General features: G+C 53.8%; 46 protein-coding genes. 29 read left to right on the top strand and 17 right to left on the bottom strand.

Features of this window, described 5'->3' with window-relative positions:
- The 12 genes from B3P58_RS08955 to B3P58_RS08900 all read left to right on the top strand — a co-directional run.
- The coding region (locus B3P58_RS08955; RefSeq protein WP_286717071.1) for a peptide chain release factor 3 at positions 1-1,533 on the top strand (1,533 nt) is incomplete at its 5' end.
- A 180-nt stretch (positions 1,534-1,713) separates the two neighbouring features.
- Positions 1,714-2,343, top strand: coding sequence for a response regulator transcription factor (locus B3P58_RS08950; protein ID WP_286717070.1), 630 nt, complete (start codon positions 1,714-1,716; stop codon positions 2,341-2,343).
- Positions 2,344-2,389: 46 nt separating this feature from the next.
- Positions 2,390-4,162 (top strand): hybrid sensor histidine kinase/response regulator, encoded by a 1,773-nt coding sequence (locus tag B3P58_RS08945; RefSeq protein WP_286717068.1) that lies wholly within the window; start codon positions 2,390-2,392, stop codon positions 4,160-4,162.
- Between the two features lie 79 nt (positions 4,163-4,241).
- Positions 4,242-4,553, top strand: a complete 312-nt coding sequence (locus tag B3P58_RS08940; RefSeq protein ID WP_145471060.1) for a hypothetical protein — start codon at positions 4,242-4,244, stop codon at positions 4,551-4,553.
- Between the two features lie 222 nt (positions 4,554-4,775).
- The gene (gene rplM / locus B3P58_RS08935; RefSeq protein ID WP_145471059.1) at positions 4,776-5,207 is read left to right on the top strand and encodes a 50S ribosomal protein L13; all 432 of its coding nucleotides are present in this window, start codon (positions 4,776-4,778) and stop codon (positions 5,205-5,207) included.
- A 4-nt stretch (positions 5,208-5,211) separates the two neighbouring features.
- Positions 5,212-5,604 (top strand): 30S ribosomal protein S9, encoded by a 393-nt coding sequence (gene rpsI, locus B3P58_RS08930; protein ID WP_145471077.1) that lies wholly within the window; start codon positions 5,212-5,214, stop codon positions 5,602-5,604.
- Positions 5,605-5,827: 223 nt separating this feature from the next.
- The gene (gene petA / locus B3P58_RS08925; protein ID WP_286717067.1) at positions 5,828-6,424 is read left to right on the top strand and encodes a ubiquinol-cytochrome c reductase iron-sulfur subunit; all 597 of its coding nucleotides are present in this window, start codon (positions 5,828-5,830) and stop codon (positions 6,422-6,424) included.
- The gene (locus B3P58_RS08920) at positions 6,424-7,656 is read left to right on the top strand and encodes a cytochrome b (RefSeq protein WP_230332550.1); all 1,233 of its coding nucleotides are present in this window, start codon (positions 6,424-6,426) and stop codon (positions 7,654-7,656) included. The genes petA and B3P58_RS08920 overlap by 1 nt, the downstream gene beginning before the upstream one ends.
- A 2-nt stretch (positions 7,657-7,658) precedes the next feature.
- Positions 7,659-8,414, top strand: coding sequence for a cytochrome c1 (locus tag B3P58_RS08915; RefSeq protein ID WP_230332551.1), 756 nt, complete (start codon positions 7,659-7,661; stop codon positions 8,412-8,414).
- Between the two features lie 89 nt (positions 8,415-8,503).
- Positions 8,504-9,130, top strand: coding sequence for a stringent starvation protein SspA (gene sspA, locus B3P58_RS08910; RefSeq protein ID WP_145471056.1), 627 nt, complete (start codon positions 8,504-8,506; stop codon positions 9,128-9,130).
- 11 nt (positions 9,131-9,141) lie between these two features.
- Positions 9,142-9,549, top strand: coding sequence for a ClpXP protease specificity-enhancing factor (locus B3P58_RS08905; RefSeq protein ID WP_222428627.1), 408 nt, complete (start codon positions 9,142-9,144; stop codon positions 9,547-9,549).
- A 226-nt stretch (positions 9,550-9,775) separates the two neighbouring features.
- A complete protein-coding gene (locus tag B3P58_RS08900) occupies positions 9,776-10,840 on the top strand; it encodes a BMP family ABC transporter substrate-binding protein (RefSeq protein WP_349676586.1) in 1,065 nt (354 codons plus the stop codon).
- Between the two features lie 53 nt (positions 10,841-10,893).
- Here B3P58_RS08900 and B3P58_RS08895 read toward each other — a convergent pair whose 3' ends face one another.
- The 5 genes from B3P58_RS08895 to gatC form a co-directional block, all read right to left on the bottom strand.
- A complete protein-coding gene (locus B3P58_RS08895; RefSeq protein ID WP_286717061.1) occupies positions 10,894-11,517 on the bottom strand; it encodes a hypothetical protein in 624 nt (207 codons plus the stop codon).
- Between the two features lie 334 nt (positions 11,518-11,851).
- Positions 11,852-12,463 carry an SRPBCC family protein gene (locus tag B3P58_RS08890; protein ID WP_286717060.1) on the bottom strand — a complete coding sequence of 204 codons (612 nt, stop codon included), beginning with the start codon at positions 12,461-12,463 and terminating at the stop codon, positions 11,852-11,854.
- A gap of 139 nt (positions 12,464-12,602) precedes the next feature.
- Positions 12,603-14,063, bottom strand: coding sequence for an Asp-tRNA(Asn)/Glu-tRNA(Gln) amidotransferase subunit GatB (gene gatB / locus B3P58_RS08885; RefSeq protein WP_145471052.1), 1,461 nt, complete (start codon positions 14,061-14,063; stop codon positions 12,603-12,605).
- A gap of 10 nt (positions 14,064-14,073) precedes the next feature.
- Positions 14,074-15,540, bottom strand: a complete 1,467-nt coding sequence (gene gatA, locus B3P58_RS08880; RefSeq protein ID WP_286717059.1) for an Asp-tRNA(Asn)/Glu-tRNA(Gln) amidotransferase subunit GatA — start codon at positions 15,538-15,540, stop codon at positions 14,074-14,076.
- 41 nt (positions 15,541-15,581) lie between these two features.
- On the bottom strand, positions 15,582-15,869 hold the full coding sequence (gene gatC, locus B3P58_RS08875) for an Asp-tRNA(Asn)/Glu-tRNA(Gln) amidotransferase subunit GatC (RefSeq protein WP_145471050.1): 288 nt from the start codon (positions 15,867-15,869) through the stop codon (positions 15,582-15,584).
- 126 nt (positions 15,870-15,995) lie between these two features.
- On the opposite strand from gatC, the gene B3P58_RS08870 reads away from it, so the two are divergent.
- The 7 genes from B3P58_RS08870 (at position 15,996) to B3P58_RS08840 (ending at position 25,403) form a co-directional block, all read left to right on the top strand.
- Positions 15,996-17,033: a rod shape-determining protein gene (locus B3P58_RS08870; protein WP_145471049.1), complete on the top strand. Its 1,038-nt coding sequence runs from the start codon at positions 15,996-15,998 to the stop codon at positions 17,031-17,033.
- A gap of 183 nt (positions 17,034-17,216) precedes the next feature.
- Positions 17,217-18,062: a rod shape-determining protein MreC gene (gene mreC / locus B3P58_RS08865; protein WP_145471048.1), complete on the top strand. Its 846-nt coding sequence runs from the start codon at positions 17,217-17,219 to the stop codon at positions 18,060-18,062.
- Positions 18,059-18,538, top strand: coding sequence for a rod shape-determining protein MreD (gene mreD, locus B3P58_RS08860; RefSeq protein ID WP_145471047.1), 480 nt, complete (start codon positions 18,059-18,061; stop codon positions 18,536-18,538). Before mreC ends, mreD begins: the two co-directional genes overlap by 4 nt.
- Complete coding sequence (locus tag B3P58_RS08855; protein ID WP_286717056.1) at positions 18,535-19,122, top strand: Maf family protein; 588 nt, start codon at positions 18,535-18,537, stop codon at positions 19,120-19,122. The genes mreD and B3P58_RS08855 overlap by 4 nt, the downstream gene beginning before the upstream one ends.
- 4 nt (positions 19,123-19,126) lie before the next feature.
- The gene (rng, locus tag B3P58_RS08850) at positions 19,127-20,578 is read left to right on the top strand and encodes a ribonuclease G (protein ID WP_145471045.1); all 1,452 of its coding nucleotides are present in this window, start codon (positions 19,127-19,129) and stop codon (positions 20,576-20,578) included.
- An 8-nt stretch (positions 20,579-20,586) separates the two neighbouring features.
- Positions 20,587-24,606, top strand: a complete 4,020-nt coding sequence (locus B3P58_RS08845) for a YhdP family protein (protein ID WP_286717054.1) — start codon at positions 20,587-20,589, stop codon at positions 24,604-24,606.
- Entirely contained in the window at positions 24,606-25,403 is a 798-nt protein-coding gene (locus B3P58_RS08840; RefSeq protein ID WP_286717052.1) for a carbon-nitrogen hydrolase family protein, read from the top strand. The genes B3P58_RS08845 and B3P58_RS08840 overlap by 1 nt, the downstream gene beginning before the upstream one ends.
- A gap of 11 nt (positions 25,404-25,414) precedes the next feature.
- Here B3P58_RS08840 and yjgA read toward each other — a convergent pair whose 3' ends face one another.
- The 12 genes from yjgA to B3P58_RS08780 all read right to left on the bottom strand — a co-directional run bounded on the left by yjgA (position 25,415) and on the right by B3P58_RS08780 (position 34,812).
- Positions 25,415-25,927, bottom strand: coding sequence for a ribosome biogenesis factor YjgA (yjgA, locus tag B3P58_RS08835; protein WP_286717050.1), 513 nt, complete (start codon positions 25,925-25,927; stop codon positions 25,415-25,417).
- A gap of 21 nt (positions 25,928-25,948) precedes the next feature.
- Complete coding sequence (mgtE, locus tag B3P58_RS08830) at positions 25,949-27,304, bottom strand: magnesium transporter (RefSeq protein WP_145471041.1); 1,356 nt, start codon at positions 27,302-27,304, stop codon at positions 25,949-25,951.
- A 109-nt stretch (positions 27,305-27,413) separates the two neighbouring features.
- Positions 27,414-27,683: an HPr family phosphocarrier protein gene (locus tag B3P58_RS08825; RefSeq protein WP_286717049.1), complete on the bottom strand. Its 270-nt coding sequence runs from the start codon at positions 27,681-27,683 to the stop codon at positions 27,414-27,416.
- 5 nt (positions 27,684-27,688) lie between these two features.
- Positions 27,689-28,561 carry an RNase adapter RapZ gene (rapZ, locus tag B3P58_RS08820; RefSeq protein WP_145471039.1) on the bottom strand — a complete coding sequence of 291 codons (873 nt, stop codon included), beginning with the start codon at positions 28,559-28,561 and terminating at the stop codon, positions 27,689-27,691.
- Positions 28,562-28,594: 33 nt separating this feature from the next.
- Positions 28,595-29,059, bottom strand: coding sequence for a PTS IIA-like nitrogen regulatory protein PtsN (gene ptsN, locus B3P58_RS08815; RefSeq protein ID WP_145471038.1), 465 nt, complete (start codon positions 29,057-29,059; stop codon positions 28,595-28,597).
- Positions 29,060-29,062: 3 nt separating this feature from the next.
- Positions 29,063-29,365: a ribosome hibernation-promoting factor, HPF/YfiA family gene (gene hpf, locus B3P58_RS08810; protein WP_145471037.1), complete on the bottom strand. Its 303-nt coding sequence runs from the start codon at positions 29,363-29,365 to the stop codon at positions 29,063-29,065.
- Positions 29,366-29,397: 32 nt separating this feature from the next.
- Positions 29,398-30,897, bottom strand: coding sequence for an RNA polymerase factor sigma-54 (locus B3P58_RS08805; protein WP_286717046.1), 1,500 nt, complete (start codon positions 30,895-30,897; stop codon positions 29,398-29,400).
- 128 nt (positions 30,898-31,025) lie between these two features.
- Positions 31,026-31,751, bottom strand: coding sequence for an LPS export ABC transporter ATP-binding protein (lptB, locus tag B3P58_RS08800; protein ID WP_145471035.1), 726 nt, complete (start codon positions 31,749-31,751; stop codon positions 31,026-31,028).
- Complete coding sequence (gene lptA / locus B3P58_RS08795; protein WP_286717043.1) at positions 31,748-32,329, bottom strand: lipopolysaccharide transport periplasmic protein LptA; 582 nt, start codon at positions 32,327-32,329, stop codon at positions 31,748-31,750. The genes lptB and lptA overlap by 4 nt, the downstream gene beginning before the upstream one ends.
- Positions 32,316-32,879, bottom strand: coding sequence for an LPS export ABC transporter periplasmic protein LptC (gene lptC / locus B3P58_RS08790; protein ID WP_286717039.1), 564 nt, complete (start codon positions 32,877-32,879; stop codon positions 32,316-32,318). The genes lptA and lptC overlap by 14 nt, the downstream gene beginning before the upstream one ends.
- Positions 32,879-33,853: a KpsF/GutQ family sugar-phosphate isomerase gene (locus B3P58_RS08785; protein ID WP_225692048.1), complete on the bottom strand. Its 975-nt coding sequence runs from the start codon at positions 33,851-33,853 to the stop codon at positions 32,879-32,881. The genes lptC and B3P58_RS08785 overlap by 1 nt, the downstream gene beginning before the upstream one ends.
- On the bottom strand, positions 33,850-34,812 hold the full coding sequence (locus tag B3P58_RS08780) for a calcium/sodium antiporter (RefSeq protein WP_230332563.1): 963 nt from the start codon (positions 34,810-34,812) through the stop codon (positions 33,850-33,852). Before B3P58_RS08780 ends, B3P58_RS08785 begins: the two co-directional genes overlap by 4 nt.
- Before the next feature lie 185 nt (positions 34,813-34,997).
- On the opposite strand from B3P58_RS08780, the gene B3P58_RS08775 reads away from it, so the two are divergent.
- The 10 genes from B3P58_RS08775 to hisC all read left to right on the top strand — a co-directional run bounded on the left by B3P58_RS08775 (position 34,998) and on the right by hisC (position 42,849).
- On the top strand, positions 34,998-35,810 hold the full coding sequence (locus tag B3P58_RS08775; RefSeq protein WP_145471030.1) for an ABC transporter ATP-binding protein: 813 nt from the start codon (positions 34,998-35,000) through the stop codon (positions 35,808-35,810).
- Positions 35,810-36,604: a lipid asymmetry maintenance ABC transporter permease subunit MlaE gene (mlaE, locus tag B3P58_RS08770; RefSeq protein WP_145471029.1), complete on the top strand. Its 795-nt coding sequence runs from the start codon at positions 35,810-35,812 to the stop codon at positions 36,602-36,604. Before B3P58_RS08775 ends, mlaE begins: the two co-directional genes overlap by 1 nt.
- Positions 36,605-36,606: 2 nt before the next feature.
- A complete protein-coding gene (gene mlaD / locus B3P58_RS08765; protein WP_145471028.1) occupies positions 36,607-37,068 on the top strand; it encodes an outer membrane lipid asymmetry maintenance protein MlaD in 462 nt (153 codons plus the stop codon).
- Between the two features lie 27 nt (positions 37,069-37,095).
- The gene (locus tag B3P58_RS08760; RefSeq protein ID WP_145471027.1) at positions 37,096-37,755 is read left to right on the top strand and encodes an MlaC/ttg2D family ABC transporter substrate-binding protein; all 660 of its coding nucleotides are present in this window, start codon (positions 37,096-37,098) and stop codon (positions 37,753-37,755) included.
- Positions 37,756-37,787: 32 nt separating this feature from the next.
- Positions 37,788-38,093, top strand: a complete 306-nt coding sequence (locus tag B3P58_RS08755; RefSeq protein WP_145471026.1) for an STAS domain-containing protein — start codon at positions 37,788-37,790, stop codon at positions 38,091-38,093.
- A gap of 140 nt (positions 38,094-38,233) precedes the next feature.
- Positions 38,234-38,467 carry a BolA family protein gene (locus B3P58_RS08750; RefSeq protein ID WP_145471025.1) on the top strand — a complete coding sequence of 78 codons (234 nt, stop codon included), beginning with the start codon at positions 38,234-38,236 and terminating at the stop codon, positions 38,465-38,467.
- A gap of 11 nt (positions 38,468-38,478) precedes the next feature.
- Positions 38,479-39,744, top strand: a complete 1,266-nt coding sequence (murA, locus tag B3P58_RS08745; RefSeq protein ID WP_145471024.1) for a UDP-N-acetylglucosamine 1-carboxyvinyltransferase — start codon at positions 38,479-38,481, stop codon at positions 39,742-39,744.
- 50 nt (positions 39,745-39,794) lie between these two features.
- Positions 39,795-40,445, top strand: coding sequence for an ATP phosphoribosyltransferase (gene hisG / locus B3P58_RS08740; RefSeq protein WP_145471023.1), 651 nt, complete (start codon positions 39,795-39,797; stop codon positions 40,443-40,445).
- Positions 40,446-40,462: 17 nt separating this feature from the next.
- The gene (gene hisD / locus B3P58_RS08735; protein ID WP_145471022.1) at positions 40,463-41,767 is read left to right on the top strand and encodes a histidinol dehydrogenase; all 1,305 of its coding nucleotides are present in this window, start codon (positions 40,463-40,465) and stop codon (positions 41,765-41,767) included.
- Positions 41,768-41,772: 5 nt separating this feature from the next.
- The gene (gene hisC / locus B3P58_RS08730; RefSeq protein WP_286717030.1) at positions 41,773-42,849 is read left to right on the top strand and encodes a histidinol-phosphate transaminase; all 1,077 of its coding nucleotides are present in this window, start codon (positions 41,773-41,775) and stop codon (positions 42,847-42,849) included.
- The last annotated feature ends 54 nt before the right edge of the window (positions 42,850-42,903 follow it).

The raw sequence follows: 42,903 nt of genomic DNA, 5'->3' as shown, positions 1-42,903 counted from the left end.
TCGCACCCCGATGCGGGTAAAACCACCATCACCGAAAAGCTGTTGCTGTTCGGTAATGCCATTCAGTTGGCCGGTACGGTAAAAGGTAAGAAAACCGGCCGTATGGCGACCTCCGACTGGATGCAGATGGAGCAGGACCGTGGTATTTCCATTACCACCTCGGTAATGCAGTTTCCGTACAACGGCCGCATGGTTAACTTGCTGGATACACCGGGTCACGAAGACTTCTCGGAGGATACCTACCGCACCCTGACCGCAGTCGATTCCGTACTGATGGTTATCGACGGCGCCAAAGGTGTAGAAGACCGGACCATCAAGCTGATGGAAGTCTGTCGCCTGCGTGACACGCCGATCTTCACCTTTATCAACAAAATGGACCGTGAAGTCCGCGACCATATTGAAGTTCTGGACGAAATTGAAACCATCCTGAAAATCAAATGCGCCCCCGTTACCTGGCCAATTGGCATGGGTAAGGCATTTAAAGGGGTGTATAACCTGATCACCGACACGATTCATGTGTTTACACCGGGTCAGGGCAGTGTGGTGCCGGATGATATTCAGATTCAGGGGCTGGAGTCCGCTGAAGCAGAAGCCTTGCTGGGTGCTGATTTAGTCGCCGAGCTGGTGGATGAAATTGAACTGGTGCGCGGCGCCAGCTATGAGTTTGATCTGGATGAATATCTGCGCGGTGAAATGACCCCGGTATTCTTCGGTACGGCACTGGCCAACTTTGGTGTACGTGAACTGCTCAACTACTTCGTTGAATGGGCACCGGCGCCATTAGCCCGTGATACTGATAAGGGGCCGGTTGCTCCGGCCGATGATAAGTTCACCGGCTTTATCTTTAAGATTCAGGCCAATATGGATCCGAAGCACCGTGACCGTATTGCCTTTATGCGTATCTGCTCTGGCACCTACAGCAAGGGCATGAAGATGAAGCACGTACGCATTGGCAAAGATGTAAAAATCGCCGATGCCGTAACCTTCCTTGCCGGTGACCGTTCGGCGGTGGAAGAGGCTATTTCCGGCGATATTATCGGTCTGCATAACCATGGCACCATCCAGATTGGTGATACCTTCACCTTTGGTGACGATATGCAGTTCACCGGTATTCCGCATTTTGCTCCGGAATTATTTAAGCGTGTGCGCCTGAAAGATCCGCTGAAAATGAAGCAGCTGCAGAAAGGTCTGCAGCAGCTGTCAGAAGAGGGTGCGACCCAGCTGTTTATGCCGCTGAATAATAACGACCTGATTCTGGGCGCGGTGGGTGTGCTGCAGTTTGATGTGGTACAGCAGCGTTTGCGTGATGAATACAAGGTGGAATGTATTTACGAGCCGGTCAGTGTCAGTACGGCGCGCTGGGTGTACTGCAGCGACAGTAAAATGCTGGAAGACTTTAAGCGTAAGGGCGGTGAAAACCTGGCCATCGATGGTGGCGGTTACCTCACTTATATTGCCCCTACCCGGGTGAATCTGAGTCTGACTCAGGAGCGCTGGCCGGATATCGATTTCCGCGCGACACGCGAACACTGAAGCTGAACACGAAGCCCGCATTATGCGGGCTTTTTGTTGGCTGTTTTCCGGTGTGTCCACGTGGTCTGCGTATTCCATTCTTTCAGATGGTTACAGTCTGATCGGGGTGCGATAGATTAAAGAGTTTGGCGGCAGAGTGTTTGCTGGCTGACGGATCGCCATTTTCAGCAGGAAGGGATTATGAAAATACTACTGGTCGATGATCATCAGATGTTTCTGGACGGGTTGAGGGGCATTCTTGCCGGGTCTGGCCTGGCGACGGATATAGATGCCGTTAATAACGGTCAGGATGCGCTGAAGAAACTGCTGTCCGGAGCATTTGATATCGCGCTGATCGACTTGCGTCTGCCGATCATGGATGGGTTTACCCTTCTGGCTGAGCTGAATCGGCGTAACAATCTGACGCCGGTTATTATTGTGTCCGCTTCCCGCGATCCGGATGATATGCAAAAAGCAGTTGAGCTGGGGGCGATGAGTTTTATTCCTAAATCGTCTTCCGGGCAGCGGATCATTCAGACAATCAACGATGTTCTGGATGGTAAAGTCACATATTCCAATGATGGTTACCCTGCTGCCGATACGGCTTTTTTAAACGAAAGTGAAGAGTGGGCGGCGCAGCATAATATGACCCGCCGGCAGCTTGAAGTGCTGCGCCTGGTCAGAAAAGGGCTGTCGAACCAGGCAATTGCCGAACAGATGTGTCTGAGTGTGGCCACGGTCAAATCGCATATCAGCGCTATTTTCCACGCGCTGGGTGCACAGAGTCGTTCCGAATCGAGCAAAAAGGCCCATCAGCTTGGGCTGGATTAGGCGGGTCTCTGTGCGGCATCCGTGGCGTGCCCAGAACAGCGCTACCGTGTCAGAGTATGAGAATGAAATTCTCGCCGAAAAAATCAGGGTAGTTCACCGTAATACACCCATGATTCTGGCGGGCAATTTACTCGGCAGCGCTCCTCTGCTGATTGTTTTCTGGCATGGCGATTACTCGACCCGCGTCATCCTCTGGTCTGTTTTACTTTATATAATGCTGGCGATCCGGATGCTGCATTATCATTTTCCCGGTAGTGCGATTGTCACGCACCGGGAAACATTCCGTTATGGCATAGAGCAGGTACTGCTGATTTTCCTGACAGGTTGTATCTGGGGGATCGGCGGGGCGATATTATTTGATGCCGATAACATCAATAATATTGCTTATCTGATTCTCACGTTTATCAGCATGATTGCTGGCAGCATGGTATCGCTGTCTTCCCGTCCGGTTGCCTATATTTTATTTTCAGCCCCTCTTATGACGCCCATGGTTCTGAGTATGTTTATTCAGGATGAATATATGTATCGCTGGATGGGATTTGGGGCTGCAGTCTATTTATTTGCGACGTTTGGCTTCAGCCGGACGATACACCGGGTTATTGATAACTCCATCCGCCTTAAATACGAAAACCTGGATCTGATCGCAGACCTACAGCAACAAACCGACCGCGCTAACCGCGCCAGTGAAGAAAAATCGCGTTTTCTCGCATCTGCCAGTCACGACCTCCGTCAGCCTCTGCATGCGGTCAGTCTGTATGCCGAAATTCTTAATAAAAAAATTGTGGTCCGTGATCAGCGTGAAGATCTGGAAAATATCAGCCAGGGGCTGGAGTCTCTGAGTGAACTGCTGGAAGCACTGTTTGACGTATCGCGTCTGGATGCCGATAACAACGTTGCCATTAATAAACAGAGTTTCTGTATCGATGATCTGCTCGACAAGCTGGAGCGGCAGTTTGTTATTGACAGCACCTTAAAAGGGCTTAGTTTCAGCGTCGATTACTGCAATTGTGTGGTTTACTCCGACCCGGTTCTGCTGGAACGGGTGCTGACTAATCTGCTGGTTAATGCCGTGAAATATACCTCGGAGGGTGGTATCCGGGTGTTATTTGAAGCAGCAGATCAACAGGTTAAATTGCGTATTATCGATACCGGTATTGGCATCTCAGAAGAAGATCTGGACTGTATTTTTCAGGAATTTTTTCAGGTACATAATCAGGAGCGTGACCGTAAGCGCGGTCTGGGGCTGGGGCTGGCTATTGTGCAGCGGATTCTCAAACTGCTGGGCCACGAAATACAGGTGAGTTCGGTATTGGGGCAGGGAACTGAGGTTGCCTTACTGCTGCCGCTCAGCCATGAGCCGCTACCTGCTAAACCGGCTCTCGCAGGCAGCCCGGAAGGATACAACGCTTTTGCCGGGCTGAATATCATGGTGGTTGATAATGAAGCCTCCATTGTTATGGCGATGGAGTCGCTGTTATCGGTCTGGGGAAGTCACTGCATCAGTTTTTCCTCAACCAGTGACGCGCTTGCTGCGATAGCAGACGGATTTATTCCGGATTTTATGATCGTTGATTACCGTATGCCTGGCCGGTATGACGGCTGTTCTTTTGTGCATGAAGTCAGGCGGACGTTGGCGGATGTTCCGGCTCTGATTGTCACCGGCGATACCAGTGACGAAGTGGTCAGCAGCTTCCACCGTCAGCGGCTGGATTATCTGCACAAGCCCATCAAGCCGGCGCAGCTGAGAATGCTGGTGGCACGTATACTGCGCCGTCATGCAGAGGCACAGGGAAGCATTGCGCAGGATCGTATGCACTGATAATAAGGTCAGTGCTGTCTTGCAGCTGCAGAGATCTGAGCTAGGCTTTAGCCAGTTATCGTTCTGCGGGTTAATCGTTATGGTTGCTTTTTTTCTGGTCGGCATGGCGCTGGCCTGTGCTCTTTGTTACAGCGCTTACTTCCTGTTGCAGGCAAAGGTTCTGGATGAAACGCTCACGATGGATGACGGCAAGGGCTATTTTCTGGTAGCCTGCATCCTGATTGGTTTTGTCGTCAGCGTTACCTGCTTCTATGTCGGGCAAACGCTGGGTTACGACCAGCAGGAAGACACCTCGACCATGATGGCTCTGGCCATTCTGCTCGATATCATGGTCACCATGCTGACCCTGATTTACGGTCTGGTGAAGTTCCGCGAGCCGGAACATTACTGATCAAATCATAGCCGGTACAGATACCTGAACCGCCGTTTGCTGACCGCAAACGGCGGTTTCTTTTACTGTGTCGGCGGGCGCCATCCCAGTGCCGGTGCGGGCTTAACCGCAGTGGCCGGTCGGATCATAATTCATACAGGATTATGACTTGCGGAAGAATCTTCCTTCCTATAGAATGCCGCCCTCTTTTCGAATCAACATGCCCTTAAAGGCGAGAAATTGATGAAAACATACAGCGCGAAACCCGAAACCGTAAAACGTGAGTGGTTTGTAGTTGATGCAGCTGAACAGACGCTGGGTCGCCTGGCCACTGAGGTTGCTCGCCGTCTGAGAGGCAAGCACAAGCCAGAATACACTCCACACGTTGATACCGGCGATTACATCGTTGTTATCAATGCAGACAAAGTTAAAGTTACCGGTAATAAAACCAGTGACAAGATGTACCATCATCACACTGGTTACCCAGGTGGTCTGAAGTCTATTTCTTTCGAGAAACTGATCGACCATAAGCCTGAAATGGTAATCGAACTGGCCGTTAAAGGTATGCTTCCAAAGAATCCTTTAGGTCGTGCCATGTACAAAAAAATGAAAGTTTATGCTGGTAGCGAGCATCCGCATACCGCTCAGCAGCCGCAAGAACTGAAACTGGGATAATATGATGGCAGTCTCTCAATACTATGGTACCGGTCGTCGTAAGACTTCCACAGCTCGTGTGTTCCTGCGTCCTGGTACAGGCAGCATCGTAGTTAACAAGCGTCCTCTGGATGTTTACTTCGGTCGTGAAACCGCTCGCATGGTTGTTCGCCAGCCACTCGAACTGACTGAAAACCTGACCAAGTTTGACGTTATTGTTAACGTTAACGGCGGTGGTGGTAACGGTCAGGCCGGTGCTATCCGTCACGGTATTACCCGTGCACTGATGCAATACGACGAAACTCTGCGTCCTTCTCTGCGCGCAGCGGGTTATGTTACCCGTGACGCTCGTGAAGTTGAGCGTAAGAAAGTGGGTCTGCGTAAAGCACGTAAGAAGCCACAATTCTCCAAGCGTTAATTCGCTCGAAGGATACAAAAAGAAGCGTTCATTGGCCTATGTCAATGGACGCTTTTTTTATGCCCAAAACCCCATGTTCTGTGGGTTTTTCAGGTTGTTTCCACCTCCCAATTTCTTTACTATGTGCGCCGCTCTGTATGCTACGCTGGGTCTGTACAAAAAACATACAGCAGGCTCCTGACCTTGTAGCACAAAAGAATTTTTTTGATGGGAGAAGATGGTAATGAGTCAAGACGGCGTGAATAAGGGTCGGCGTACTCTGCTCGTAGGCGCTACAGCCGGCGTCGGTGCTGTCGGCGCTGGCTTTCTCGCAGTACCCTTCGTGAAATCTTGGTTGCCAAGTGAGAAGGCGAAAGCAGCAGGTGCTCCGGCAAAAGTCGATATCAGCAAAATTGAGCCAGGTGCGATGCTGACCGCCGCATGGCGTGGTAAGCCGGTGTATATTGCACGCCGCACTCAGGAAACTCTGGACAATCTTCCGGCGCTGAACAGCCGCCTCAAAGATCCTGAAAATTCCAATAAAGAACAACAGCCAGCCTATGCGGATAATATTAACCGTTCGCGTAAGCCGGAATTTATTGTACTGCTGGGTGTGTGTACTCACCTGGGTTGTGCACCGAAATACTTTGCTGAAGTTCAGCCGGAAGCATTCGATGCAAACTGGCAGGGTGGTTGGTTCTGCCCATGTCACGGTTCCCGTTTCGACCTGTCAGGTCGTGTATTTAACGGCTCACCGGCAGCCTCTAACCTGGTCGTTCCCCCATATTCCTTCGAGGGCGACAATGTTCTGGTAATCGGTGTCGATGAGGAGAACGCTTAATGAGTAAGCAGCAAAACACTCTGATGGGCTGGATTGATGACCGTCTGCCGGTTACCCAGACCTATGAAAAGCATATGTCCAAGTACTATGCACCGAAGAACTTCAACTTCTGGTATTTCTTCGGCGTACTGTCAATGATGATGCTGGCTAACCAGATTCTGACTGGTGTCTGGCTGACTATGAACTTCGTGCCAAGTGCCGAAGGCGCTTTTGCCTCTGTTGAATACATCATGCGTGATGTTGAGTGGGGCTGGCTGATCCGCTACCTGCATTCCACTGGTGCGACCTTCTTCTTTATTGCCGTTTATCTGCACATGATGCGTGCGATTCTGTACGGTTCATACCAGAAGCCACGTGAGCTGATCTGGATCTTCGGTATGCTGATTTATCTGGCTCTGATGGCGGAAGCTTTCATGGGTTACGTACTGCCATGGGGACAGATGTCTTACTGGGGTGCGCAGGTAATTATCTCTCTGTTCTCAGTTATTCCTTTCGGTATTGGTGATGCTCTGACTGAGTGGATCCGTGGTGACTTCCTGATTTCCGGTGCCACCCTGAACCGCTTCTTCGCTCTGCACGTTATTGCTGTGCCTCTGGTGATTGTGATGCTGGTGGTTCTGCACCTGCTGGCGCTGCACGAAGTTGGCTCTAACAACCCGGATGGCGTTGATATCAAAAAACTGAAAGACGAAAACGGCAAGCCGCTGGATGGTATTCCGTTCCACCCTTACTACACCGTTCATGACCTGGTGGGTATCGTCGTCTTCCTGATGATTTTCTGTACCGTACTGTTCTTCTTCCCTGAAGGTAACGGTTTCATGCTGGAGTACGCTAACTTTGAGCCAGCTAACGGCCTGAAGACACCTGCACACATTGCTCCTGTATGGTACTTCGGTGCGTTCTACGCAATTCTGCGTGCAGTACCGGATAAGCTGCTGGGCGTTATTGCTATGGCTGCTGCTATTGCTGTGCTGTTTGTTCTGCCATGGCTGGATCGCAGCCCGGTTAAGAGCTGGCGCTACAAAGGCTGGATCAGCAAAGTATTTATTGTTGTATTTGCTGCCGCCTTCGTTGAACTGACCTGGCTTGGTACTCAGCCAGCAAACGACCTGAATACTTTCCTGGCTCGTTTCTGCTCAGTTATTTACTTTGGCTTCTTCCTGCTGATGCCGTTCTACACCCGCATGGAAAAAACCAAACCAGTACCAGAGCGCGTAACCGGGGGCCACTGATAATGAAAAAAGTATTCGCGTTAATTGCCGCATTTATCCCAGCGTTTGCACTGGCTTCTGAGTCAGGTGTGCATCTGGATAAGCACCTTACAGATCTGACTGACACTGCATCTCTGCAGCGTGGTGCACAGACCTTTGCTAACTACTGCATGGGCTGTCACTCTCTGGAGCATGCCCGTTTCAACCGTGTTGCCCGCGATCTGGGTATCCCGGAAGATCTGATGAAAGAAAACCTGATTTTTGCCGACAAGCAGTTCGGTGAACTGATGACCATCGGTATGCAGAAGGAAGACTCCAAGCGCTGGTTTGGTGCGACTCCTCCGGATCTGACTCTGGTTGCCCGCGTACGTCGCCCTGACTGGGTATATACCTACATGCGCAGCTTCTACGAAGATCCAAGCCGTCCATGGGGCGTGAACAACGTTGTATTTAAAGACGTTGGTATGCCGCATGTTCTGGCGGATCTGCAAGGCCGTCAGGTAAAAGGTACCGCACAGGTTGCTGTTGGTTTTGATACCCTGACTGGTCAGGAAATCACCGAAGAGCACGAAGGTGTTCTGTACCTGGCTGAAGAAGGCAAGCTGTCTGCTGAAGAGTACGACAAAGTTGTGTATGACCTGGTTAACTTCCTGGTTTACATGGCTGAGCCAATTGCCGTTGAGCGTGAGCGCATCGGCTGGTGGGTACTGTTATTCCTGGCAATCTTCTTTGTTCCTGTATATATGCTGAACAAAGAATACTGGCGCGACGTTAAGTAATACGTCCGGCAGTTAATTGCCTGCACAGCCCGTCCGCTTTTGCGGCCGGGCTATCTTTGTTTTTGGGTTTGCTAAGAGGTAAGGAAATTATGGGGGTTGTGGCTAAACGCTCTTCCATGACGTTCTATTCGGATGCGTCAGATCATTACAGTCACCGTGTACGTATCGTACTGGCTGAAAAAGGGGTGGCGGTAGAAATTCATGACGTCGATCCCGACAACAAGCCAGAAGATCTGGCATCACTGAACCCATACAACTCGCTGCCGACACTGGTGGATCGCGATCTGGTTCTGTACGAACCAAACGTGATGATGGAATACCTCGACGAGCGCTTTCCGCATCCGCCGCTGCTGCCGGTTTACCCGGTTGCCCGTGCGCAGAGCCGTCTGTGGATTAACCGCATCGAAAAAGACTGGGGCGGCCTGATCGACACCATCCTTAATGGTAAAGGTAAAGACGTTGAGGCTGCCCGTAAGCAGCTGACTGACAGCCTGATCGCAACCAGCCCGATCTTTGCAGAACTGCCATATTTTATGAGCGAAGAGTTCTCCATCGTTGATTGCTGCGTTGGCCCGATCCTGTGGCGTCTGCCTGTACTGGGTATCGAATTGCCGGAGAAATCCTGTAAGCCGATGCTGCAATATATGGAGCGTCTGTTCGAGCGTGAATCCTTTATCGCCAGCCTCTCTGAAGCTGAGCGGGAAATGCGCGACTGATGAGTAATACCATGACACCCAGCCGCCCGTATCTAATGCGGGCGCTGAATGAGTGGATTCTCGATAATCAGTGCACGCCTTACGTTCTGGTTGATGCCTTACTGCCCGATGTTCAGGTTCCGCAGGAATATGTGAATAACGGGCAGATTGTGCTGAATATCAGTCCCGGGGCAGTGCAGAACCTGCTGATTGATGAAAGCGGCCTGTCGTTTAATGCCCGCTTTGGTGGTGTGCCTATGGCAGTCTTCGTTCCTGTCATTGCCATACTGGCAATTTATGCACGCGAAAATGGCCAGGGTATGGTGTTTGGCTCTGAAGCCGGAGCACCGGACCCGGACGATCCGCAGCCGCCGAAGAAAAAACCTGCAACGGATACTCCGTCAGGTGGCGCAAGACCTTCGCTGAAAGTGGTGAAGTAGTTGTTTTCGTCAAAATAAAAGAACCGCCGTCAGGCGGTTTTTTTTATGTCTGCCTGTTACCCAGTCCTGCTCCTCCCGGGCTGTTATTCAATAAATGGCGCGTCTTTGACCACTTTTGAAAATTTATTGTGATAGCTATCGATAAATGAAGATCCTGCGCTTGAAGGCAGAAACTGGCTGAGCATAATGCCTGACCAATTGGTCAAGTATTAATGGTCGGATCGCTATGCGCCTCTGTATGTTAAATCTGTTACTCGTATGTTTGTACTCACTGACAACTGCTGCTCATGCACAAATTAAAGCGGCTTTCATTTATGTCGGACCAGCAAAAGAAGTGGGCTGGTCACACTCGCATGACGAAGGCCGTCAGTACCTGGAAAAAGTTTTCGGTGCGGATGTTAAAACTGAGTATGCAGAATTCGTACAGGAAGGGCGGGCTTCCGCCGAGGCGATCCGTAAACTGGCTGAAAATAACGATATTATTTTTACCACCTCACAGGGCTATATGGTCACCACAGCGCGTGTTGCACGCGAATTTCCGGCGGTTAAATTTGATAACGCAACCGGACTGCGTCTGAGTGATAATCTCGGCAGTTATGCTGCACGTGCTTATGAACCGCGCTATTTATCCGGCATGATTGCCGGTGCCATGACCCGCAGTAACCGCATTGGTTTTGTTGCCGCCCATGCTATTCCGGAAGTTATCCGTGGTATTAACGCATTTACTCTTGGCGTGCGCCGGGTAAACCCTCAGGCGGTTGTTGAAGTAAAGTGGACCCGTCAGTGGTACGCGCCGGACAAAGCCTCTGAGCTGGCCCGTGAACTGCTGAAAAGCGGTGCTGATGTGCTGACCCATCACACCGACTCGCCAGCGGTTGTTAAAGAAGCAGAAGCCGCTGGCGTGTTTGCCATCAGCTTCCACTCCAATATGTCAGAATTTGCCCCGACCAAACAAATTGCCTCGGTTGGTTATGATTGGGGAAAATACTACGCCACACAGATTCAGGCGTTAAAAGAAGGCAACTGGAGCAGCAAGCGATTGTGGCTGGGTATGAGTGAGGATATTGCCCAGCTGAATAATCTCAGCGATCAGATTCCGGCAGCAGTGCGCGATCAGGTGTCGCAGGTTGAAAAGGAAATAAAGAATAAAACCTTCAGCGTTTTCTCCGGCCCTGTTCTTAACAGTCGCGGTCGTCCACTGGTTCGCGCCGGCGAATCTCTCACCGATGATGAGCTGCTGCGTATGAACTGGTATGTGGAAGGCGTGGTTGGTGAGATGCCGTCGTTTTGATATCTATGTGGATTGATCTTGCTGGATATAAGAAACCGCTGAAAGGCGGCTTCTTATTCAGTCGTGCAGTAATCCGACTTCATCTGCTTCCAATGTTCTATCTGTAATCTAAGCTCTGGTGTCATGAAGGAATAACCTGCTGGTTGAGGGCGGGGCTGATCATTTGCAATGATTTTGCTTATATTACTTAGGCTAACTATATTGGCGCGCTCTAGATTTTTTGTTACAGGCATGAAAACTAAAGCTTCTCCTATCTTTCCTAATATTACTGCACACTTATAGTAAGTATTTTTCAACTGAATTTCGTACATGTCGTGATTTAGGTAATTAGATTGTGTAGGTGGTAACTCCCGGGTGGCAGTCAGACATGCTGATGCAGCGAAGAATATACCGAGACTTGTGGGAATAAGCATTCCTGATTTTTTGCTTAAATAGTTCGCCATTAAGAAAAATATTAGGGCAATCAATAGTAGTGCTTCTGCAGCAATGAGATTTGTCCTCTCAAAGGAAAATATTAATGGACCTGAACTGTCCGATAACAATGAGAAATCAATTCCGACTTTTGAGTAGTAGTATTTGGCCAATAAGTAATTGGTAAGGTAGAAAACTGTAGTAACGAAGGGAATTGTTGCTAGTAGTTTCCAGTTCTCGATAGGCTGTTGGCTCGACTTGTCCATGTGTGCTCCTCAATATTCATTTGTCCGCCAAATAGAAAACTGGGCGATTACCCAGTTTCCTATTCGCGTAGCAACAGATGTTTGACTTCTGGTGTTCAGCTTTAAGAGTTCGACTACGGACAAACAAATTCCTCCGCTTGCTGAGCCTCTTCAGCAGTATGCCCATAATGGCCTGTGGTTAATCACTTTGTCCGCTTTTTGCATCAGGTCAATAAAAGGCCTGATGTTTCTAGGCAAGTGTTGCCAGGCAGCCTTGCCAGTCTTGGTCGGTAACCGATACCCGGGCTATCGGAATTCGGTTGTTACACTGTGATGCCTGCTTCTGATTCAGATTTCAAGCATCAAACGGACTTTTCGGCTCCCACGGATGCGGACGCTCGAACGCATCTTTCTGCTCGATCATGGCCTTAATATTTTCCAGGTTCAGGCGGAATACCCGCTCACCTTCGAACTGACTGACCCAGAATACAAAATGTTCAAAAACGGAATATTTTGTATGGTCGTCGAGATCACCTTCAAAGGTCAGGCGGGTGGTGCCATTGCCCAGATCTTCATATAGCTGATAGGCGGTAAACTGAAAACGCTCGAATAATTCCCAGCTGGTGTTGGAGACATTATAGGTGCGCAGGGTACGGCGCTTGTATGGTTCAGCGGTCAGCGTGCGTTCATCCCAGAAAAATCCTTCTTCATTGTCGTTGCGGAAGCAGCGGCGCAGGGCACCGATCTGGCCTTCGGCAACCGGTGAACTTTCCAGTGGGCGGATATGATCGAAGATTACCGACCAGCCTTTCGCGTGGCGGTTATCAGAAAGAAAATCCCAGACTTCTTTGACGGGCGCATTAATAACAACGCTGTGTGAAGTAACAACGTGGCGCTGGGCCTGAGCAATAAGGATAACAACAGACAAAGTGACAACGGCCACCAGTCCGGCTAATAGTTTTTTCATAAGCGTTTCCGGATAAATAAGGAGGTGAGTCGTGAGATATCCGGCAGAAAGAGTGCCGGAAAATAATTCCGTCCGTGGTGCTTTTATTATGGTGTTATAAAACGCCCACCGTGGTTATTGGCGGCGGGCGCTGAGGGGCTTACAGCTCTGACAGTTTTTTCTGCAGTACGTCCATAACCACCTGCGGGTTAACCCCTTTAGCGGCTTTACGCACCAGACCAATAAAAGGCCCGATGGCTTTGGCACGTTTATCTTCCGGAGTGGCCAGATAGCCTTCAACCAGTTTCGGGTTGGCAGCCAGAACCTCGGCCACAATGGCTTCGATTGCGCCGCTGTCGGATACCTGTTTCAGGCCCAGAGAATCGACCAGCTTGTCGACGCTTTCTGCGCTGCCGTCACCTTTTCCTTCGACCAGAGCGTTAAAGACTTCTTTTGCACCACCGTTGTTCAGGGTGTTGTCTTTAATCAGCTGCAGAATGCGGCCCAGTTGTTCGGCGCTGACGGCCAGTTCGCCGATGCTGATTTCGAGACGGTTCAGCGTGGCAGACACATCCCCCTGTACCCAGTTGGCCGCCAGCTTATAGTCGTTGGCGATTTTTGCCGCGGTTTCGAAATAGTGTGCCAGCTCACGGTTGGCCGCCAGTACGGCAGCATCGATTGCGCTCAGGCCGTGTGCGTGGGCAAAGCGGGCACGTTTCGCATCCGGCAGTTCCGGCAGGGTGGCACGTACGGCTTCAACGTAGTTGTCGTCGATGATTACCGGTAATAAATCCGGGCAAGGGAAGTAGCGGTAATCGTTGGCAACTTCTTTGGAGCGCATGGCGCGGGTTTCGTTTTTGTCGGCATCGTACAGGCGGGTTTCCTGAATGATTTTGCCGCCGTCTTCGAGAATATCCATCTGCCGTGCAATTTCTGCATCGATGGCACGTTCCACGTTGCGGAAAGAGTTTACGTTTTTAATTTCGGTGCGGGTGCCGAATTCTTCCTGACCTTTCGGGCGCAGGGAAACGTTACAGTCGCAACGCATTGAACCCTGGGATAAATCGCCGTCGCAAATACCCAGGTAAGTCACGATGCTGTGCATTTTACGGAAATAGGCTGCGGCTTCTTTGGCGTTGCGCATTTCCGGCTCGGATACGATTTCAATCAGCGGTGTGCCGGCACGGTTCAGGTCGATACCGGACATACCGTTAAAGCCTTCGTGCACCGATTTACCGGCGTCTTCTTCCAGGTGCGCACGGGTAACGTTAATACGCTTGCTGCTGCCGTCTTCCAGTTCGATATCGATATGGCCGATGCCAACAATCGGATGGTGCAGCTGGGTGGTCTGGTAGCCTTTGGGAGAATCCGGGTAGAAATAGTTTTTACGGTCAAAAACCGATTTCAGGCCGATTTCTGCGTCAATGGCGAGACCGAATTTCACTGCCATACGCAGTGCTTCTTCGTTAAACGCTGGCAGTACACCAGGCAGACCCAGATCGATGGCACAGGCCTGGGTATTGGCGTCGGCACCGTACGCGGTCGACGAGCCGGAGAAAATTTTCGATTTGGTGGCCAGCTGAGCGTGAATCTCAAGGCCGATTACAACTTCCCATTCCATGATTCGCTCCTCAGATGTCAGCCTGGTTTTTAAGGTCAGGTGTTTTCAGATGCCAGTCGGTGTGTTGCTGGAATTTATGCGCAGCATTCAGCAGACGGCCTTCGTCAAAATAATTACCGATCAGCTGTAAGCCGACAGGTAAGTTGTTTACCTGACCACAGGAAATCGACATGCCAGGCAGGCCTGCCAGATTCAGGGCGATGGTGAAAATATCTTCAAGGTACATGTCGACCGGGTCTGCGGTTTTTTCGCCGCATTTAAATGCCGGCGTCGGAGTGGTTGGTCCCATGATGATATCGACTTCGTTAAAGGCATTCACAAAGTCATTTTTAATCAGGCGGCGTACCTGCTGCGCTTTTTTGTAGTAAGCATCGTAGAAACCGGCAGACAGGGCATAAGCACCGACCATAATGCGGCGTTTAACTTCGATACCGAAACCTTCACCACGCGAGCGTTTGTACAGGTCGTTAATATCCTGCGGATTTTCGCAACGGTAACCAAAACGTACACCGTCCATGCGTGACAGGTTGGCGGAGCACTCGGCCGGCGCAATGATGTAATAGGCAGGAATGGCCAGATGGGTATTCGGCAGTGAAATTTCTTTCACTTTCGCGCCCATTTTTTCGTATTCGGCGATGGCGTTGCGCACCTGCTGCTGCATTTCGGCACTTAAATCGCTGCGGAAATATTCTTTCGGCAGGCCGATGGTTAAACCTTCGATGCTGTTATTCAGTGTGGCGGTGTAATCCGGTACTTCACGGTCAACACAGGTGGAGTCTTTGGCATCAAAGCCGGCCATAACATTGAGCATCATGGCGGAGTCTTCGGCGGTACGGGTAATGGTACCGGCCTGATCGAGACTGGAGGCGTAAGCAATCATGCCCCAGCGTGATACGCGGCCATAGGTTGGCTTCAGGCCGGTCAGGCCACAGAAGGCGGCCGGCTGGCGGATCGAACCACCGGTATCGGATGCCGTGGCACCTGGTACCAGTTGCGCGGCTACGGCGGCGGCTGAACCACCGGAAGAGCCACCGGGAACACGGTCGGTATCCCAGGGGTTTTTAACGGCGCCGAAAAAAGAGCTTTCGTTGGATGAGCCCATGGCAAATTCATCCATGTTCAGCTTACCCAGAGACACGGCACCGGCGTTGTTGAAGTTTTCAACAATGGTGGCGTCGTAAGGCGCAACGAAATTGCTCAGCATTTTTGAGCCGCAGGTGGTCAGAACACCGTTGGTACAGAAAATATCTTTATGTGCCATCGGCACGCCGGTCCAGGCATCGGCATTGCCGGCTGCGCGACGGGCATCGGCGGCTTTGGCCTGAGCCAGTGCCTGTTCTTCGCTCACGGTAATGAAACTGTTGTAGCGATTATCGGTCTGTTTGATGCGGGAAAGCAGGTTCTCAGTAATTTCGACACTGCTGTATTCACCGGCCGCCAGATCGCGGGAAATTTCTGCGATGGTTTTGTTATGCATAAGGAATCCTTGTCCCCGGGGCTGAGCCTCAGGTTTTGCTGTTACTCAACGACGCGTGGTACGAGGTAGTAGCCGTTTTCGGTCTGAGGAGCGATCTGCTGGAAATGATCGCGGTTATTCTCTTCGGTCACGACGTCAGCCCGCAGGCGCTGAACTGCATCCAGCGGGTGGGCCATTGGTTCGACAGATGAGGTGTCGACGGCGGATAACTGATCGACCAGGTCGAGAATGTTGCTCAGATTTTTCTGGTATTCCGCGATTTGTGCCTCGTCGATTTGCAGACGGGACAGATCGGCAATGTCACGAACCTGTTGCTGGTCCAGAGCCATGTGCTTACTCCAGTGTTGATGCCTGTTGGAAAGGTGCCGAGCGTAGCATAAATGCGCCTTGCCCTAAATCCCCACCATTGCTAGAGTTACCCACAATTTTGCCACCTGTGAACAGGAATCGATTGGATGTTTAAGAAGTTAAGAGGCCTGTTTTCCAGTGATCTGTCGATCGATCTGGGAACTGCAAACACTCTGATTTACATGCGTGATCAAGGCATTGTCCTCAATGAGCCATCAGTTGTAGCCATCCGTCTGCAGGGTCATCAGAAAAGCGTGGCAGCGGTAGGTACCGAAGCAAAACGTATGCTGGGTCGTACTCCGGGAAATATTCAGGCCATCCGGCCAATGAAAGACGGTGTAATTGCCGACTTTGAAGTGACTGAAAAAATGCTGCAGTACTTTATTAAAAAAGTGCACGAAAGCAGTTTTATGACTCCAAGCCCACGGGTTGTGGTCTGTGTGCCGTATCAGGCAACCAAGGTTGAACGCAAAGCGATCCGCGATTCTGTTCTGGGTGCCGGTGCACGTCGTGCTTATCTGATTCATGAACCAATGGCTGCAGCGATTGGTGCCGGCCTGCCGGTTGATGAAGCGCGTGGCTCCATGGTTGTGGATATCGGTGGTGGTACCACCGAAATCGCCATCATCTCCCTGAGTGGCGTAGTTTATGCGGAATCGGTAAAAGTGGGTGGTGACCGTTTTGATGAGGCCATCGTCGCTTATATCCGCCGCAACTACGGCAGCCTGATCGGTGAAGCGACCGCTGAGCGTATCAAACAGGAAATCGGTACCGCCTATCCGGGTGGCGAAGTACGTGAAATTGACGTCCGTGGCCGTAACCTGGCCGAAGGTATTCCGCGCAGCTTTACCCTGAACTCCAATGAAATTCTCGAAGCGCTGCAGGAATCGCTGGCGGCTATCGTGCAGGCGGTTAAGGGTGCGCTGGAGCAATCTCCACCGGAGCTGGCGTCTGACGTTGCCGAGCGCGGTATGGTGTTGACCGGTGGTGGCGCATTGCTGCGTGACCTCGACAAGCTGCTGAGTGAAGAAACCGGCCTGCCGGTGATCGTTGCTGATGATCCTCTGACCTGTGTCGCCCGTGGCGGCGGTAAGTTCCTGGAAACGGCAACAGAGCAACAGCTGGAAATGCTGGTGCTGGATTAATCGCCGGAAATAAGTGCTGAAAAAGCGGAGCTTTGGCTCCGCTTTTTTTATGCTTAAAGCATTCCTTTATGCGGCGGAAGCGCTGACTCAGGCCTGCCGGTGCTGGTTCCTGTTTGTGCTTGGCGGTATAGTTAGCCACTTCAATTTTTATTCGGGTACAGCGTTATTAAGTCGCAGTTTCAGGTGCCGACGTTTCAGCGGCAGCGGGTATTGGGGATTGTTGTTCTGGCACTGGCGCTGATGTGGCTGGACAGTCACGCTCCGTGGTTACAATCCGTGCGTTATATCACCGGCTATCTGCTGGCGCCTGCGCAACAGGTGGCTCTGGTTCCCTCCGCTATTGGTAACTGGTTTGGCGAATCCGCTGCCAGCCGTCAGGAATTAACCAACGAAAATAAACAGCTGACAGCGCGCAATCTGGTACTGGAGCTGCGTGCCCAGCGCCTGGCCGCGCTGGAAGCGGAAAATATTGAACTGCGTGAATTACTCAGTGCTTCTGAGCAGGTCGATGACCGCGTGCTGGTCACCGCCGTGGTGGCCGTTGATCCTGATCCTTTCAGCCAGCAGATTCTGATCAATAAAGGCGGCGAAGACGGCGTATTTATCGGCCAGCCTGTGCTGGATGCCTACGGCCTGCTTGGTCAGGTGATCGATGTAATGCCCTACAGTGCGCGGGTGCTGATGATTGCCGACTCCAACCATGCGATTCCGGTGCAGGTAAACCGCAATGGTGTGCGCGCAATTGCCGTTGGCACCGGTGCGCTGGATGAACTCGAACTGATTTATGTGCCCAATACCGCCGACATTATCAAGGGCGACCTGCTGGTCAGCTCCGGTCTGGGCGGGCGTTATCCGCGTGGTTATCCGGTAGCAACCGTTACCAAAGTAGAAAATATTCCCGGAAAATCTTTTGCCGCCGTTACGGCAGAACCCAGTGCTCATCTGGATCGCAGCCGGCATTTATTGCTGGTGTTCAGTCATGGCTCCGGTCAGGTACCACCGGGCGGCTTATGGCAGGGTAAAGAATGAATATCCGTGCACTGATTCTAGTGGCTACCGGTATGTTTCTGGCCTTTGTGCTTGAGCACCTGCCTATGCCCGATATTCTGTTGTGGCTGCAGCCGGCCTGGGTGTTGTTATTGGTAACCCTGCTGGTGCTGCATGCGCCACATATTTTTGGTTTATGGCTGGCCGTGCCGCTGGGGCTGATGCTGGATGTCGAGCACAATTCGTTGCTTGGTATGCACGTACTCACGCTGGCAGTGCATATTTTTGTGCTGCAGCTGCTGTACCGGCGTATGGCGATGTTTAATTTTCTGCAGCAGACCGCCGTGGTGTTCTTGCTGGTGGTGCTGCAGCAGTTACTGAGTTACTGGGCGGTAGCGCTGGTGAGTGAAAATATGGTGCCGGTATCGCTCTGGACTCCGGCCCTGACCTCGGCGCTGGTCTGGCCCTGGGTGTACGCCTTAACCCATATGGCGCTGGCGCGCCTGCATCTGTCATGACAGATGCAAAAGGCCTGATTCTGGCGTCCGCTTCGCCACGGCGGCGGGAGTTACTGCAGCAGATTGGTGTGCAGTTTCGTGTGCAGGTGGCCGATATTGACGAAACACCGCAGGCGGGAGAGACACCGGCTGCTTATGTTGCCAGACTGGCACTGGGCAAGGCACAGAAGGTTGCAGCAGCTAACCCCGGTTGTGTGGTGCTGGGTTCAGACACCACGGTAGTGCTGGACGATGAGATTCTCGGTAAGCCGGAAAACGATGCCGATGCAGCGCGTATGCTGGCCGCCCTGGCTGGTCGTCGCCATCAGGTCATGACCGCCGTTGCCCTGGTGCAGGATGATCAGCAGCGGGTGCAGACGGTCATCACCAATGTCCATTTTACGCCGTTAAGTGCCGCGCAGATCACCGCCTATGTGGCGACCGGCGAGCCGGCCGATAAAGCCGGAGCTTATGGAATACAGGGACTGGGCGCAGTGCTGGTGGACGCCATTGAAGGCAGTTACAGCAATGTGGTTGGTCTGCCGCTGACGGAAACAGCGGCCATGCTGCAAGAATTTAATATTCCCATCTGGGACAAGGATTAAGCCTGTGAATGCAGAAATTCTGATGAACGTTACCCCGACGGAAACGCGGGTAGCGGTGGTCGAGAACGGCGTGGTGCAGGAAATTTTCCTCGAACGCACCAACCACCGCGGACTGGTCGGCAACATTTATAAAGGCAAAGTAGTGCGCGTGCTGCCCGGTATGCAGGCGGCCTTTGTCGATATCGGTCTGGAGCGGGCTGCTTTTATTCACGCGGCGGAAATCGGCACGGGTGATGGCAATGCGCCGATCAGCCAGCTGGTACACGAAGGTCAGGCGCTGGTAGTGCAGGTTACCAAAGACCCTATCGGCACCAAAGGTGCCCGTCTGACCACTCAGCTTGCTATTCCGTCACGCTATCTGGTGTATATGCCGGGAGCGGATCATGTCGGCATTTCACAGCGTATTGATGATGATGGCGAACGCGAGCGTCTGAAGCAGCTGGTGAATAACTGCATGGAAGCGGAAGGTCTGACCGGCGAAGCGGGGTTTATCCTGCGTACCGCGGCTGAAGGCGTGGGCGATGATGAAATTCTGTCCGATACCCGCTACCTGCGCCGTTTATGGCGCAAGCTGGAAGAGCGCATTAAAGACAATAAACCGCCGAGTCTGGTGTATGACGAGCTGCCGCTGTCGCTGCGTACCCTGCGCGATTATTCGCGGCCGGAAGTTACCAAAATTCTGATCGACTCGCGTGAAACCTTTCAGAAAATCGAGCAGTTTGTGCAGCAGTATGTGCCGGAAGTTGCCGACCGTATTGAGTATTATCCCGGCCCGCGTCCGCTGTTTGAACTGTACAGCGTCGAAGATGAAATCCAGCGCGCGCTGGAGCGCAAGGTGCCGCTGAAGTCCGGCGGCTATCTGGTCATCGATCAGACCGAAGCTATGACCACCATCGACGTGAATACCGGTGGCTTTGTCGGCCGCCGCAACCTCGAAGAAACCATTTTCAAAACCAACCTAGAAGCCGCCACCGCCATTGGCCGGCAACTGCGCCTGCGCAATCTCGGCGGAATTATCATCCTCGATTTTATCGATATGGTTGAAGCCGAGCATCAGCGTCAGGTGCTGCGCATGCTGGAAAAGGTACTGGAAAAGGATCACGCTAAAACCAAGATCAGTGGTGTATCTGAGCTGGGACTGGTGGAGATGACGCGTAAGCGTACGCGTGAGAGTCTGGAGCAGATGCTGATGGAACCCTGCCGTTGTTGTGGTGGGCGCGGTTCGGTAAAAACCGCAGAAACCATCTGCTATGAAATTTTCCGTGAAATTCTGCGCGAAGAACGGGCTTACGGTGCCGGAACCTATTCTGTACTCGCCAGTCAGCAGGTAGTGGACCGGCTGCTGGACGAAGACAGCAACGGTCTGGCGGATCTGGAAGCCTTTATCGGCAAGGCCATTAAGTTACAGGTCGAGCCGTTATACACCCAGGATCATTACGACATCGTCCTGCAATAGGCATTGTTATGATTTGGTTGCGCGAGTTCTGGACACAAATCTGGATTACCCTAGTGGTCGCCGCGGTGACCCTGGCGCTGTATACCAGCCTGGGTCGCCAGTTGATTCCGCTGGTGGAAACCTACCGTGCCGATCTCGAACATGAACTGAGCCTGCAACTGGGCCAGCCGGTATCCATCGGTCAGCTGCAGGGCGACTGGAACATGCTGTCGCCTGTGGTGCGCATGCGCGATGTACAGGTGGGGCTGCTGGCCGACGGTATCCATGTGGCACGCATGGAGGCTGAGCTGGATGTCAGTGCCAGTGCTTTCTATCGTCTGCCGGTGTTCAAACGTATCGAAATTCAGGGCGTACGTGCCGACCTTTATCAGCGTGATCAGACACACTGGTCTATTGGCCGTGGCTGGTCGGTCGATCTGAGCGGAATCAAGCGTCAGCCTGCGGCTGCCGACAATGTGAAAATTGCCGCCTCTTCCAATCCTTTGTGGCTGAACTGGCTGGAGCTGCAGCAGGCCATTGTTCTTACCGACTGGAATATCACCAGCTTTGATCCACAGATGACCCGTGAAGACGTGCAGATTGACCGGCTGGTCTGGCGCAATCGCGGCGACAGCCATGAGTTGGACGGCAACCTGGCCTGGGGCCGTGAGCAACTGGCAAATATCAAACTGATGGCTTCGGTGGATGGCGATCTCTGGCCCTGGTACCGGCAGAACGGCGAAGTCTTTCTGCGCATTGATAATCAGGAATGGACGCGCTGGATTCCCGATCAGCTGCCCGGTGGTCTGAGCATTGAACGTTTTACCGCGGGCGCTGAGGCCTGGCTCAGTATCCGTGACGGCGATCTGAACGCGTTGTACGTCGATGCCGATATACCGGCCTTTACCCTGAATACCAGTGGCCAGCCGCTGGCGCTGAGCGGCGGCAGCCTGAAAATTGGTGGCGAACACAATGGCGATGACTGGCACCTGCGTGTATTACCGCAGTTTGATCAGCAACTGCCCCTCGACAGCCTCAGTCTCAGTGCCATCACATTGCCGCAGCAGAAAGGCTGGCAGATTGGGGTGCCGCTGCTGGATGTGGCAGCTGCCCGCCGTTTTATTCTTGACCATCAGTTATTGCCCGAGCCGTTCGACCAATATGTTGAAGGTACCGACGGCCGCGGAGAAGCGCGTAATCTGCGTATTTCGCTGTTACCCGGCGAGCATTGGCAAGTGGATGTACGCAGCGATATTGTCAATGCCAGCAGCGCGGCCTATCACGGCATTCCGGCGTTCAGCGATGTAACCGGTACGCTGCATCTGCAACCACAGGGTGGTTTGTTACAGGTAAAAGGTGATGATCTGAGCGTTCATCTGGCCGATGTTTACAGCCAACCCTGGGACCTGAAGAAATTGTCGGCCGGCTTTTACTGGGCGATCAAACCCGATTTCTATCAGCTGCAGCTGCGTGGCCTGAAAGCCGGTTTGCAGGAGAATGACTCTGCAACGGTATGGCCGCTCAGTGGTGAACTCGCGATTAATCTGCCACGCAGTCACAGCGCCACCGAATCTACCCTGAGCCTGTTGTTTGGTTTGCCACAGGCGCCGGCCAGTCTGCGCTCGCAACTGGTGCCCGAACTTCTTGATGAGGCAGTGCGTGACTGGCTCGGTCAGTCGATTGTGGCCGGAGACTTCCGCGATGCCGCTTTCTTGCTGCACGGTAACCTTGAGCACGAACATCCTGACAACAGCCTGACCACTCAGCTGTATCTGGAAGTGGAAGGTGCCGAATTGAAATACATGCCGGACTGGCCAGCGCTGCGCGCTATTAAAGGACGGCTGATGATGGATGCACCGGCGCTGGACGTCTGGCTGGAGCAGGGCCGAACCCTTGGCGGCGAGCTGGTACCGCATTCCGGCCGGGTGCGTTTACGTCCGGGACGTGATGGCCACACCGAACTGTCGGTGGCCGGTCGTTTGCGCGGAGACAGCGGCGACGCATTACGTTATTTCACCGAAACGCCATTACAGGGCGTGGTGAACAATGCCTTTGATCACTGGCAGGCCAATGGTCCGATGACGGCCAATATGCTGCTGGAAATGCCACTGGGCACTGAGCACGCCGAACCTGAGATCAAACTGGACGTGGAGCTGAGCGATAACCAGCTGCGTCTGGACGACCTCAATATTGATCTGGCAAACCTCAAAGGCCGGCTGCGTTACAACAGCCAGGTAGGTCTGCTGTCCGACTGGCTCGAAGGCGATGTGTTTGGCGGTCACTTTAATGCCGGTATCGAATCGGTCGGTCGCCCCGGTGGCTTTGATATGGTGCTGAGTGCCAATGGTGATGCCCGCTGGGATCGTTTTAAACAGTGGATGCCACTGTTTTTGCTGGACCCGGTCAGTGGCGCTCTGGACTACAACGCCCGTCTGACTGTTGGCGCGCAGGGTGTGGTGTTTAATTTCAATTCCGATCTGCAGGGCACGGCTATTGATCTGCCTTATCCGTTAGGTAAAACAGCCGATAGTGCTGCACGGCCGATGGAGGTTCGGGTCGAGCCCGGCGCAGAAACCCGGATCAACCTCAACTACGATAACCTGTTGCGTGCCGCACTGGCGCTGGATGCTGATGGCCTGAACCGGGGGCAGGTGTACCTTGGTGGCTCGGAACCTTTCCTGCCGAGTGATAAAGGCGTGGTGGTTCGTGGTCAGCTGAGTGAATCCATTGTTGCCGCGGACTGGTGGGATACCTGGCAGCATCTGTCCGGCCTGCTGGCAGCAGAAAGCAAGGCGCAGAAAGCCGGTGCCACAGTCAAAAGTGAGGCAACTGCGCACAGTAATAATCCGCTGCGCAGTATTAATCTGACGCTGGGTGGCGTGGATGCCTGGGGAACGGCGATGGGGCCAACCCATATCATTGCTGCCCAGCAGTGGGATGAATGGGATTTTGACGTCGACAGCACGCTGGTGAAAGGCAAAATCCGTATGCTGCCGGGCAATGAGCCGATTCAGCTGGGGCTGGACTATATTCATTTGCCGCAAAGTGAAGAGGAGCCGGGAAACCTGGCGACGCTGGATGGCAGCCAGGATGAAGTGACAGTGGTTGCTGACAAGCCTGATCCGCTGGCAGCGCTCAATCCGGCGGATTTCCCGCCGATGGATATGGATCTTGCAGAGCTTTATGTCGGCAGCCGTAACTTTGGTCGCTGGAAACTCAGCAGCCGGCCACAGGCTGATGGTATGCAGATCACCCTGCACGACAGCGATATGAAAGGCATGGCCTTTACCGGGGATGTGTACTGGCTGAAGCAGGGTGACCAGCATCAGACCCGCCTCGATACGCTGCAGATCAGCAGTAACGACATTGGCCGGGTGCAGCGCGCTTTCCGTCAGGAAGCCGCGATTGAAGGTAAGGATATGCGCTCGACCCTGCAGCTGAACTGGCAGGGCTCGCCACTGGCTTACAACAACAAAACTCTCAATGGTCTGGCCAGTTTCCGTGTGAAAGACGGTAATATGGCTGCCGAAGGTGCCGGAGCGTTAAAAGCCTTTGGTGCGCTGAACTTTAATTCGGTCGCCCGCCGCCTGAAGCTCGACTTCTCCGATCTGTATCAGTCCGGGGTGGCCTTCGACACATTGAAAGGCAAAGCGCGGATCGAAAATGGTCTGCTGACCCTGACCGAGCCGCTGAGCATGGACGGCCCGGGTGGTAAATTCCTGACCTCAGGCAGCACCGATCTGAAGACCCAGACACTGGATATGAAGCTGGCGGTGACCTTCCCGGTATCCAGTACGCTGCCGATGGTGGCGCTGCTGGCCGGTCTGGCACCGCCGGTAGCGGCCTCGATTTATGTTACCGAGAAGCTGATCGGTGACGAGCTGGCACGCTTCACCAGTGCCAGTTACGACCTGAAAGGTACCTGGGAAAAACCGGATCTGAAGATCAATCAGGCCTTTGACGATAAGGTCGACGGTAAGAAGAGCCGCAGTCTGCTGGAACGCTTCAAGAGTATTTTCTATATCTTCGGCGGAGGCGATGACGACTGATGGCTAACGTCGCGGTGATTCAGTTCAGCAGCCAGCCACAGATTGAACACAATCTGGCACAGGCTTATGACTTGCTGCAGCAGGCGGCGGCACAGGGTGCGGTGCTGGCGTTACTGCCGGAAATGTTCCTCACGCTGGATGGTAAGCAGTACAACGCCATTGCCGCTGATCCGCAGTATGTGCAGCGTCTGGCCGGCTGGGCGCAGGAGCTGAAACTCTGGCTGGTGGCCGGTGCCGTGCCGATGCCATGCCCGGACGGAGATCCGCGGGTGCGTTCGGCCTGTCTGGTGTTTAACAGCGAAGGCGAACAGGTTGCCCGCTACGACAAGATTCATCTGTTTGATGTCGATGTTGGCGATGCTCACGGCAGTTACCGTGAATCAGAACGCTTTGCACCCGGGGATGAGGTGGTGCTGGTGGATACACCGGCCGGCCGACTGGGGCTGGTGATCTGTTACGACCTGCGCTTTCCGGGGTTGTTTCAGCGTCTGCGCGAGCAGGGCGCGGAGCTGATTTCTGTGCCCGCGGCCTTTACCTACACCACCGGTGCAGCGCACTGGCAAACACTGCTGCGTGCCCGCGCGATTGAAACCCAGTGCTATGTGCTGGCCGCGAACCAGTGTGGCTGGCATGACGATAAACGCCGTACCTATGGTCATTCACAGATTATTGATGCCTGGGGATGCGTGCTGACGGAGCTGGAAGAAGAGGCCGGAGTGGCGCTGGCAGAGATTGATCTGGCGCAGCTGGCGGAGGTACGCAAAAAAATGCCGGTGACTCATCACCGGCGTTTCTGAACGGATGGCAGCTAGTCGGCCATCTGCTCCTTGATAAACTGAAACAGTTTTTTGTACGAACTGCCGGGCTTCGGTGGTTCGCTACTCATTTCTTTCTGGGCGTTACGCACCAGATTGCGCAGTTGCTGGCGGTCAACCGCCGGAAACTCTTCGATAAAAGCATTCAGCCCGTTGCTGTCGCTGACCAGGCGGGTACGCCACAACTCCTGCTGGCGGATGCGGCGGCCGTAGGCTTCGCTGGACGGATCAAACAGGTCGAGCTTTGCCTGAATCGCATCCCGGTCTTCATCACCAACCAGACGGCCAATGTACTGCATATGGCGGCGCTTGGCTTCGTGCTGCTTCAGCCTGGCGTTTTCCACCAGAGCGTTGTACAGGGTTTCGCTGATCGGCAGCTCTTTCCACTTGGCGGCATTCAGCTCAGTCAGACGTTTGCCCAGTTCTTGCCAGCGCTCTGCTTCGCGCTTCATTTCGGACTTACTGACGTATTCGATCTCGTCGTCCGGGTAATCAGATTCGTTCATCAGGGGTACTTTAAATGCAGGTTACAGATAGAACAGGGTAGCTAACCCCAGGAAAGATAGAAAGCCGATCACGTCGGTGACGGTGGTCAGTACCACGCTGCCAGCCAGGGCGGGATCGATGCCACGGGCCTTGAGTAGCAGTGGCAGACTGGCGCCGGCCATCGCCGCGACCATCAGATTGATGATAATGGCCGCGCCGATAATCAGGGCGATCGCCGGGTCACGGAACCAGGCGTATGTAATTAAGGCGATAACCACAGCCCAGAGCACGCCATTAATGGCGGCGACCATAATTTCGCGGTTAAACAGCCAGCGGAAGTTGCTGCCGCTGAGATGACCAAGTGCCTGGCCACGGATAACCAGAGTCAGCACCTGACTGCCGGCGATACCGCCCATGCTGGCGACAATCGGCATTAAAACAGCAAGAGCCACAACCTGCTCGATGGTTTTATCAAACAGGCCGATCACCGCAGAGGCGGCCAGTGCGGTGAGCAGATTAATGCCCAGCCAGACAGCACGGCGGCGGCTGGTTTTCAGCGTCGGGGCGAAGGTATCTTCTTCGTCATCCAGACCGGCCATACTCATCAGCGAGTGGTCCGCGGTTTCGCGGATAACGTCAACCACGTCATCGATGGTGATACGGCCAAGCAGCATACCGGCGGCGTCAACCACCGGTGCCGATACCAGATCGTGGCGTTCAAACAGTTTGGCAACTTCGCTCTCGTGCTGGGTTGCCTGAATAACCCGCGCGTCGGTGCTCATCACCTCACGTACGGTTTGTTGCGGGTCGCTGACCAGCAGTTTGCTGATCGCCAGCGTGCCGATAAATTCGTTCTGGCGGTTAACCACCAACAGGTTATCGGTCATGGCGGGCAGGGATTTGTGGCGGCGCAGGTAGCGCAGTACAACCTCAAGGGTGATATCCGGACGGATGGTCACGGTATCGGTGTTCATCAGACCACCGGCGCTGTCTTCCGGATAGCCCAGAACGGCTTCGAGACGGGCGCGGTCCTGGTGGTCCATCGACTCCAGAACTTCCTGAGTTACACGCTCAGGCAGCTGCTGCAGCATGTCGGCCACGTCATCGGTGTCGAGGTCGGCGGTCAGGTCGACAACTTCTTCGGCACTCATGTCGCTCAGGAAGTGGCTTTGCAGCTCCTCGCTGAGGTTCTGCATGACCTCGCCTTCGAGTTCCTTATCGACCAGTTCCCACAGCAGCTTACGGGCTTTAGGCGGAGAAGATTCGATCAGGTGGGCGATATCAACCGGTGCCAGACCCGAATTCAGGATGCGACGCACCTGCGCCAGCGCACCACTTTCCAGCGCGGCGGTCAGGCTGTGTAACTTGGCTTTAGCCTTTTCGGTCTGCTGTGCCATGCGTCGGTTCGGTCCAGGGGATGGTTGAATGCTCAGATTCTAGCCTGATTAGGCCTCTGATACCACGAAACTACTCGCAGAATTGCGCGTAGAAGATTGTTTTGCCGGGCTATTCTTCTTCGTCAAAACGTCGGTTAATAAGATCAATCAGGGCTGCCAGTGCGTGTTCAGCATCCTGGCCTTCAGCATGGATATGAATGTTGGTGCCTTTGCTGGCGGCCAGCATCATCACCGCCATAATGCTCTTACCGTCGACCATGCGGTCGGGGTAACCGACTTTGATCTGGCAGGAATAAGCAGCGGCTGTGGAAACCAGCTTGGCGGCTGCGCGGGCGTGCAGGCCCAGCTTATTGACGATGGTGATTTCGGTGCTGGTCATCCGTATCAGTCCTGATGAATGTCGGCACTGCCCAGCTCGCGGTGGCGGACCTGAACATTGCTGTAATGATGACAGAATTCTGCCTTAAGTTGCTCTGCCAGGTAAACGGAGCGGTGCTGCCCGCCGGTGCAGCCGATGGCAATGGTCATATAGCTGCGGTTGGCATCGACAAAGGCAGGCAGCCAGCGCTGAATAAACCCGCTGATGTCCTGCTGCATTTGTCCGACCTGAGGCTCCCGGGCAAGGAAATCAATGATTGCCGGGTCGCGCCCGGTAAAGGCGCGCAGTGCCGGGTCCCAGTAAGGGTTGGGCAGGTTGCGGACATCGAATACATAATCGGCATCAATCGGGATGCCATGCTTGAAGCCGAAAGATTCAAACAGAATGGCGATGTCGGTGCTGGTTTTATCCGCCACCCGCAATTTGATCAGGCTGCGCAGCTCATGCACAGACATGCTGGTGGTATCCAGCGTCAGATCGGCAAGGTTGGCGATAGGTTCCAGCAGCAGGCGCTCTTTATCGATGGCTTCGGCCAGAGATGTGCTTTTGCTAGTTAGTGGGTGCTTACGCCGGGTGGAGCTGAAGCGCTGCAGCAACACTTCTTCGCTGGCGTCGAGATAGACGACATCCAGCTGGTATTCTTCGCTGGGCAGCTGGTGCAGTACATCGTGGATATTGTCGAAGGCATGGGGCAGGTTGCGGGCGTCAACACTGACGGCGACTTTGGCCAGTTTTTCTTCGCTTTCGGTCTGGCGGGCCAGCGCTGGCAACAAAGCGACCGGCAGGTTATCAATGCAGTAGAAGCCCAGATCTTCCAGTACGTGCAGAGCACTGGATTTTCCTGAGCCGGACCGGCCGCTGATCACCACTAAACGCATTGCTGTGCTCCTCCATTGCCCGTTGGGCTGATGTCAGCCCGGTTGTCCGCTCAGCGCCCGCTGATAAAACCGTTGCGCATCCGGCGCTTTGCGCAGTGCCTCGCGGTAGGCCGGCTCGCTGAAGTTGCGTGCCAGCATCGCCAGAACCTGCAGGTGCTGTTCAGTAGCTTCTTCGGGAACCAGCAGAGCAAACACCAGATCGACCGGCTTGCGGTCAATGGCGTCGTAATCCACCGGCTCCACCAGACGCAGCAGTACGCCCATCGCCTGGTCGCACTGCTTCAGCCGGCAGTGGGGAATGGCAATACCTTCGCCAATCCCGGTGCTGCCGAGGCGTTCACGGCTGAGTAATCGCTCGTAAATATCGTCGGCAGAGCTGTCGCTGAGTTGTTCTGCGATAAAACCTGCCAGGTACTCCAGTAATTTCTTTTTACTGGAAACCGGAGCATCTATCAGACTGCGTTCCGGTGTGAGGATATCCTCGATGCGAATGTCCATTAATCAGCCTTGTCCGTGTTGCCGCGCCACCAGTTTTTCTTTGTGTTTCAGTACCTGACGGTCGAGCTTGTCGGTCATCTGATCGATTGCGGCATACATATCATCGTGCTCAGCGCTGGCGTGCAGGTCGGCACCGCTGACATGGATGGTGGCTTCGGCAATCATGCGCTCTTTAATAACGGTCAGGGTTACCTGGCCGTTGGTAATGTTGTCAAAGTGGCGTCCCAGCTTGGACATTTTTTCGTCTACGTACGCTTGCAGAGATTCGGTAACGTCAACGTGGTGACCGCTGATATTAATCTTCATGTCCAGACTCCTTGTTGCTGGCTTGTTGTTTTTTAAATCAATTGTTTACGTTCGTTCGAAGGCGGAATCATCATAGCCTCACGGTATTTGGCTACCGTGCGCCGTGCCACCTGAATGCCTTTTTCACCCAACACTGCGGCGATTTTGTTGTCGCTCAGCGGTTTGCGGGCATTTTCTTCAGCAATCAGTTTTTTAATCATGGCACGGATTGCGGTGGAGGAACATTCGCCGCCGCCATCGGTACTGACATGGCTGGAGAAAAAGTACTTCAGCTCGAAGATTCCGCGAGGCGTATGCATGTATTTCTGGGTGGTTACCCGGGAAATGGTGGATTCATGCATACCAACGGCTTCGGCAATATCGTGCAGCACCAGCGGCTTCATTGCTTCTTCGCCCTGTTCGAAAAACTCGATCTGATACTCGACGATTTTGGTGGCTACTTTCAGCAGGGTTTCGTTGCGGCTTTGCAGACTTTTGATAAACCAGCGCGCTTCCTGCAGGTGGTCGCGCAAGAAGGCGTTGTCGGTGCTGTTATCGGAACGGCGTACCAGTGAGGCGTAATCGGCGTTAACGCGCAGCTTGGGGGCGATATCCGGATTCAGCTCAACCCGCCATTCGTCGCGGATATTGCGTACCAGTACGTCGGGCACCACGTATTCGGCCTGCTCGGCACTGATGCCGGCACCTGGCTTGGGATTCAGTTCTTTAATCAGCCGCAGCACGGCTTTAAGGTCTTCTTCGCGCAGCTTGGTTTTGCGCATCAGCGTTGGGTAATCTTTGCTGCCCAGCAGCTCGATATAATCGCGGATGACCATTTTGGCTTCGTTCAGCCATGGGGTCTCAGCCGGCAGTTGCTGCAGTTGCAGCAGCAGGCATTCACGCAGGTCGCGGGCAAAAGCACCGGCCGGATCAAACTGCTGCAGGCGGTGGAGGACGGCCATGACTTCGTCTTCTTCGACGTCCAGAGCCGGGTCCATGCTTTCCAGAATGTCTTCGACGGTGGTGTGCAGATAGCCGTCGTCATCCACGCCGTCGATCAGCATCAGGGCGATCTCGCGGTCGGTATCTGACATAGGAGTCAGATTGAGTTGCCACAGCAGATGATCCTGCAGATCTTCGGTGCTGGCGTGGCGCGAGTCGTAATCGAAATCGTCGTCGATGGCGTTACTGCTGCTGCCGGAGGCAACGTTGGCGGTGGTCTGGTAGGTATCTTCCCACTGACTGTCGACCGGCAGGTCGTCGGGGAGTTGTTCCTGTGACCACTGTTCATCCAGCTCGGGTGTGTCGTTGTGGCTGTCGTCCTGATTGCTGACTTCGTGGCTGGCGCTGACTTCGTGGTCGCTGTTACGGGACAGGTCGGGCAGGTCATCGTGCTCGTGTTCTTCTACTTCGAGCATCGGGTTGGAATCGAGGGCTTCCTGAATCTCCTGCTGCAGATCGAGGGTAGACAGCTGAAGCAGGCGGATGGCTTGTTGCAACTGAGGGGTCATGGTCAGGTGCTGACCCATCTTTAACTGAAGAGACGCTTTCATAAAAGTTCAGTAATCACTCAGTATCGGCATAGTCTGTGCATTATACGCCAAGCGGTAAACCTTGGAATCTTTTGTGCATCTTCCTTTGCTTTGGATCATCAGCCACTTCCCTGCAGCAGGGCTTGCCATCACAGGCGGAAATCCTCACCCAGGTACACTTTGCGTACCTGCTCGCTGGCCAATACCTGTTCAGCGGTGCCTTCGGCGATGATATGGCCACCCCCGACAATATAGGCTTTCTCACAGATAGCCAGAGTTTCCCTTACGTTGTGGTCGGTAATGAGTACGCCGATGCCACGTGCTTTGAGCTGTCGGATGATGTCCATGATGTCAGCTACAGAAATCGGGTCAACCCCGGCGAACGGCTCATCAAGCAGAATAAAGGACGGCTCAGCCGCCAGCGCGCGGGCAATCTCGACCCGGCGTCGTTCACCACCGGATAAGGCCATGCCCAGACTGCTGCGGATATGCTGAATATGAAACTCATTCAGCAGCTCTTCCAGTTTTTCCAGACGCTGTGCACGGTTGAGGTCTTTGCGGGTTTCGAGAATGGCGAGAATATTATCGGCCACACTTAATTTGCGGAAAATGGAGGCTTCCTGCGGCAGATAGCCAATGCCTTTCTGCGCCCGGCCGTGCATCGGCAGATGACTGATGTCTTCGTCGTCAATTTTGATGCGGCCTTTGTCGGCCTGCACCAGATTCACAATCATGTAGAAACAGGTGGTCTTACCGGCCCCGTTGGGTCCCAGCAGGCCAACGATCTGACCGCTTTGTACAGACATGGATACATCTTTTACCACTTCCCGGCCGTTATAGCTTTTCGCCAGGTTTTCGGCTTTCAGGGTCTTCATGGCTGTTCCTGTACTGGCTTGCTGTTATCGGTGGCAGGTTCTGCCGGAGCCTGTGGCTGAATCACGACTTTGATTCGTTGTTTTTCGCCAGTACCACCAGTCTGGCCGGAGGTACTGGTGCCGCCGCTGGCGCTGACGGTTTCTTTGGTCATGTCATAGAGGATGCGCTCACCACTGAACAGGTTGCCGTCCTGCTGCAGTTGAGCATTGCCCTGAATGTTGACTTCACGTTGCCGGGCAAAGTAATCAATGCGCTGGCCGTGTGCTTTGGTCAGGGGTTTTCCCGGATTGATCTGTTGCTGATAGCGTGCCGGTTTTTTCGCTGTCCCTTCGGCAACGGCTTTTTCCAGTGTGTTATCGGTGCGGATAATCAGCAGGCGCTCTGATTCGATGCGCAGGGTTCCCTGGGTCAGAATCACATTGCCTTCATAAATAACAACGCCAGCCTTGCGGTCGAGCTCAGCGTGGTCAGAGAGAATGACCATTTCCTGCTGCCAGTCGTCGGGCAATGCATAAGCAGAGGCTGCGCTGCACAGGACAAACAGGCCGGCCAGAAAACGATGATTATTGCGGAACATAGCGGCTATCCACCTGTGATTTGAATTCCATGCGCTGACGCGCGATATCCAGTGTCATACCGGTTGCATTGATATGGGTTTGCGGACTTGTAATAGTTACCGGCTGATCAGTCTCGGCCAGTTGCTGGCGGCTGTGGTAAGTCAGGATGCTGGTTTCGATCAGAATATCGTCCGCAGCGTCGGCCGGATCGAGCGGCAGGATTTCGACCTGGCCTACAAGGCGCAGCGACTGCTCGTTATCCTGTAGTGTTCCTTCGCGGGCATTGACCTGCCAGGTCTGGCCGTCATCATCGTCTGACATCAGCAGCGGCCCGGTAAAGAGGGTGCTTTTCGTCTGCGGATAATGGGTTGAGCGTGCTGCAACAAAGGTTTGCTGTAATTCGCCATTACTGTCGTACTGGCGGTTGTACAGGCCTTCGCCATAGTAATCCGGTTCATGATTCTGCAGCTCACTCAGGGGGGGCGTCTGCTCCTGGGTGTAGCGATCCACTGCCAGCAGAGCCAGACCAAAGATCAGGGTCAGCAGTAACAGCAGATAACGCTTGCGCATCAGATTACGCCCGCGCGCAGCAGATCGTGCATATTGATGACGCCAACCGTGTCGTCGCCATTTTTAACGACCAGGGCGTTGATTTTGTTGTCTTCCATCAGCTTCAGCGCTTCGGCAGCGAGGGTACCTGGCGTGGTGGTTTTGCCACCGACGGTCATCACATCGGCCATGGTGGCGGTATGGATATCAACGCCGTGATCGATGGCACGACGCAGGTCACCGTCGGTGAAAATACCGGTCAGCTTGCCGTTATCCTGCACGGTGGTCATGCCCAGACCTTTGGAGGTTACAACCAGCAGGGCTTCAGACAGCGTGGCGGAAGGGGAAACCACCGGAATCTGATCGCCACTGTGCATAATGTCTTCCACTTTCAACAGCAGGCGGCGGCCAAGTGAGCCGCCCGGATGAGAGAAGGCAAAATCTTCGGCGGTAAAACCACGGGCTTCCAGCAAGGCAACGGCCAGCGCATCACCCATCACCAGCGCGCAGGTGGTGGAAGAGGTTGGTGCCAGATTCAGCGGACAGGCTTCCTGATTCACGCCGGTATTTAAGTGGGCGTTAGCGGCACGGCCGAGGGTGGATTCCGGATTACCGGTCATGCTGATCAGCGCAGTGCCGAGGCGTTTAAGCAGGGGAAGCAGACTGGTAACTTCACCGGTTTCACCGGAGTTGGACAGAGCGATAACCACATCCGATGGCTGAATCATGCCCATGTCGCCGTGGCTGGCTTCACCCGGATGCACAAAAAAAGCCGGGGTGCCGGTGCTGGCCAGGGTTGCAGCCATTTTATTGCCGATATGGCCGGATTTACCCATGCCGGTAACAACAACACGTCCTTTGCAGTTCAGAACCAGCTGACAGGCGGTGGCGAAATCGTCGGTAAGACGACCTTCCAGCTGTGCAATGGCCTCCTGTTCCAGTTTGATGGTACGGCGGGCGGATTGCAGAAAATCAAAATTCATATCAGTGGTCATGAGTCAGCCATATAAAACAGAGATACCAGATAGCCAGCGTAGCTGGTGGTCAGGAACAGACCGGCGAAACGTCCGAGAGTGCCCTTACGATAACTGATTAAAAACAGAACCAACAGGGCGAGGGTCAGCGCCATCATCACGGCATAGTCACGGTACAGTGCCAGCGGATCAACCACGGTTACTGCCAGCAGACCCGGGATTGGCATTACGGTCAGCAGGTTAAAAATGTTGGAGCCGATCACGTTACCGATGGCAATGTCATGGTGGCCTTTCAGGGCGCTGGCAACGGAGGCCGCCAGTTCCGGCAGGCTGGTGCCGATGGCGACAATGGTCAGGCCGATCACCAGGTCACTGACACCATAGGCGCGGGCAATTTCGGTGGCGCCCCAGACCAGCAGTTTGGAACTGAACATCAGTGCGATCAGTCCGGCTACCAGCCAGAACACGGCAGTACGCATAGGGGTATTTTCGATTTCGGCGGCTTCGTCTTCATCGACAATGGCTTCGCCGGATTCGCTGGTATCAAGAAACATCAGGTACAGCGCGACGGCCATAGAGCCAAATAAAATAATGGCGTCGGTCATATTCAGTTCGAGGTCGGCCAGTGTCAGGCCACCGATAATGCTGATCAGGATAAGCAGCGGCAGCTCTTTTTTCAGCAGTTTTTTCTGCAGCGGGATCGGGCTGATCAGTGCGGTGATACCCAGTACCAGGGCAATATTCGTGATGTTGGAGCCGAGTGCATTACCAATGGCCAGATTGCCGGCACCGTCGAGGGAAGCAACGGCAGAGACGAACATCTCCGGCGCGGAAGTTCCCATAGCAACGATGGTCAGGCCGACCAGTAAAGGAGACATGCCCAGGCGACGGGCAGAAGCAGCGGCGCCAATAACAAACTTGTCAGCGCTCCATACCAAAACAATAAGACCAGCAATAACGGCAGCATAAGCTGTGAGCATGGGGGCACCAGAGTTAATTATCAGCAGAAAATTCAGCGCGTCATTGTACCCAAGGTAATTCTGCACGCAATTGCAACTCAGCGTTTTATGAGGGGCTTATTACAATAGTTTACAGGCGTTGGTTCCGCCCGGACATTCCGCTATGCTAGCCCGACTATCCGTACCGAGTTAAAAGGACGACATTCATGTCCGTCAGTCAGCCCTACGTCTCTGTTCGTGGAATGAGCTTCAGCCGTGGTGACCGGCTGATTTATAACAATATGGATGTGGATTTTCCGCGTGGCAAAGTGACGGCCATTATGGGGCCAAGCGGAACCGGTAAAACCACACTGTTGCGTCTTATCGGCGGTCAGCTGTTACCGGACAGCGGCACTATTATGGTGGACGGACACAACGTACCGACGCTGCCGCGCAAAGAACTGTTTGATCTGCGCCGCAAAAAAATGGGCATGCTGTTTCAGACCGGTGCCCTGTTTACCGACCTTAATGTTTTCGACAACGTGGCCTTTCCGCTGCGGGTTCATACCGATTTACCTGAATCCATGATCCGCGACCTGGTGCTGATGAAGCTTGAAGCCGTTGGTCTGCGTGGTGCGCGTAATCTTTCTCCGGCAGAACTGTCCGGCGGCATGGCCAGACGGGTTGCTCTGGCACGCTCCATTGCCATGGACCCGGAAATTATTATGTACGATGAGCCTTTTACCGGTCTTGATCCGATTTCTATGGGCATGATCGTTAAACTGATCCGTGGTCTGAACGAAGCGCTGGGGCTGACCAGCCTGCTGGTGTCTCACGATGTTGAAGAGTCCTGCGCTATTGCTGATTACCTGTGCCTGTTGTCCGATGGCCGCGTGATTGGTTTTGGCACACCGGAAGAATTAATTAACGAAGGTAATGATGAAGTCCGCCAGTTTTTACGTGGTGAACCGGATGGTCCTGTGCCTTTCCATTACCCGGCGGACGATTACCGCAGCGATATTCTGGCGGGAGTGAATTAATGCTGGGCAAATTACTGGATCAATTACAGGCCGTTGGCCGCAGTGGTACCGCCGCCATCGAAGCTATTGGCCGTGGCACCTTATTGCTGAAAAATTCACTGTTCTGGGGTGGGCCGGGCAGTGCCGGATTTTATGATCTGCTGAAACAGATTTATTCGGTTGGTGTGCGCTCCCTCATTATTATCGTCGTCGCCGGTTTTTTCGTCGGCATGGTGCTGGGCCTGCAGGGCTATAACATTCTGATCGACTTCGGCTCTGAGGCGGCACTGGGCACCATGGTGTCGCTGACGCTGCTGCGTGAGCTGGGGCCGGTAGTCACTGCCTTGTTATTTGCCGGTCGCGCCGGTTCGGCATTAACCGCCGAAATTGGCCTGATGAAAGCCACCGAGCAGTTATCCGCCATGGAAATGATGGGTGTCGATCCGTTTAAACGGGTGATAACGCCGCGTCTGTGGGCCGGCATTATTTCCATGCCGATTCTGGCGCTGTTGTTTTCTACCGTTGGTATCTGGGGCGGTGCCTTTGTGGCGGTGGATATGCTGGGCATCGACGATGGTGCCTACTGGGGCAACATGCAGGCGTCGGTCGAATTTTATGAGGACGTGGTCAAGGGCATTATCAAATCGGTGGCATTTGGTGTGGTGGTGACCTGGATCGCGGTGTATCAGGGTTATGATTCGGTGCCGACTTCGGAAGGTATCGGTAAAGCAACGACTCAGACGGTGGTGATTTCCTCACTGGCGGTGCTGGGACTGGATTTTGTTTTGACAGCCGTCATGCTGGGAGGCGTTTAATCATGCGCATGCGTTATATCGAAATTACCGTCGGAGCCTTTATGGTGATGGGTATTGTGGCTCTGGTGCTGATGGCGTTCCGCGTCAGTGGCCTGTCGCTGCAGGATGCCGGCGATACCTATACTATCAAAGCGCGTTTTGAAAATCTGGGTGGTCTGACTGAGCGCGCCAAGGTATCAATGTCGGGTGTCACCATTGGCCGGGTGACCAAAGTGTATCTCGACCCCGAATGGTATTCCGCCGTGGTGGAAATGGAGATCAGCAAATCCATGAGCACTCTCACCAAAGACACTTCGGCGGCTATTCTGACTGCGGGTCTGTTGGGTGAAAAATACATCGGTCTGACGGTCGGTGCTGAAGATGAATATCTGCAGACCGGTGACTGGATCGAAGACACTCAATCGGCGCTGGTACTGGAAGAACTGATCGGACGCTTCCTGTTTAATAAGGCCGAAGAAGGTTAAACGATCTAGAGGTTAAAGGAGTTAGCCATGCGCTGGTTGCTGGTATTGCTGTCGTTAACGCTGGGCTCTGCTGGCCATGCTGCCGATTCCGGTGATCTGGCCGAGCAGGCTCATGAAGTGGTCAAGCGCACCACTGAAAAAGTGATGGCCTCCATCAATAAAAACCGCTCTATCTATGAAAGTGATAAGGCGCGTTTTTTTTGGGAACTGGAGGATGTGCTTGGCCCGATGGTCGACTTTCAGCGTCTGACCCGTCGCATCATGGGAAATTATTACCGCGAAGCGACACTGGAGCAGCGTAAGCGTTTTGCCAGTGCCTTTAAGCGCAGTCTGCTCAGTTCGTATGCCACCGGCCTGATCGAATTCGATGATTACGAGGTGCGTGTGCTGCCTCCCAAGACCGGCGTGGAAAATACGTTGCGTAATACGCTGGTTGATCTGGAAGTTGTGACGCCCAGTGGCAAAGTCTTTCCCATTACCCAGAGCATGTATTTTCACCATCGCGACCGTCGCTGGATGGCGCAGAACGTGATCGTCAATGGTATTAATGTGGGCAAACTGTTCGGCGAGCAGTTTGAGCAGATGGTGCAGGACAATGATAGTAATATCGGCGCCGCCATCGAAGACTGGATTGAAGCTCTGCAGGAGCAGGGCCGTAAGTTACGTAAAAAAGCCCCGGGTGCGTGACACCTGTTTCTGAGCGAGACTGAGGACCGACCATGAGCGTATCGCTGACCCGTATTGATGATAACCGTGCCGAGCTGGCTGGCAGTCTGCTGGCTACCACTGTGGTCAGCGTTCTGCCAGACGGGGAAAAGCTGATCCGTGCGGCAAAGGGGCAGTGGACGCTGAATATGGCCGCAGTCAATGAAGTATCCAGTGCCGGTGTTGCTTTACTGCTGGAGTGGCTGCGCTGTGCGACAGCGGCCGGCATCAATCTGCATATTGAGAATCTGCCCGAACACATGAAGCCTATTATCAGCATCAGCGATCTGGACTCGCTGTTTGAGCCCTTGCTGGCCTGAGTCCTGATACAGGTCAGTTGCCTGTGATCTGTTACCCGCTTTCATCTTTTCATTACATATTGCCGCCGCCATTTACTTCGCCCCGACACATAAATCCGCTATGATTGGGCGTTTTCCCCCAAGCTGAGTGGTGAAGCGGTATGTCCCCGGCGGAAATTCTGCAAATTCTGCAAACAGAATCCCCTGAAGTGAGCTGGCACGTTGATGGTGACGGCTACAAATATGAAGTTGAAGCAGTTGGTGATGTGTTTGATGGCCTGAATGCCGTTAAACGTCAGCAGTTTGTTTATCGTGTGCTTAATCCTTACATTGCGGATGGTCGTATTCATGCGGTCACCATTCGTACCTATACGCCTGCTGAAAAAGCCGAATAATAAGAACCCCTATGGATAAATTACGAATTGTGGGTGGAAAGCGTCTGGACGGTGATGTCCGTATCTCCGGCGCTAAAAACTCAGCGTTACCTATTCTTGCGGCCACCTTATTGGCCGAAGGTGTGATGCGGGTGGGTAACCTGCCGCACCTGCACGACATCACCACCATGCTGGAGCTGTTGGGCTGCATGGGCGTGGAAGTCGCTATTAATGAAGATATGTCGGTCGAAACCGACTGTGCCGGCGTTAAAAGCTGTGTTGCTCCATACGATCTGGTGCGCACCATGCGTGCATCCATTCTGGTACTGGGTCCGCTGCTGGCACGTTACGGCGAAGCCGAAGTGTCACTGCCTGGCGGTTGCGCCATCGGTTCGCGTCCGGTGGACCTGCACCTGCGTGGTATGGAAGCCATGGGCGCAGAAGTGGAAGTGCTGGATGGCTATATCAAAGCCCACGTTCCGGGCGGCCGTCTGCATGGCGCCAATATCTTCCTCGATACCGTGACCGTAACCGGTACGGAAAACATTATGATGGCGGCGGTTCTGGCTGACGGCACCGTTACCATCGAAAACGCTGCGCGTGAACCCGAGGTGGTTGACCTGGCGAACTGCCTGAACGCCATGGGCGCGAAAATCAGTGGTGCCGGTTCCGACACTCTGGTGATTGAAGGCGTGGAAAAACTCTATGGCTGCTCATTCGATGTGCTGCCGGACCGTATCGAAACCGGTACCTATCTGGTTGCTGCCGCCGTAACCGGTGGCCGGGTACGCACCAAAGATACCGACCCGTTAATTATGGAAGCGGTACTGCATAAGCTCGAAGAAGCCGGTGCTGAAATCACCACCGGCCCGGACTGGATTGAGCTGAACATGCACGGCAAACGGCCGAAAGCGGTGAATATCCGCACCGCGCCGCACCCGGCATTCCCAACCGATATGCAGGCCCAGTTTATGGTGCTGAATGCGGTGGCTGAAGGCACGGGTACCGTGATTGAAACCGTCTTTGAAAACCGCTTTATGCACGCCCAGGAACTGGTGCGTATGGGCGCGGATATTCATGTTGAAGGCAACACTGCCATTGTGACCGGCCGTGCAACCCTGCAGGGTGCTCCGGTAATGGCAACCGACCTGCGCGCATCCGCCTCGCTGGTGATTGCCGCACTGGTGGCCAGTGGTACGACCGATGTAAACCGCATCTATCACATTGACCGCGGTTACGAATGTATTGAAGAAAAATTCCAGCAACTGGGCGCTAATATCCGTCGCGTATCAGCCTGATACGCACGCCCTGCCGGATCGCTGACAGACAAGAGAGGATCAGCAACACGATGACTCAGCCGTTAACCATTGCCCTGTCGAAAGGGCGCATTCTGGATGACACTTTGCCCCTGCTGGCGGAAGCCGGTATCCATCCGGCAGAAGACATTCATAAGAGTCGCAAGCTGATTTTTGATACCAACCATGACCATATCAAGCTGGTGGTGATTCGTGCCACCGACGTACCCACCTACGTGGAATACGGCGCCGCCGATCTGGGTGTGGCCGGTAAAGATGTGCTGATGGAATACGACAGCAACAACCTGTGCGAGCCGCTGGATCTGAACATTGCCACCTGCCGTCTGATGACGGCGGCAATTAAAGATGCCGTGATGCCACAGGGCCGTCTGAAAGTGGCCACCAAGTTTGTGAATACCGCCAAGCGTTACTTTGCCGAGCAGGGTCGCCAGGTGGACATCATCAAACTCTATGGTGGTATGGAGCTGGCACCGATCATGGGCCTGGCCGATATGATTGTGGATATCGTCGATACCGGAAATACCCTGAAGGCCAATGGTCTGGAAGCGCGCGACTTAATTGCCCCGATCAGCTCACGTTTAGTGGCAGGACGCGCGGCAATGAAAGTAAAGCATGCGCAGATTCAGCCCATCATTGATCAGATGGCCGCGGCAGTAGAACGCCAGCGCCAGGCCAAGGCTTAATTTTCCGGAGTAATACCATGACTATCGAAATCCGCCGTTTCAGTTCTGCTCAGCCGGACTATGCGCAGCAGATGGATACTCTGCTGGCATGGGAGGCTGTGTCTGATGCTCAGGTGCAGAAAACCGTATCTGACATCGTGTTTGATATCCGTACCCGCGGCGATGCGGCACTGATTGAATACACCAATAAATTCGACCGTATGAATGTGTCCTCGATGGCGCAGCTGGAACTGAATCAGGAGCAGCTGCAGAAAGCCCTCGACGAATTACCGGCCGAACGCCGCACCGCATTATTGCTGGCGGCCGAGCGTGTACGTGCTTACCACGAAAAGCAAAAACAGGATTCCTGGGACTATACCGAAGCTGACGGTACTCTTTTAGGCCAGAAAGTAACGCCGATGGATCGCGTCGGCATTTACGTTCCCGGTGGTAAAGCGGCGTATCCGTCGTCTGTGCTGATGAATGCTATTCCGGCTCATGTTGCCGGTGTACAGGAAATCATCATGGTGGTGCCAACCCCGGATGGTGAACTGAACCAGCTGGTGCTGGCTGCTGCAGCGGCAGCCGGTGTCAGCCGCGTATTTACCGTGGGTGGCGCACAGGCGGTTGCCGCACTGGCGTACGGTACCGAAACCGTACCGGGTGTGGATAAAATCGTTGGCCCGGGCAATATCTATGTGGCCACCGCCAAGCGCATGGTGTTTGGCCAGGTTGGTATCGATATGATCGCCGGTCCGTCCGAAATTCTGGTGGTCTGCGATGGCAAGACCGATCCGGACTGGATTGCCATGGATCTGTTCTCCCAGGCGGAACACGATGAAGATGCACAATCGATTCTGGTATCGACCGATGCCGACTTCCTCGATGCCGTTAAAGCCTCCATCGACAAGCTGTTGCCAACCATGGAACGCGCCGACATTATCCGTACCTCGCTGACCGAACGTGGCGCCCTTATTCATGCACAAAGTGATGCTGATGCGATTGCTATCATCAACCGCATTGCGCCGGAGCACCTGGAATTATCGGTAGAAGATCCGCAAGCCTGGCTGCCAACCATCCGTCACGCCGGTGCCATCTTTATGGGTCGTTACACCGCAGAAGCGCTGGGCGATTACTGTGCCGGGCCGAACCACGTATTGCCGACCTCCGGCACCGCGCGTTTCTCATCACCTCTCGGTGTGTACGACTTCCAGAAGCGTTCGTCGCTGATTATGTGCTCGGCCGATGGCGCCTCTGAACTGGGTAAAACCGCCTCTGTACTGGCCCGTGGCGAGTTTTTAACCGCCCACGCCCGCAGCGCTGAATACCGTATTAAGGACTGATATCAATGAGTCAGTTCTGGAGCCCGTTTGTTAAAGACCTGGTGCCTTATGTCCCGGGTGAGCAGCCGAAAATGACGCGGCTGGTAAAGCTCAATACCAACGAAAATCCATACGGCCCGTCGCCTAAGGCGATTGCGGCGATGCAGGCGGAAGTGAACGACGATCTGCGTTTGTATCCGGACCCGAACGGTGACCGTCTTAAGCAGGCGGTTGCCGAATATTACGGCGTCAGCACGGCGCAGGTATTTGTTGGTAACGGTTCTGATGAAGTGCTGGCTCATGCCTTTCATGGTTTATTCCAGCACGGCAAGCCGCTGTTATTTCCGGATATTACCTACAGCTTTTATCCGGTGTACTGCGGCCTGTACGGCATTGAGCCAAAACAGATTCCGCTGGATGAAAACTTTCAGATTAATATTGCTGATTACACCCGTGAAAATGCGGGAGCCAATAAAGGGAAAATCGGCGGCATTATTTTCCCCAATCCGAATGCGCCCACAGGATGTCTGCTGCCATTAGCCGCGATTGAACAGCTGCTTAAGCAAAATACCGATACAGTGGTTCTGGTCGACGAAGCCTATATCGACTTCGGTGGTGAAACGGCTATTGCGCTGGTCAACCAGTATCCGAACCTGCTGGTCACACAAACGCTGTCCAAGTCACGTTCGCTGGCGGGTCTGCGTGTGGGTATTGCCGTCGGTCACCCGGATTTAATCGAAGCGTTAGAGCGTATTAAAAACAGCTTTAACTCCTATCCGCTGGATCGTATGGCGATTGCCGGTGCGGCCGCAGCCTTTGATGACCGTGAGTATTTTGACGATACCTGTCAGCGTGTGATCGACAGCCGCAACACCGTTGTTGCCGGTCTTGAGCAGCTGGGTTTTGACGTACTGCCGTCGGCGGCGAACTTTGTCTTTGCCCGTCATCCGCAAAAAGATGCCGGTGAACTGGCTGCGGCGCTGCGTGAGCAGGGCATTATCGTGCGTCATTTTAAAACGCCACGTATTGCCCAGTTCCTGCGTATTACCATCGGCACGGACGAGCAGAACCAGATTCTGCTGGATGCGCTGAAAGCACTGTAATTTAAGTTTGGCTGTACTTAAAGAGCAGACATAAAAAACGGGCTTTAAAGCCCG

This window comes from Thalassolituus sp. UBA2009 (assembly GCF_002335285.1).
GTDB lineage: Bacteria > Pseudomonadota > Gammaproteobacteria > Pseudomonadales > Oceanobacteraceae > Venatoribacter > Venatoribacter alkanivorans.
The sequence above is the reverse complement of the archived record's forward strand: the minus strand, read 5'-3'. Positions and strand labels throughout refer to the sequence as shown.

Bases quoted from the DNA above. Each gene is read 5' to 3' on its own strand.
- sspA (WP_145471056.1), top strand. From the start codon at position 8,504: ATGGGGGTTGTGGCTAAACGCTCTTCCATGACGTTCTATTCGGATGCG.
- B3P58_RS08825 (WP_286717049.1), bottom strand. From the start codon at position 27,683: ATGACCAGCACCGAAATCACCATCGTCAATAAGCTGGGCCTGCACGCC.
- rapZ (WP_145471039.1), bottom strand. From the start codon at position 28,561: ATGCGTTTAGTGGTGATCAGCGGCCGGTCCGGCTCAGGAAAATCCAGT.
- B3P58_RS08855 (WP_286717056.1), top strand. From the start codon at position 18,535: ATGACAGATGCAAAAGGCCTGATTCTGGCGTCCGCTTCGCCACGGCGG.
- mreD (WP_145471047.1), top strand. From the start codon at position 18,059: ATGAATATCCGTGCACTGATTCTAGTGGCTACCGGTATGTTTCTGGCC.
- B3P58_RS08845 (WP_286717054.1), top strand. From the start codon at position 20,587: ATGATTTGGTTGCGCGAGTTCTGGACACAAATCTGGATTACCCTAGTG.
- petA (WP_286717067.1), top strand. From the start codon at position 5,828: ATGAGTCAAGACGGCGTGAATAAGGGTCGGCGTACTCTGCTCGTAGGC.
- B3P58_RS08755 (WP_145471026.1), top strand. From the start codon at position 37,788: ATGAGCGTATCGCTGACCCGTATTGATGATAACCGTGCCGAGCTGGCT.
- murA (WP_145471024.1), top strand. From the start codon at position 38,479: ATGGATAAATTACGAATTGTGGGTGGAAAGCGTCTGGACGGTGATGTC.
- gatC (WP_145471050.1), bottom strand. From the start codon at position 15,869: ATGGCTCTGGACCAGCAACAGGTTCGTGACATTGCCGATCTGTCCCGT.
- mlaE (WP_145471029.1), top strand. From the start codon at position 35,810: ATGCTGGGCAAATTACTGGATCAATTACAGGCCGTTGGCCGCAGTGGT.
- B3P58_RS08775 (WP_145471030.1), top strand. From the start codon at position 34,998: ATGTCCGTCAGTCAGCCCTACGTCTCTGTTCGTGGAATGAGCTTCAGC.
- B3P58_RS08905 (WP_222428627.1), top strand. From the start codon at position 9,142: ATGACACCCAGCCGCCCGTATCTAATGCGGGCGCTGAATGAGTGGATT.
- B3P58_RS08780 (WP_230332563.1), bottom strand. From the start codon at position 34,812: ATGCTCACAGCTTATGCTGCCGTTATTGCTGGTCTTATTGTTTTGGTA.
- mgtE (WP_145471041.1), bottom strand. From the start codon at position 27,304: ATGGCACAGCAGACCGAAAAGGCTAAAGCCAAGTTACACAGCCTGACC.
- lptA (WP_286717043.1), bottom strand. From the start codon at position 32,329: ATGTTCCGCAATAATCATCGTTTTCTGGCCGGCCTGTTTGTCCTGTGC.
- B3P58_RS08895 (WP_286717061.1), bottom strand. From the start codon at position 11,517: ATGGACAAGTCGAGCCAACAGCCTATCGAGAACTGGAAACTACTAGCA.
- mlaD (WP_145471028.1), top strand. From the start codon at position 36,607: ATGCGCATGCGTTATATCGAAATTACCGTCGGAGCCTTTATGGTGATG.
- B3P58_RS08760 (WP_145471027.1), top strand. From the start codon at position 37,096: ATGCGCTGGTTGCTGGTATTGCTGTCGTTAACGCTGGGCTCTGCTGGC.
- gatA (WP_286717059.1), bottom strand. From the start codon at position 15,540: ATGCATAACAAAACCATCGCAGAAATTTCCCGCGATCTGGCGGCCGGT.
- B3P58_RS08785 (WP_225692048.1), bottom strand. From the start codon at position 33,853: ATGACCACTGATATGAATTTTGATTTTCTGCAATCCGCCCGCCGTACC.
- B3P58_RS08805 (WP_286717046.1), bottom strand. From the start codon at position 30,897: ATGAAAGCGTCTCTTCAGTTAAAGATGGGTCAGCACCTGACCATGACC.
- hisD (WP_145471022.1), top strand. From the start codon at position 40,463: ATGACTATCGAAATCCGCCGTTTCAGTTCTGCTCAGCCGGACTATGCG.
- yjgA (WP_286717050.1), bottom strand. From the start codon at position 25,927: ATGAACGAATCTGATTACCCGGACGACGAGATCGAATACGTCAGTAAG.
- B3P58_RS08900 (WP_349676586.1), top strand. From the start codon at position 9,776: ATGCGCCTCTGTATGTTAAATCTGTTACTCGTATGTTTGTACTCACTG.
- hpf (WP_145471037.1), bottom strand. From the start codon at position 29,365: ATGAAGATTAATATCAGCGGTCACCACGTTGACGTTACCGAATCTCTG.
- lptB (WP_145471035.1), bottom strand. From the start codon at position 31,751: ATGAAGACCCTGAAAGCCGAAAACCTGGCGAAAAGCTATAACGGCCGG.
- B3P58_RS08750 (WP_145471025.1), top strand. From the start codon at position 38,234: ATGTCCCCGGCGGAAATTCTGCAAATTCTGCAAACAGAATCCCCTGAA.
- B3P58_RS08915 (WP_230332551.1), top strand. From the start codon at position 7,659: ATGAAAAAAGTATTCGCGTTAATTGCCGCATTTATCCCAGCGTTTGCA.
- B3P58_RS08920 (WP_230332550.1), top strand. From the start codon at position 6,424: ATGAGTAAGCAGCAAAACACTCTGATGGGCTGGATTGATGACCGTCTG.
- lptC (WP_286717039.1), bottom strand. From the start codon at position 32,879: ATGCGCAAGCGTTATCTGCTGTTACTGCTGACCCTGATCTTTGGTCTG.
- B3P58_RS08890 (WP_286717060.1), bottom strand. From the start codon at position 12,463: ATGAAAAAACTATTAGCCGGACTGGTGGCCGTTGTCACTTTGTCTGTT.
- B3P58_RS08950 (WP_286717070.1), top strand. From the start codon at position 1,714: ATGAAAATACTACTGGTCGATGATCATCAGATGTTTCTGGACGGGTTG.
- B3P58_RS08840 (WP_286717052.1), top strand. From the start codon at position 24,606: ATGGCTAACGTCGCGGTGATTCAGTTCAGCAGCCAGCCACAGATTGAA.
- rplM (WP_145471059.1), top strand. From the start codon at position 4,776: ATGAAAACATACAGCGCGAAACCCGAAACCGTAAAACGTGAGTGGTTT.
- B3P58_RS08870 (WP_145471049.1), top strand. From the start codon at position 15,996: ATGTTTAAGAAGTTAAGAGGCCTGTTTTCCAGTGATCTGTCGATCGAT.
- B3P58_RS08940 (WP_145471060.1), top strand. From the start codon at position 4,242: ATGGTTGCTTTTTTTCTGGTCGGCATGGCGCTGGCCTGTGCTCTTTGT.
- ptsN (WP_145471038.1), bottom strand. From the start codon at position 29,059: ATGGACATTCGCATCGAGGATATCCTCACACCGGAACGCAGTCTGATA.
- gatB (WP_145471052.1), bottom strand. From the start codon at position 14,063: ATGGAATGGGAAGTTGTAATCGGCCTTGAGATTCACGCTCAGCTGGCC.
- hisC (WP_286717030.1), top strand. From the start codon at position 41,773: ATGAGTCAGTTCTGGAGCCCGTTTGTTAAAGACCTGGTGCCTTATGTC.
- rpsI (WP_145471077.1), top strand. From the start codon at position 5,212: ATGGCAGTCTCTCAATACTATGGTACCGGTCGTCGTAAGACTTCCACA.
- hisG (WP_145471023.1), top strand. From the start codon at position 39,795: ATGACTCAGCCGTTAACCATTGCCCTGTCGAAAGGGCGCATTCTGGAT.